Here is a 53,436-nt window from a genome sequence, read left to right as displayed (position 1 = left end):
CGATCCTGAACAGAAGATCGGCCGTCCGCGTCAGCTCTTCGTGGGCGAGACGAACCGCGAAGCCACGCCGCTGGCCAAGCGCTAAAGCGTCGCGGCGGCCACCCGCCTGACGCTCGCGCGGCGCTCCCACGAGGAGCGCCGCGCCATTTCCTCTGCACGTCCTGTGCCACTGAAAAAACTGAAACTCCCATGTGATAAGTTCGTCTGACGCGGACAGACCCTCTACAATCGGAAGCGACCGGGCAGCGCCCGTGGCAACCGAATGTGACACTGAACGCAGAAGCGAACCCATAGGAGTGACACTGATGCAGCAGCCAGAAGCCCTCGGCGGTCTTTCGGGCGGAATCGACCACCGCGAGCCCGAGCCGGACGGCGTATTCATCCCCACGGAAAACCTCAACGTCGCGAGCGCGACCCAGCACGTGCTGAAGTCGGGCGACACCTTCATCGTCAACGATCCGCTCGGCGATATCACCGGCCATGACGACGGCCTGTTCGTCAACGACACCCGTGTTCTCTCGCAACTGCGCCTCACTTTCGGCGGACGCGCGCCGTCGCTGCTATCGGGCAGCGTCAGCAGCGACAACACCTCGTTCACCGCGCATCTGACCAACCGTCCGCTGCCGCCGCTCGGCGGCGACAGCACGCCCGAAGGCGTGATCCACGTCGAGCGCGTGCGCGTGCTGTCGGGCACCGTGCTTAACGAAGCCATCGAACTCACCAACTACGGCACGAGCGACGCCGTGGTGCCGCTCTCGATCTCATTCGCCAGCGACTTCCGCGACATGTTCGAAGTGCGCGGCCTGAAGCGCGACAAGCAGGGCCGTGTCGAACCGGCGCGCGTCGAAAATCGCGAAGTGCTGCTCGGCTACGTGGGCCTCGACGACGTGGCGCGCAACGTGCAGATCGCCTTTTCGCCGGAGCCGGACAAACTTTTCGCCGACCGTGCGGACTACACCGTCAAGCTGCCGGCGCAGGCGTGCGTGTCGATTTATCTGTCGGTGGCGGTGCAGGTGGTCGCGCGCGCGGACAATCCGGGCGCGGGCGTCTCGCAGCCCACCCATGCGTTGAGCGAAGCGCACCTGTCGCAAATCGACGCCGAGCGTCCGCGCGTCGGCCGCGCTGCCGTGCGCGCCGCGCTCGTCGACGCCCACCTCGTCATGCGTGAGCGCCGCCGCGCCACCGCACGCGTGCGTTCGAGCAATCCGCTTTTCAATGCATGGATCGACCGCTCGCTCGCCGATCTCGGCCTGCTGACCACGGACCTCGTGACCGGCCCGTATCCGTACGCGGGCATTCCATGGTTCTCGACGCCGTTCGGCCGCGACGCGGTCATTACGTCGCTGCAGACGCTCTGGTTGCAGCCGCAGTTGGCTGCCGGCGTATTGCGATTTCTCGCCGAACATCAGGCGCGTGAGAACTCGCCGTTTCGCGACGCCGCGCCCGGCAAGATCATGCATGAGATGCGCAAAGGCGAAATGGCCGCCACCGGTGAAGTGCCGTTCGCGCTCTACTACGGGGGCGTCGACACCACGCCGTTGTTCATCGTGCTGGCCGGCGCCTATGCGGCGCGCACCGGCGACGTCGCGTTGATCGACGAATTGTGGCCGGCGCTCGAGCGCGCGGCGCAGTGGGTCGCGGGCGTGTGCGACAAGAACCGTTACGGCCTGCTGGATTATCAGCGCGAGTCGGATGGCGGTCTGGCGAATCAAGGCTGGAAGGACAGCCACGATTCTGTTTTTCACGCCGACGGCCGTTTCCCCGACGGCCCGATCGCGCTCGTCGAGGTGCAGGCGTATGCGAGCGCCGCCTTCGACGTCATGGCGCGCTTCGCGAAGGCGCGCGGACTGCACGATGCGGCGGAGCGTTACGGCGAGCGGGCGAAGAAGATCCGTCAGTGCGTCGAAGAGAAGTACTGGATGGAAGAGGCCGGTTTCTACGGCATTGCGCTCGATGGCCACGGTGAGCTGTGCCGTGTCATGGCCTCGAATGCCGGCCACCTGCTGGCCTTCGGGTTGCCGTCGCGGCAGCGCGGTGAGTCGGTGGTGCGCGCGCTCGACTCCACGTTGTTCCACACCGGCTGGGGCGTGCGCACGCTGGCGGCGAGCCAGGCGCGCTTCAATCCCATGGCGTATCACAACGGCTCGGTCTGGCCGCACGACAACGCGCTGTGCGCGCGCGGCCTGTCGCGCTACGGCGGCAAGGCGGCGGCGGTACGGCTGCTGCAGGCGCTGTTCCAGGCCGCGGTCAACTTCGACATGCGTTTGCCTGAGCTTTTCTGCGGCTTCCCACGGCGGCGCGGCGAGCCGCCCACCGCCTATCCGGTCGCCTGTCTGCCGCAAGCGTGGGCGGCGGGTTCGCCGTTCATGATGCTCGAAGCGTGTCTCGGTATCACCATCGACGCAGAGCGGCGCGAAGTGCTGATCGAACAGCCGATGCTGCCCGAAGGCATCGACTGGCTCGAAGTGAGCGACATGCGGGTAGGCGATGCTTCGGTGTCGATCACGTTCCGCCGGATTGGCGAGAAGGTGGTGGCGTCAGCGGAGCAGGGTGACGTGCGGGTGGTGGCGTTGCTTTGAGTGTGGGTTCGGCGTGGGTTCAGCGTGGGTTGGGCGTGAGTTGAGCGCCATCAACTCTCGTTGACCGCCATGTGCCGGGTGGTAACATTTGTTGTCATCCTCATCGACCGCTCGCCCGGTACATCCGCATGCCAGACAGTTTCGACCAGCTTGCCGCCCTGATCCGGGCGCGCTTCTCCGAACTGAGTCCGCAGTTCCAGATGGGAGCGGGTTTCCTGCTCGACCATCCCGACGAGGTCGCGGTCTCGTCCATGCGCAAAGTGGCCGAAAGGGCGCAGGTGCAACCGGCCTCACTGGTGCGTCTGTCGCAGCAACTCGGTTTCCCCGGCTGGAACGAACTGCGCAACCTGTTCGTCGCACGCGTGCGCACGCGGCCCGAACCGCTCACGAGCCGCGCGCGTTCGCTCGTCAAATCGAAAGACGCGCTGGCGGGCGACCTGCTGGTCGCGCAACAACACAACCTCGAAGTCACCGCCGCGCACAATGGCCGCGTGATCGTGGAAGCGGCGCGCCTGCTGCGGCGCGCGCCGCACGTGCATGTGGCCGGTTTCCGCTCGTGTTATGCGGTAGCGTTCGGTCTCGTCTACGGATACCGGCTGTTCCGTTCCTCGGTGTCCTTGCTCAACGGCGAGGCCGGCACGCTGGAAATGCAGTTGCGCACGGTCGAGCGCGATAGCGCGACCATCGTGATCAGTTTCGCGCCTTATTCGGTGGAAGCCGCGCGCGTCGCCGAAGCCGCGCTGGAAAAGGGCAGCAAGCTGATCGCCATTACCGATAGCGCGGTGTCTCCCATCGCCTTGAACGCCGACAAGGTGCTGATCTTCTCGCACGAAAGTCCTTCGTTTTTTCCTTCGCTGGTGGCAGCGACCGCGATCGCCGAATCGCTGGTCGCGCATCTGCTCGCGCTCGAGGGAGCCGGCGCGGTCGAGCAACTTGCCATCGCCGAGCAGTCGTTGCACGCGAAAGGCGCGTACGTGCCATGACCATTTCCGTCTGAATCGAGTTGAGATTTTGCGCGCAGCAGAATCGCTCCATTCGGATCGGTGCCGATCTGTTTGACAACAATTGTTGTTTAGAAGTATAAATACGTACCGATTGTTGAATGGATGCGAATGGTGGCGTCGACGCGGGGATTGGATCTTTTTCAGGTGAGCGGCGAGCCGTATGACATCGGCTACCGGCTGGGCGAACTCGCGCGGCCGGTGTTCGCCGACTACATGGATCGGAGTGGCGCATGGCAGGCAGTTCGGCGCTGGCGCGGCGCTCCGTTCGTGCAGGCACTGCGCGAAGCGGCGCGCGCCCATTTCCCGGCGTTACTCGCGGAGTTGGAAGGCATGGCGGCCGGGCTGGGTTGGTCGGCGGAAGACGTGTTCCTCTGGAACTGCCGCGGCGAACTGATTCACAACGCGCCAGACGGTTGCACCACGTTGGCGGCGCGCGTTGGCGAGACGCGCTTCATCGCGCACAACGAAGACGGCGATCCGTTTCTGCGCGAGCGTTGCGCGCTGGTCGAGGTTCGTCCAGTCGGCAAGCCGGGCTTCGTGAGTTTCTACTACCCTGGATCGCTGCCGGGACACACCTTCGCCGTGAGCCGTGCCGGTGTCGTGCAGGCGATCAACAATCTTCGCATCCGCGTCCCCGTTGCCGGCGTGCCGCGAATGATTCTTGCGCGAGCGGTGCTCGATTCCACCTCGCTCGACGAAGCGCTCGACCTGCTGCGCGACACGCCGGCCGCGAGCGGCTTTCATCACACGCTCGGCTGCGCGGGAGATGCGCGCCTTGTGAGCGTCGAAGCCAGCGCGCGGCGCTGTTCCGTCCAGATAGTGCCGAGTCTTTATGGCCATGCAAACCACATGATTCATGCGGGTTGCGACGCCGAAGCGCAGATCGTGACGGATTCTTCGCGCGAACGTCAGCTGCGCGTGGATGCGTTGTTGCCTACGATCACACGCCCGTTACAACCGGCCGCATTGCTCGACGTATTGCACGATCGCGCGCCCTCTGGCCTGCCGATCTATCGTGACGGCCCGCACGATCCCGACGGGGAAAACACGCTCGCCACCGCGCTCTTCGAAATCGGCAGTGCGGGTGTGTCGATGAAAGTTTTCCGGCAAGGGCAGTGCGCGTTCGACAGCTTCATCGCCCGCACGACGTGCGGACGGGCCGGCGCTTAACCGGCTGCCGCAACCAACAGGAAACCGAAAACCATGTCCACCGTGTTTCATCGTTCTCCGAAGCAGTCGCTGCCGGTCGCCGTCGCGGGCGAGGGGATCGAGATTATCGATTCCACGGGCAAGCGCTATATCGACGCATCCGGCGGCGCCGCCGTGTCGTGTCTCGGTCACAGCAACCAGCGCGTGATCGATGCGATCAAGCGGCAGTCGCAGCAATTGCCGTATGCGCACACGTCGTTCTTCACCACCGAGCCTGCCGAAGCGCTCGCCGACCGCCTGGTGGCAAGCGCGCCGCAAGGGCTCGAACATGTGTACTTCGTGTCGGGCGGTTCGGAGGCGATCGAGGCGGCGCTGAAACTCGCGCGTCAGTATTTCGTGGAGAGGGGTGAACTGCAGCGGCGCCATTTCATCGCGCGTCGGCAGAGCTATCACGGCAATACGTTGGGCGCGCTGGCGATTGGCGGCAATGCTTGGCGCCGTGAGCCGTTCCTGCCGATTCTGATCGAAGCGCATCACGTGAGTCCGTGTTACGCATATCGCGAGCAACGCGCCGACGAAACCGAAGAGGCCTTCGCGCAACGTCTCGCGGACGAACTCGAGCAGAAGATTCTGGCGTTGGGCGCGGACACGGTCGCCGCCTTCGTCGCGGAAACGGTAGTTGGCGCGACGGCCGGCGCCGTGCCACCGGTGCGCGAATATTTCCGCAAGATTCGCGCGGTGTGCGATCGCTACGGCGTGCTGCTGATTCTCGACGAGATCATGTCCGGCATGGGCCGCACCGGTTATCTGTACGCCTGTGAAGAAGACGGCGTGGCGCCCGACATTCTAACCATCGCCAAAGGGCTCGGCGCGGGCTATCAGCCGATCGGCGCGACGCTCGTGAGCGACCGGATTTACCAGACGATCGTCGGCGGCTCGGGGTTCTTTCAGCATGGCCATACCTACATCGGTCATGCCACCGCTTGCGCCGCGGCGCTCGAAGTGCAACGTGTGATCGAGGAGGACAAGCTGCTGCCCAACGTGCTGGCGCGCGGCGAACAGTTGCGCGGCCGGTTGCGCGAGCAGTACGCGCAGCATCCGCATATCGGCGACGTGCGCGGACGAGGGCTGTTCGTCGGCGTGGAACTGGTCAAGGACCGCGCCAGCAAAACGCCGTTCGACGCCGGCCTGAAGCTGCACGCGGCAATCCGGCGCGAAGCCTTTGCGCGCGGTCTGATGGTGTATCCGATGGGCGGCACGGTCGACGGCAAGATCGGCGATCATGTGCTGCTGGCGCCGCCGTTTATCTGCACCGCGCGCGACATCGACGAAATCGTCGGCCGCCTTACCGATGCCATTAGCGGCGCGCTGGCCGCTGTCTGAGACCTTCGACACCACTACGACTTGCGAGAACGATGATGACCGAGCGTTTGCCTCACTTCGACCCGTCCGATGCCACGCCCGAACAGAAAGCGGTGCTCGACGAAATTCTGTCGGGCCCGCGCGGCAATCTGAACGGACCGTTTCTTGGCTGGATTCATAGCCCGGAGCTGGCCCAGCAGGCTCAGCGTCTGGGCGCGTTCTGCCGCTACCGGACCGGTTTGCCGCTGCGCCTCTCGGAGCTGGCGATTCTGGTGACCGCGGCGCGCTGGCAAGCGCAGGCGGAGTGGTACATCCACTATCCGATCGCGCTGGAGGCGGGCGTGTCCGCAACGGACGCCGAGGCGATTCGCAAGGGCCGGCGCCCGGATTTCGCCCAGCCCGACGACGCGTTGATTCACGACTTCGCGAGCGAACTGTACGACACGAAGCGCGTTTGCGACGCGACCTATGCGAAGGCGGTCGAGCGTTTCGGGCATCAAGTGGTGATCAACCTGGTGGGCCTGCTCGGCTACTACGCATTGGTGGCGATGACGCTGAACGTGTTCGGCATGCGCGCGGTGGGGCAGGAAAGTTTGCCGTTCGCCGAGTAGCCCCGGGAGAGGCTTGCACAAAACAAAGCGCCCCGCCTGCAAACTTTGCAACCGGGGCGCTTCTTGACTGCAACCACGCTTGTCACCTGCCACACGCTGACACCACCGCCAGCGGCTGCACCGCGCGGCTTACCGCTTACTGGCCGCGATACGTCGCGAACAGACCTTGCTGCAAGGAATCACGCGTGCCTGCATCCGACGACACCGCCTTCACGCCGCCGACGTCGTGCGAACCTCTCGCAACCGTAGCCACTGCCGTACCGCTTTGCGGCACGGTCTTCGGATAGTTGACGTCGTTCTGATTCAGGAGGCCCGCTTTTTGCGCCGTCACCAGTTCAGCGCGCACTTGTGCGCGGGTCAGACCATCCGCCTGCTGGGCGAAGGAAACAGCCGGAACAACGAGCGCGGATGCGATGACCACTGCGGAAATAAGCGATTTCATGATGACCTCCAAGATTCGATTGTTGATGAGATCGGTTGAATGCCGTGTGCCGATCCGTTGAAACCAGTCTAATTCTTGCAAGGTCGGTGAAAAAGCGGCCCCCGGAAGAAATATTGTTACAGTTTTTGAAATAGTTGGTGGGCGGCTTCCGTTTTGAGCCATTGCCGGCATCGTCACGACAGTGGCACACGGAAGCGCCTATGATGAGGTTCGGTTCCGTCCGCGCCTGCAGCGCCGCGCGGCACTCGCGACCGATGCCGAAACCGCAGAACATCCGGGCGGGACCCGTGCGGCAGGCATCAGATTCGGTCGTGGAGCGCGCGAAGCAGGGCACAAACAGGAGAGAGCGATGAAGCGCAAGGCATCAGCAGTCTGGCAAGGCGGCCTGCAAGACGGCAAGGGCTCGATTTCCACCGATAGCGGCGTCCTCAAGGAGACCCAATACTCGTTTTCGACCCGTTTCGCGGACGGCATCGGCACGAATCCGGAGGAACTGATTGCGGCTGCGCATGCGGGATGTTTCTCGATGGCGCTGTCCGCTGAACTCGGCAAGGCCGGCATCACGCCTGAGCGCATCGGCACCACGGCAACCGTTACGCTCGACAAGGACGGCGGCGGTTTTGCGATCACCGCGGTTCATCTCGACGTGGCCGTGAAAATCCCGGGCGGCGATAAAGCCGCCTTTGAGAAGGCAACGGCCAACGCCAAAGCCGGTTGTCCGGTGTCCAAAGTCCTGAACGCCACGATCACGATGGACGCGAAACTCGAAACCTGAGATCGCGCCTTTCCCCAACCGTTCAAGCGATGAAGCCGGCGCTCGGGTCAAACCCGGCGCCGGCTTTTTGTTTGAACCGGCGCTGGCTCGTACGCACCTACGGAAACTCGTCTTGCTTTCTTGAACGGTTGGTCATAATATCCGCTGCATGAAGCTAACTGGCGATCCGAAAAAATCCGCAAAGCAGTCCGCGAAAAAAGCGGGCGAGGTCTGTCCTCGGGGCCGGCCGCGCGAGTTCGACACGGACACGGTCCTGGCGAGCGCGAGTCAGGTGTTCTGGAATCACGGCTACCACGCCACCTCGATCGACGATCTGTGCAAGGCCACCGGCCTGTTGCGCGGCAGTCTGTACGGCGTGTTCGGCGACAAGCACGGCATCATGCTGGCCGCGCTGGATCACTACGCGGAAGGTTCGGTCGCGCGGCTCGCCGAGCGGCTCAACGCGCCGGTGCCGCCGGAAGAGGCGCTGCGCAACGCCTTGCTGCACTACGCGCGGGTCGCGAGCGCGCTGACCGGCGAGCGCAGCTGCTTCATCACCAACACCACGCTGGAAATGCAGCCGGGCGACGAGGAGTTGCGCGTGCGCGTCGCCGCGATTCAGCGCCGCATGGCGACGCTGCTGGCGGCGTCGGTGATTCGCGGTCAGGCGAGCGGCGCATTCAACTCCACGCTCGACGAAAAAGCCGTCGGCGATTTCCTGCTCTGCGTGATGCAAGGTCTGCGCGTGCTCGGGCGGGTCGCTCATCAGGAAGACGCGCTGACAGGCATAGTGGACGTCGCCATGCGCGCGCTCGTCTAAATTTTTTTACCTATTTTTTGAACGGTCAGTCATGAATAGCGAAGCCATCAAGTCCGCTCCTGCGGCATTGGCCGGATCCGGCGGTACGGCAGCCGCTGCGGTGACCTGTCCGGGCACCGTGGCCGCGAGCGTGGCGGCATCGGCCGGCAAGGCAGAGCCGCGTTTCGAACGGCAGGGGCTGGCGCTTGCCGTGCTGTTCGTCGGCGCCTTCCTCGCGCCGCTCGATTATTTCATCGTCAATCTCGCGTTGCCCTCGATTCGCACCGGCCTGAACGCCAGCGACGCGCAATTGCAGCTCGTCGTCTCCGCCTACGCGTCGGCGTACGCGGTGCTGTTGATCACGGGCGGGCGGCTCGGCGACCTGTTCGGCCGGCGCCGCATGTTCATGACGGGCATGGCAGCGTTCGTGGTCGCTTCGGCGTTGTGCGGCTTCGCGACCAGCGGGCATATGCTGGTGATTTCGCGGATCGTCCAAGGCGTCGCCGCCGCCGTGATGGCGCCGCAAGTGCTCGCGACCATTCGCGCGGTCGTGCCGCTGCATCAGCAGACCAAGGTGATGAGCCTGTACGGTTTCGTGTTCGGGCTGTCGTCGATCGTCGGCCAGTTGGGTGGCGGCGCGTTGATCACGTATCACCCGTTCGGACTCGACTGGCGCATCATCTTTCTGATCAACATCCCGATCGGCATCGCGGCGTTTATCGGCACCTGGAAGTTCGTGCCGGAGAACCAGCCGGCCACGCGCACCGGCATCGACGTGAAGGGCGTAGCGCTGCTCTCCGCCGTGCTGCTGCTGATCATTTACCCGATGACGCACGGCCGCGAAGCGGGCTGGCCGGCGTGGACCTTCGTGATGTTCGCGCTTGCCGTGCCCGCGTTTGCAGTCTTCGTGCTGACCGAGCGGCGCGTCGAGCGCGGCGGTGGCCATCCGTTGGTGGATCTGCAGTTGTTCCGTAACCGGGCCTTCGCGCTAGGGCTCGTGCTCGCGTTCCTGTTCTACTGCAACAGCGCGTTCTTCCTGACCTACGGGATTTTCCTGCAAACCGGTTTGCACTGGACGCCGCTCGCGTCGGGCATCGCGATCATGCCGTTTGCGATCGGGTTCGTGGTCGGGCCGCTGACTTCGCCGGCCGTGGTCAAACGCATTGGCGGCCATGTGCTGACTCTCGGTTTTTCGATGATGACGCTCGGCTTCACGGTCACGGGATGGTCCGCCACCCAGTCGGCCACGCCGGATTTGCTGTTCTATTGCGGGCTGGTGTGCGCGGGTGTCGGTCATGGCTTGCTGCTGCCGTCGATCATGCGCATCGTGTTGCTGGAAGTCGTGCCGGAGAAAGCCGGACTGGCTTCTGGCGTGGTCTCGTCGACGTTGCAGATCGGCTCGGCGTTCGGGACGGCGGCCATCAGCGGCGCGTTCTTCGGCGCGCTTGGTGGCCGCGCGGCGCCGGGCGCCTATGCGCATGCGTTCCAGATCAGCCTGGCGATCAACGCATCGCTGATGTTCGCGTGCATCGGATTGAGCGTGTTGTTGGTGCGGCATCAGCAGCTCGCGCTGCGGCGCGTGGCGTAGCGGATTTGAAAATCCGGCGGCTGAAACCGTTTTCAACAGAGGCTGCCAGAATTTATTAGGTAATTTTTTAAACAACGACTATTTTAAGCATCCCGCATTTACCGGTAACTGACTCGTTCACAGGTAATTCCGTTTGCGCTGGATCAGAATAAACCCTGAATATTGTTGGCCACTGCATTAGATATGACAAAAGGTCCGGGCATTTTCTGCTGCCCGAGCCGTTACGCCGCAGTAACAGTTGCGATCGTGCAGTGCCGCATGAACGGGCGGCCAGGCGGCGCATTGAAGGGTTTTCCCGGTTTTACGCACGGGCGGGCGATAGTGGAAGCCATTCCACTCCCGATGAAAACGGTATCAATAAAAAGCGCTTGCAGTGATTAATTTCGATTGTTAATCTTGGCAAACTTTTTAGAGTTTTACTTCAGCAGGCCTAATGTCGAGAAATCCGGCGCAACGATTTAATGTCGCTCAACGGTTCCGTAGGGGGTAAATATGCTAACCGCCACCATTGACGCATTCCAGACACCGCCAGCCGCCCAGTTCAATGTCGGCGACGTCGTCACGTTGAAGGAAGGGGGCTCGCGCATGACGGTGACATACGCAGGGCCAGTAGCGCTCAATCCGGGCAACTGGCTGATCTGCGAGTGGTTCGACGAACACGGCGAACTGCGCCGTGAGATGTTTGCACCCGCGAGCGTGCGCGCAGAGCCGCGCTCCATTCCCGCCGGCTCCGTTCTGTGGAGCCGCGTGGGCCGCGCCGCCTGACGCGCTGTCTGATGTTTTACCTGACGTGTTGGCCAATCACGCGGCCGGGTCGGCCGGAGCTTCGGCCGACCTTTTCCACCTTGCCCAGCCTCGCCTGATCTAGTTCTCAGAGCGGTCCCGCATGCTGCGCCGTTGCACGCGCACCAGCAGCGCGGACGAAAAAGCTCGCATCCTCACGAGTTTGCGCGTCTCCACCACCTCGCCTGCGATGTTCTTCGGCGGGTTCGGTTGCAATGACCAATACAGCGCAAGCAGCCAGCCGAACACAGTCCAGCCGAGGCATGCGTTGAAGAGCGCCAGCGTCAGCACGTCGTGGCGCTTGCGCCGGTCCGCCAGCACGGCAGGCAAAAAGTAGAGCGCCAACGCCAGCACCGCGGCGATGGTCTGGACGACGAGATTGCCACTCATGGACAGCCTCCCCACATGCGACGTATGCCCGATTGTCGCGCGATTGCATGGTTCGCGTAAGGCCGCGACAATCGCCTTGCTTCACGCGCGAAAGGGCGAGGGGTTCAGCCGATCCCGCATCAGGACTATCATGATCGTTTCGACTGAACAGACCTGCCACGGACCGCCATCATGATCTCCGACGACACGACCCAACAAACTCAACGCATCAACCCGGACACGCTACGTGAATTCGTGGACCGCAAGTGGAACGACGAGATCGTGCCCGCATTGACGGACTACATCGCGGTGCCGGCCAAGAGTCCGGCGTTCGATCCCGACTGGGTCAAGCACGGCTATCTGGAGCGCGTGATCACCGACGCCGCGCAATGGGCCGAACAGCAGGCCGTGCGCGGCCTGAAGCTCGAAGTGATCCGCTTGGCCGGCCGCACGCCGGTGATCTTCTTCGAAACGCCGGCCACCCGTTCCGGCAGCGAAGAAACCATCGTGCTGTATGGCCACCTCGACAAGCAGCCCGAGTTCGACGGCTGGCGTAACGACCTCGGACCGTGGACACCCAAACTCGAGAACGACAAACTCTACGGCCGCGGCGGCGCCGACGACGGCTATGCGATCTACGCAAGCATCACCGCGCTCGCGGCGCTGGACGCGCAAGGCGTCGAGCGTCCGCGCTGCGTCGGTCTCATTGAAACCTGCGAGGAGTCCGGTAGCTACGATCTGCTGCCGTATGTGGACGCGTTGCGCGAGCGGCTCGGCAAGGTCGGGCTCGTGGTGTGTCTGGATTCGGGCGCGGGTAATTACGATCAGCTGTGGCTCACCACGTCGTTGCGCGGACTGGTTGCCGGCGACCTCGAAGTGCAGGTGCTCGACGAAGGGATTCACTCGGGCGGTTACGGCGGGATCGCGCCATCGAGCTTCCGCATCATGCGGCAACTGTTCGACCGTCTGGAAGACTCCGCTAACGGCACCCTGCTGCCGAAGGGCTTCCATGTCGAGATTCCGGCGGACCGTCTGCGGGAGGCGGAAGTCACCGCGCAGATTCTCGGCGACGACGTCTGGAAGAAGCTGCCGTGGGCGTGCGGTCAGGACGGCCGTCAGGTGCTCCCCACCACAACCAATCCGCAAGAGGCCTTGCTCAATTCGACGTGGCGTCCGTCGCTATCCGTGACCGGCGCGGCGGGCCTGCCTGCGCTTGCCGATGCCGGCAACGTGCTGCGTCCGCGCACGGCGTTCAAGCTGTCGCTGCGCCTGCCGCCGCTGATCGAGGCGGAGAAGGCCGTCGCCGAACTGAAGGCGCTGCTCGAACTCGATCCGCCCTACAACGCCAAGGTGACGTTCAAGCCGGACGCAGGCGCGGCGAGCGGCTGGAGCGCGCCCGATCTCGCCCCGTGGCTTGCCACGGCGCTCAACGACGCGTCGCGCCAGCACTACGGCGCCGATGTCGCCTACATGGGGCAGGGCGGCACCATTCCGCTCATGAACGTGCTGAAGGCGGGATTCCCGAAGTCGCAGTTCATGGTGTGCGGCGTGCTCGGACCGAAGTCGAACGCGCACGGACCGAATGAATTCCTGCACGTGCCTTACGGCAAGAAGCTCACGGCCGCGGTCGCCGAGGTCATTGCAGCCGCGCCTTGAGCATTGCCAGGCATCACGCCTGGTACGACCCGCGCCATCATCAACCGGATGAGAGCGCAAGAAGACAGCCGCCGGTCCGCGCATCCACGATAGATACTTCGTGGATTGCGCGGTGCTCGCGGCCGCATGCGTTTAAATATGCGAAACAGATACTCAGTCTGTTAGCGCACAAACCAAAAAACACGCACTCGCCAGTCATATTTTCGATTGCATTTTCTAATCGAAGACTATTTCTTTATCTTTCCGCTCCGGCAAGAAATTCAATCCCTGACCGTAGGTAAATTGACAGCCGGCGTGCGCCTATTTGTGGGTCATTTTCGCCCATCATCGGTGCGCAAGCGTTTGCGTTCACGGAACCCGCCACCCAACCCTTACCCTCCCGCAGAGCACCGTCTGGCGGGGCTTTGCTCGCGGCTTGCATTCATCTGTTGGTTACCCCGCTCCCATCCGATTCCGGTCTGCTTTAGGCTCGCATTGCAATACCAGTGTTTAACCTTAAAAGGACCGTTCAAAATGAATCTCCATAACCACCACGCCTGCCGTCCGTTCCTCGAGGCCGGCAATCTTTCGCAAATTTCCGCTTACTACGAAGAAGGCCGCAACATCATGTGGATGATGTTGCGGGCGCAGCCGCGTCCCTGTTTCAATCTCGACCTGGTGCATGACATTCTGGAACTCGCGCAGGCGGCACGGGACTCGGGATTGCCGATCGACTTCTGGGTCACCGGCTCGTTGATTCCGACCATGTACAACGTCGGCGGCGATCTGGACTTCTTCGCGGACGCGATCCGCACCGGCAAGCGTCAGGCACTGATGGCGTATGCGCGAGCGTGTGTCGATTGCGTGCATGCGGCGTCGCGGGGGTTCGACACGGGGGCGATTTCGATCGCGATGGTGGAGGGCACGGCACTCGGTGGGGGCTTCGAGGCCGCGCTCGCGCATCATTTCCTGCTCGCGCAGACTGACGCGCGCATGGGCTTCCCGGAGATCGCGTTCAATCTGTTCCCGGGCATGGGCGGCTACTCACTGGTGGCGCGCAAAGTCGGCATGCGGCTCGCGGAGGAACTGATCGGCGTCGGAGAATCGCATACGGCCGAATGGCATTACGGCAAAGGTCTGGTCGATCAACTGTTCGAGCCGGGCGAAGCCTATATGGCGACCCGTACCTTCATCGACACGCTCAAGCCCAAAATGAACGGCATCCGGGCAATGCTGCGGGCTCGCCAGCGCGTGCTGCAACTCTCGCGCGCCGAATTGATGGAAATCACGGAGGATTGGGTGGAAGCGGCCTTCACGATCGAAGAGAAGGATCTGGCCTTCATGGAACGGCTGGTGATGCTGCAGAACCGGCGGACCTCGAACCTGCGCCAGACGGCGGTCAGTACGGCCAATTTCGCCTGAAAGAGCCTGGGGCCAAACACAATAAGCCGCAAGGAGGGCGGCTCCCCCAGGGAAGTTCCCATGGGGCGCACGGAGGCTCAGGCGATCAGTCTGAGCTTCTGTCTATCCTGCAACCAGCGTTCGAATTCAGGCGCCGGCATGGCCTGGCCGTACAGGAAGCCCTGCACGTAGTCGACGCCCAGGCCCTTCATGAACAATTCTTCCGACTCGGTCTCGATCCCTTCGGCGACCACCTTGAAATTCAGCTCCTGCGCGACGACCACCATGGAGCGCACCAGCGCTTGCGCCTTGGTGTCGGCGTTGATCGAACGCACGAAGCTGCGGTCGAGCTTGATGACGTCGAGCGGAATACGGCCGAGCTGCGACAGCGACGAATAGCCCGTGCCGAAATCGTCCAGATGAACCTGCGCGCCGAGTTGGCGGAACTGCTTGATCAGGTCGATCGCAGCCGTTTCGTCTTCGATCAGGCAGCTTTCGGTCAGTTCGAGATCGATCAGGCAGGGGTCGAGATTCGCGTTCTGCAGCGCCTCCGTGAAATGGCGGACCACCGCCGTATCGACGAGTTGCCGCGCCGACACGTTGATCGCGATACGCAGGTTGTAGCCGTCGGCTTTCCATTTGGCGGCCTGTTTTGCGGCCGTTTCCATGACCCAGCGGCCGAGCACGCCGATCAAGCCGGACTCTTCCGCATAACGGATGAACTCGGCCGGCATGATTTGCCCACGCTCCGGCGAATTCCAGCGCACCAGCGCTTCGGCGCCCTGGACCACGCCGGTGGTGAGCGACAGTTTTGGCTGGTAATGCAGAGTCAGTTGGCCCTCTTCGAGACCGCGCCGCAAGTTGGTGTCGAGCCACATATACTCGGCGACCTTGCGGTTCATTTCCGGTGAGAACACGCGGTGCGTGCGTTTGCCTTCGTCTTTGGCGACGTACATGGCGGTGTCGGCGGAACGGATCAGCGATTCGAGGCTGTCGCCGTGTTCCGGATACAACGCGATGCCGATCGAGCAGCCCGTGTAGACCTCCACGAGCCCGAGGCTGAACGGCGTGCGCATGCGTTCGAGCACGCGCTGCGCGGTGGCTTCGAGTTCGCGCGCCTTGCCCTTGGCCGCGAGCACGATGAATTCGTCGCCACCCAGGCGCGCAAGCGTATCGCCTTCGTTCAGGCAGAGGCCGATGGCGGTGGACACGTCGCGAATCAGGCGGTCGCCGAACACGTGGCCGTAGTGATCGTTGACCTTCTTGAAGTTGTCGAGGTCGAGAAACAGCACGCCGACTTCTTCGCCCGGCGCGGCGTCTTCAATGGCGGTGCGGATTTTGTCCTGGATCGCGTTGCGGTTCGCGAGGCCGGTGAGCGAGTCGGTATTCGCCAGTTCGGTGAGGCGTTCCTGCGCGAGCCGTTCCTCGGTGATGTCGGTGCCCGAGCAGATCAGGAATTGTTCTTCGACGCCGCTGCCGCTGTGAACGAACTTGTTGCGGAACAGGAAGAGCCGTTCGCCATGCACCGTTTTGACGCGCCGCTCGACTTCGTACGACACGCCGCGATTGAAGAAGCCCGCAATGTTCTGACTGGAGGCCGCGCCGTCTTCGGTGGACATGAACAGCGCCCACACGTTGCGGCCGATGATGTTTTCCTCCTTGACGCCCGTGAGCTCCTCCGCGAGCCGGTTGAAGCGCTGTATCCGGCCGTGCCGGTCGACGATCACGACGACCGAATTCACTTCGGACACGACCTGCTCGGCGAACGAGAGGCCGTGGACCAGATCGCGCGCGACGGACTCGGTGTCGTCATAAGCGGAGGCGGTGCCGGCCCAGGAGTTACTGGTGAGCTTCTTGCCGACCAGATGCAGGCGCAACGGCTCGCCGAACAGCCGAACGTCGAGGACGAGATGCGAGGTCACGCCGGTCAGGCAACGGATTTGCGAGGCCTGCTGAGGATTCAGAGGAATGGCGACATTGGCAGGCACATCGCCGGTGACGGGCGTGAGTTCGAGCGCGTTGCTGTCGTTCGACAGACGCCAGCATGGGCTGCTTGTGCCGAACTGGGCAAAAAGCACCTGGTCGTGTTGGTCGTCGTTCATGAGATCCCCGGGCGGTGTGTGCCGTTGGCCGTCTTGAAGGCGGAGTCGGCAAACAGTCTTCATCATACTTAAGACTGTCCCCATTGTAGCGAAGCGGCTGGCGTTCGGGCTTAGAAAGATTAACGGTTGGTAAACCTGCTGTCTTTAGGGTTGATTTACGCTGAATTAGTCGTGAAATTGTGACCGCCGATACGCGCGCCCAGCGGTCAAAAACGCCGCGCGAGCCATGCACGAGCCTGTTCCCTCTCGGAGGGAACCGTTTCCAGCAAGGGATCGAACCAGAAAGCCCCTGCCACCAGCGTGGCTACCACGACACCGTCGCGATACAGAATCCGGTTGCCCGCTACCGCGGGGACGCGTTCGCCAACAAGCAAAGTGCCCGCGAGATTCAAGGGGTCCGTGCCTGCTACGCACACAAAAGCACTATCGTTCGCATGCCGTCGCACTTCTCGCAGTACCGGAATCGCTTCAGGCAGGGCAAATTGTTCGCCCGCGAGCCCATTCACAAAACGCCCGCCGCGAATCACACCACGCGCTTCGAGCCGCTGGAACACGCGCAAAAGATCTCGCCATGGCGGCAGCCAATCCGCCTCGCGTTCGAGCAGTCGCCAGAACACCACGCCGTAACGTCGCAATAGCGTCATTGCGACATGCTCCAGGACTTCCGGCGGCAATTGCCGGCGACGCTGCTCCGGCGCGGTCGCGGACGCCACAGCAGCGGTGGGACGGGTAACGAGTGCCCAGCGGCCCGCGTCGTCCATGCCGCCGATCAGCGCGCTCGAGCGCGCGCGCCGGTTGCTGGAAAACGCATTGCGTTTGGCCACCGGCTTGAGCAGCGCACGCAGGCCCGCGAAACTGTCTGAATTCACGAGACCCGCGGCCACCAGTTCGCCCAGTGCGCTCTCCAGTTCCATACGCAATACGCGAACCTCCGCCAGCAGTTCGTCGAAGAACATCGCGCCGTGTTGCACGAGCGCGTCGTACACGCTTTGCGCGCGGGACGACAACTCCGGTTGCTTCGACGGATCGAGCAACGCGCTCCACACGCGCACTTGCACGCGTGGCAGCAGCACGATGGGCGTGCTGCGGACCGGCCCGGCGGCGCCGCGTGCGCGCTCCGTCAGTCGGGTCCAGACTATCTTGCCGGCGCGGCATAGTTCGTCGAGCGAAGTATTCGCATACGCCTTCACGCGTGCGGGCAGAATGTCTTCCTCCCACGCGCCTGCCGCGGCCTGGAAGCCTTCGAGTTGGTCGAGCACCGCAGCGAGGGCGTCGCGTCCTTCGCTGCGCGTGTCCGGCGTCAAGTGTTGCCACTCGAACAGAAAGCGCATGAAGTCGTGCCGTTCCACCGGCTCGATTTCGCGGCGCAGGCGCTTCACCGTGTACCGGTGTATGCGCGCAAGGAGGTGACGTTCGCACCATTCTTCTTCGCCCGCTTGCGGCGTGAAGCGCCCGCGCATCACGTAGCCTTCGGCTTCGAGGCGCATCAGGCTCTGCTCGACCGATGCCGCCGGCAAGTGCAGCGCCCCGGCAATCGCGCTGACCGGCAGCGGCCCGAAGCCCGTCAGACGCGCGCGGAGCACGTCGAGCAGGGCGTCCTCGGCGGTCCAGCTCTCGCTATAGCCTTTCGGCGCGGCGAGCAGGGGCGCAAAGCTGGCGCCCGGATAGAGCGACTCGAAACAGGTGAGGCGCTCGACCGGCAGCCACACGGCGTCGCCGTCGGCTATCCACAGCCGGGTGGCGCGGCCGGATTCGGCCAGCGCCGCGAGCCACGCCGGCCAGCCATCGTGACGACGCGCTTCGGCCTCGGTGATGCAGGCGAGGCCCGTCAACGCCTCATGCATCTCGTCGGCATTGCGCGCCTGCGGCCATGCTTCGTCGCGCACGCTTTCGATAGCGCCGGCATCCAGCGCGCCAAGATCGTCGGCACTCGACGGGTCCGTCCAGCGGCGGCTCAGCACGGCTTGCGTGCGGCGTTCCTCGATGGGCGCGTCGTCGAGGTACGCGTAGGGCTTTGCATTGAGGATTTCGGCCGCGAGCGGCGAGGGCGCCGGCAAGTCGCGCGCAACCAGTTGAATGTCGCCCTGTTCGATACGGCGCAGCAGCGCGAGCCAGCGTTCGCTGTCCATTGCTTCGTGCAGACAGTCGTCGACGGTTTGGTCCACTAACGGATGACTCGGCAGTTCGCGTTCGCCCACTACGTTCTCCAGACACGCCGCCTGCTCGGGGAACACGTTCGCCAGTAAATCTTCGCTGCGCATGCGCTGCAATTGCGGCGCGGTTTTGCGCCCGCCGGTGTAACGCGGCAAGCCGAGCGCGGTGGTCGCGTTCCAGCGCCAGCGCACGCCGAACAGCGGCGCGTCGAGCAGCGCCTGAATCAGCAGATGCTCCGCGCTGTTCGAATGCAGATAGCGCCACACGTCGTCGAGCACGAAGGAATGACTGCCGGTCAGCGAGAGGACGATCGCGTCTTCGGTGGCGGCGGCTTGCAGTTCGAAGTTGAAGGTCCGGCAAAACCGCTTGCGCAGCGCGAGACCCCACGCGCGGTTCACGCGGCTGCCAAACGGTGCGTGGATCACGAGTTGGGTGCCGCCGGATTCGTCGAAGAAACGCTCCATGACCAGCGTGTTCTGCGTGGGCAGCACGCTGAGCGCGGCGCGCGCGCGGGCGAGATAGTCGACGATCTGGCGTGCGGCGGCTTCGTCGAGACCGAGGTTGTGGATGAGCCAGTCGGTCGCGTGGTCGAGGCGGGCGGGTAGCGTTGCGGCTTCGGCTTCGGCTTCGGATACTACCTCAGCTTCGGCTTCAACCTCGGCTCCGCCCTCATTCACAGAAACGGCCGGCATCACCGAATCCGTCCCTTCGAGAAGACGCCCGATCTGCTCGCGCAAACGCGCGACGCCGAACGACAGTTCGTCGCTGCGCCCCGGCGCTTCGCCGAGCCAGAAAGGAATATTCGGCGGCTGTCCCTGCGCGTCCTCGACCCGCACGCGCCCGCTTTCGATCCGCAGAATCCGGTATGACGCGTTGCCGAGCTGAAACACGTCGCCGGCCAGGCTTTCGACGGCGAAATCCTCGTTCACGGTGCCGATATTGATCGCCTGCGGTTCGAGCACCACGGCATAGTCGGCATTCTCGGGAATCGTGCCGCCCGAAGTGACCGCGACGAGCTTGCCGCCGCGCCGGCCGCGCAGCGTGCCGCTCACCACGTCGCGATGGATGTACGCGCCGCGCGGACCATTGCGGCTCGTATAGCCTTCCACGAGCATGCGCAGCACGGCGTCGTACTGTTCACGCGTCAGATCCGCGTACGGTGCGGCGCGCCGCATCATGTCGAACAGCGCGTCTTCGTTCCATTCGGCGCTCGACACTTCCGCGACGATCTGCTGGGCGAGCACGTCGAGCGGCGCGCGCGGAATACGGAGCGCGTCGAGTTCGCCGCGCCGCACGCAATCGAGCAGCGCGGCGCATTCGATCAGATCGTCGCGCGACGCCGGAAAAAGCCGGCCTTTGGGCATCCCGCCGACATGATGACCCGAGCGTCCGACGCGTTGCAGGAACGGTGCGATCGCGCGCGGCGAACCCATCTGGCAGACCAGATCGACATCGCCGATATCGATGCCGAGCTCCAGCGAAGCGGTGGCGATCAGCACGCGCAGTTCGCCGCGTTTCAGGCGCTGTTCGGCGTCGAACCGATGTTCCTTGGCAAGGCTGCCGTGGTGCGCGGCGACCACGTCCTTGCCGAGCCGCTCGGTCAGATGACGCGCGGCGCGCTCGGCCATGCGCCGCGTGTTGACGAAGATCAGCGTGGTGCGGTGCATCGCCACCAGTTCGGCTAGACGGTCGTAGACGCGCTCCCACACTTCGTTGGGCATCACCGCTTCGAGCGGCACCGGCGGGATCTCGAGCGCGAGGTCGCGCGCCCGGACATGACCCACGTCGACGATCGCGCAATCGGCGGGAATGCCGCTGTCGATACTCCCGCCGCCCACCAGAAAGCGCGCGACCGCGCTCACCGGCTTTTGCGTCGCCGACAGCCCGATGCGCGGCAAACGCCGCCCGCACAGCGCGTCCAGACGCTCCAGGCTGAGCGAAAGATGGCTGCCGCGCTTGCCGCCGGCAAGCGCGTGAATTTCATCGACGATCACCGTGCGCACGGTTGCGAGCATGCGGCGTCCCGAATCCGAACCGAGCAGCACGTAAAGCGATTCAGGCGTGGTGACGAGGATATGCGGCGCGCGTTTTTTCAACGCGTTGCGTTCCTGCTGCGTGGTGTCGCCGGTGCGCACGGCGGTACGAATGTCCAGCGCCGGCAAGCCGCGCGCTTCGAGTTCCGCGGCGATGCCTTGCAACGGCAATTGCAGATTGAGACGGATGTCGTTGGATAGCGCCTTGAGCGGCGAAACGTACACCACCAGCGTTTCGTCGGGAAGTACGCCGCCGTTGGCGAGCCCCTGCTGGACAAGATCGTCGAGCGCGGACAGGAAGGCGGTGAAAGTCTTGCCCGAACCCGTCGGCGCGGCCACCAGCGTGGAGCGGCCACGGCGAATCTGCGGCCACGCAGCGGCCTGGGCTTCGGTCGGGGCGGGAAAGCGCTTGAGGAACCAGCTCGCGACCGCGGGATGGAAATCGGCCAGCGCATCGGCCGTCGAACGCTCCACGGCGGGCGTCGCGATGGAACCCGAGGCGGTGCCGGGAGCCGCATCCAGGGCAGCGGCAGAGGTGGTGGTGGCCGAGGTCATGCTGGCATAGATGGGGGCGAGGCGTGCCATATCCAGAGGGCGGCGGGAGCGCGCCGCGTGTGTGGATCAGCAGCCAGTCTGGCAGGTTTGCGCGAGTTTTGCCCAACCCTGTTTGCCGGCCACGCAGGTTGCCGCTAAAGCGCTGGTACGGCGGCAATTTTTGCCGTCCGGGTAAAGCGGCACGCCCGGAGCACAGTCATTCAGATCGTAAGGAGTTTGAAACAAATGCATGCCCGCTTTCGACTGCCTTCGCACGCGTTTTCACGCTCTGCCGGATTTTGCTAATTGCAGTACTCTCTACGCCTCACCGATCCACCAATCCATGATGGAGTCTCAACGATGCGATACAACCAGTTAGGCCGTACCGGTGTGTTTGTTTCAGAGCTATGTCTGGGCACGATGACCTTCGGCGGTGGCGAGGGCATGTGGAAGCAGATCGGCGATCTGCAGCAGGGCGACGCGGAGCGTCTGGTTGGCCGGGCGCTCGATGCGGGCATCAATTTCATCGACACAGCCGACGTCTACGCAGAAGGTCTGTCCGAACAGATCACGGGCCAGGCGCTAAAGAACCTCAAGGTGCCGCGCGACAAAGTGGTGGTGGCCACCAAGGTGTTCGGCCAGACGGGCGAGTTTCCCAACGCGCGCGGCGCTTCGCGCTACCACATCATCGACGGCGTGAAGGCAAGTTTGAAGCGTTTGCAGCTCGATCATGTCGACCTGTATCAGATCCACGGCTTCGACCCGGCCACGCCGATCGAAGAAACCGTGCGCGCGCTCGACACGCTCGTGCAGCACGGCCATGTGCGCTATGTCGGCGTGTCGAACTGGGCCGCGTGGCAGATCGTGAAAGCGCTCGGCATCTCGGAGCGGCTTGGGCTTGCGCGCTTCGAGACGCTGCAGGCGTATTACACGCTCGCGGGCCGCGATCTCGAACGTGAACTCGTGCCGATGTTGCGCAGCGAGGGCCTCGGGCTGATGGTGTGGAGTCCGCTCGCGGGCGGCTTGCTGAGCGGCAAATACGGACGCGAGCAGCAGGGCGAAGCGGGTAGCCGTCGCACGACCTTCGATTTTCCGCCGGTCAACCGCGAGCGCGCCTACGACTGTATCGACGTGATGCGTGAGATCGCCGGGACGAAGCAGGTGTCGGTGGCGCAGATCGCGCTCGCGTGGCTGCTGCATCAGCGCGTGGTGACCTCGGTGATCGTCGGCGCGAAAAAGGTCGGGCAACTCGACGATAACATTGCGGCGACCGGCGTTTCGCTCACGGCGGACGAACTCGCCCGGCTCGATCAGGTTAGCTCGCTGCCCGCAGAATATCCGGGCTGGATGCTGGAACGTCAGGGCGAGCCGCGCCGCAAGCAGTTGGAAGAGGCGCGGCATCCGGAGTAGCAGTGGACCGAAGTGGAGCGGGCCGCGCGTGGACCGTATGTAGCGTGACAGATCAGGTGGCTCCACGCGCCGCCGCTCAGTTCGTGTGGCGGTCCAGGCGGCGGGTACAGCCTGCTCCTTGCATCGTCCAGGCGGCGGGGTACAGCCTGCTCCTCGCATCGGTCCAGGCGGCGGGGTACGGCCTGCTCCTCGCATCAGCCCATGCCCCGAGCGCCGCCTGCTCCTCGCATCGACTCAGGCCGCGTCCGCTGCTTGCGCCGCATAAGCCGCGGCGGCGTCCATCGTGCGAGCCGAATACACCATCGCGGCGCCCGCATTGATGGCGACCGCGACGCCCAGCGCTTCGGCGATTTCGTCGCGCGTCGCGCCAAGCTTGAGCGCTTCGGCAGTGTGCACGGTGATACAACCGTCACAGCGCAGGCTCACCGCCACGGCGAGCGAAATCAGTTCGCGCGTCTTGGCGCCGAGCAGGTCTTTCTTCTGGCCGGCGCTCGACATCGCCTGATACGCCCTGACGGTATCCGGCGACAGTTTGGCGATTTCGCCGATGCGGCCGAACAGTTCTTTGCGGTATTCGATCCAGTTCAACATGGCAATGCTCCTTGTCTGCTGCGCGTCGGCGGGTGCCGGCGTCGTGAGACAAGTATTGCGCTGCACGGCGATATCCTGAATACTCGATTCGCTCAACTTTTAGCGCGATCGTCTCATGGATACGCTTAGCCGACTGATCGACCTGGCGCGGCCCCAAGCCAGTCTCGATCTGCGTTGCCAGCTCTTGGGCGCCTTCGACATTGATCACGATCCGATGGAAGCGGGCATTGCGCCGTTTCACCTCGTGCTGGACGGCGCGTGCATCGTCGAAACCGCCGACGGCGCGCAGCACGCCCTGAGCGCGGGCGACTTCATGCTGTTTCCGCGTGGCGCGGCGCATCGTGTGCGCGACGTGAAGCGGCTGGCGGCCACCGCGCCATTGACGCTCGGCCATGACGGCATGTTGCCCGTGCGGCGCAACGACGGCCGCAACGATGGCAGCAATGACGCGCAGGTGCCTGCCGACATCGATCTTCTGTGTGGCCGCTTCATTTACGCCCCGGGGTCGTCGGCGTTGTTGCTGAACGCATTGCCCGATCCGTTTCACGTCTCGCTAGGCGGCATGCAAACGCTGGGCTCGCTGCAAACGCTGATTGCGCTGATGCGCACCGAGGCCGAACGACGCCAGGCGGGCGCCCTTGCCATCGTTACCGCATTGAGCCAGGCGCTCTTCGCGATGGCGTTGCGCGCGCACGGCGAGCGCAACGCGTCGACTTCAGGCGTGCTCGCGCTGCTCGCCGACGCGCGTCTCGGTGCTTCCGTGCAAGGCATGCTGGGCGCTCCCGAGCGGGCGTGGACCATTGCCGAACTCGGCGAGCTCGCGGCCATGTCGCGCGCGACTTACGCGCGCCATTTCAATGAGCGCGCGGGCATGACCGTGATGGACTTTCTCACGCAGATCCGTATGACGATTGCGTGCGATCTGCTGCGGCGAACGCAGCGTAGCGCGGCCGAGATCGGCGAAGCGGTGGGCTATCAGTCGGAGGCGGCCTTCGGCAAGGCGTTTCAGCAAAGCGTGGGGGTGACGCCCGGACGTTACCGGCGTGCTCCGCACGACAACGATGTGACGCCGGGCTAGCTAGGCCTTGGTCGGTTTGCCGAACCAGCGCTGCTCGATCCACGTCATGAGAAACGCCACCAGCAGTGCGCAGACCGTGCCGAGCGTCACCTCGCCGAGGCGCATCAAGGCTTTGTCCCACGCCGGGCCGATGCCCGGCACCAGCAACATGATCGTGGCGGTAATGCCGCCCAGACGCGCCGCGCTACCCACGTTCAGGATCCAGCACATGATGATCGCCACGCCGACCGTGGCCGCGTAGGCCGCGAAATAACCGGCGCCGAGCGTCGTGCCCACGAGTCCGCACAAGCCGCCGACCATCGCGCCGATGAATTGATCGCGCGACAGGTTGCGGGTGTCGATATAGCTATGCTGGCTGACCGCAATCGCCGTGATGCACGCCCAGAAGGCCTGCTCGGTATGCAGCGCACGGCCGATGGCGAACGCGAGGCTCGCGCCCGCGACGGCCTGCACGGCCATGAAGCTGCCTTCCATTAAACGCTCGCGGGGCGGCAATGCCTTGAGAAATGCAAACAGCGAGTTGGCGGCGCTCGCCCGTGCCGTACGTTCTGAATCGTCGCGTGAGGTCATTGAAGGTAAGAGGCCTTGTTGCGGCATGAAGGTCCCGTATTCTAGCGATTCAATTTAGCTTCGCGTGAAGACAGGCGCGCCCGCGCATGCCAATGGAAAGCATCGGGAATTCACGCCGCTCAATGATCGTGGCTAACCTTCACGACTGCGCAGCCGGTGATACCAGTTCATCAACGGTGTCGCCGAGACGCCATGGACGACGACAGATGCCGCGATCACGGCGAGCGTGAGCGGCACGAGCGGCGCGACGTTGGCCGCGCTGCCGTTTTCAAGCGCGTACGCGAGGTAGTAAAACGAGCCGATGCCACGTATGCCGAACCAGCTCATCAGCCGCCGTTGGGTCGGCGTTGCGCTCGAGCCCACCAGAGACAATTCCACCGACACCGGCCGCACCAGCACGAATAGCGCAACGGTGAGCGAAACGGTTTGCCAGGTGAAGAGCGGTGCGGTCATCGTGGCGAGTACGTTGCCGACCATTGCCATGACGGCGACTTCGGCGATGCGTTCGAGTTCGATCGTGAAACCGAGCACCGACTCCGTCATGAACGCATGCGCTTTGCTTGGATTCGCCGCGGTCGCTTCGACGTCTTCGGAATCGACGGTGCCGATCGCCTTGCGAGCCGACATGCCGCCGCTCGCGCGGTGTTCGACGCGGCGCATCGCGACGCCGGCCGCGAACACGGCCAGAAAACCGTAGGTTTGCGCGAGTTGCGCGACGCCGAAACACAGTTCGATCAGGCCGAGCGCGAAGAAACCTTCGAGCCCGAGCGCCTGCGCGTGGCGCGTGCGCAGCCACGCCACCGCGTGTGTCGTGGCCCAGCCGAGCACGCCGCCAATGGCGAGCGCCCCCGCCACGCCCCACACAACGCTGCCCGCGAGCTTCAGGTTCAGCAGGTCACCCGCTTCAGCGGAGGGCGCGGCGCACAGCGCGAGACCGAGCAGCGCGAAGGGCAGTGCGATGCCGTCGTTCAGACCGCCTTCGCCCGAGAGCGCGAAGCGCAGCAAATCGAGGTCGCCTGGATTGTGCACTTGCACATCGTGGGCGAGCACCGGGTCGGTTGGCGCGAGTATCGCCGCGAGCAGCAAGGCCGGCCCCCAGCCCAGATGCAGCACGTACACGCCGAAGAGCGTCAGCAGCGGAATAGTCGCCAGCATGGCAAGGAAGCCGAGCCGCAGCGGCACGGTCCAGAGCTTTTCCAGCATGCCTAGCCGCAAGCGCAGGCCAATGGCAAACAGGGAGACCAGTAGCGCGACTTCAGTGAAAATGCGCAGCAGATGCGCGTCCGCGATCATGTCCAGACGCAATAGCCCGATACCGGGCGGCCCGAGGACGTAGCCGATCGCGAGGTAAAACATGGCGGCGCTGATGGGCAGCCGCCGGAGTGTCGTTGCCGCGAGACCCATGAAAACGAGCACGCCGCCAACGATCAGAAACCACAAAGTTTCGTGCATGAGCATCCGGTGAGGGCTCGCATGCAGGTGCTGCATGCTTGACCGGTTGATGAAGAAACGCGCGCCGACGCGTCTTTTTCATGGCGCGCGTCCGAATGCTTCGCGCAGCTTGCGCTTGGCCTGTTGCAAGGTATCACGGCGCGCTTTCGGCAGGTTCCTGCCCGCGCGATTGATATAGAAGTTCAGCATCGACATGGCCGACTGGAACGGTGTGCCCTTGCGGCGCCGGCTTCGCGTGGACGACTGCTTGAGCGATTGTGCGATCGACTCCGCGCTGCCGGTTTTGAAAATGTCGTGCTGGATGTCCATTGCGTCACTGGTTTCCATCACATGATGCGACCACTTCTGGGGGCTTTTCGCGCGATGCGCAGCGTGGGCCTGGGCATGCCGCTGGCGTGGTGGCCGTCCTGACTTGCCGCGCGCGACGGGGCGTTTCGATTTGCTCGTGGTTTTTCGGGTGGCCATGGCAGAGGCTCCTTATCGGCATGTGCGCGCGCTTCTGCGCGGCTTTGGTGGCTCGCAACGGCCCGCTCAAAGTGAAATGCGCCGGCTGCCGCAGAGGCGGCATGCCGGCGCATCCGCGCGGGCGCGGCGACCGGATAGCCGCATGCGCCCGCCGTGAGCGTGCTTTACAACTTCAGGCCGCCTGCTTCCGGCGCATCGGACGACGCGGGCGGAATGTCGTCGACACCGTAGTCGTCGCGTCGATCGTAACGGTCGCGGCCCCAGTAGGGTTCACTGCCGTAGTACTGATGCACGGACGTGGCCCATGTCTGATCGGCCATCGCCGGCCAATGGTCCTTGTCGAAGCCCGGTGCGTTTTTTACGCGTTCGGCGGTCATGTTCAGCACGAAGCATTTTTGCTCTGTATCCAGCGTCAATGCATGCCATGGAATGGCGAGCAGCTTGTCGCCAATGCCGAGAAAGCCGCCACTCGAAAGCACCGCATACGCGACGCGCCCCGAATTGACGTCGAGCATGATGTCCTTGATTTTGCCGATATCCTCGCCGTCGCTGCTGAGCACCTTATTGCCATCGAGCGTGGCAGCGGCCATCACGTCCGGCCCGGGACCGTCCGCAGTCGCGCTGCCTTTGCCGACGATTCGGGCGCCTTCGCCCTGACGCAGCCCTGCTTGCGTTTGTGTCTGGTTGATCATGATGTGACTCCTCTACAAGGTGGGTATGTTGAAGCTTGAGCAACGGGCGTTCCTTCGATCTTCGAGAGAGGCACATGCGGCGCAGCAGAGACGTGTTGTGTTCGAGAGCGTGTCTGCATTGCGCAAACCATCTGCGAGCGTTTCGAACACCGCGTAAAGCGTGCTGACTTGTTTGAAATTATTTCGTCCGGATTGGCGAAGCGCGCGCACGGATGTGCATTCGAAGGCGGCGATGCCGCCAGACTTCGTCGCACTTGCTCTTCAGGCCGCTTGCACGCCGGCCTTCGCATCGGTCTTCGCTGCCGCTGCCTTGCGCACCTTTCGCGACTTTTTCAGCAAACTCGTGAGCGACGTGTCGATGCTCTCCGTCACCACCGACTCCCGCGCCCTGCGACCTTTCGCGCCCGCCTGGCGCGCGAGCTTCGCCGCTCGTTTTTCGGCGTGCGCGAGGAGCGCGGCAAACGCCACCTCGTCGACTTTCAGCCCACGCCGCGTTTGACCCGGCGCGAGATTTTGCAATTCGTCTGCTTCGAATGCGCTGATCACCGCGGGGTGGATGTAGCAGCGCTTGCACACGGCCGGCGTATTGCGCAGTAGCGTGGCCACGTCCTTGACGGTCGCCACGACGTGCCGGCGCGCTTCCGCCGCGCTGCTGCAGATGAGCCGCCGCAGCGCGGCCAACGCGTAGACGCTGCCGGCCCACGTGCGGTAGTCCTTGGCGGTGAAGTCCGCGCCGCTCGCACGGCGTAAGTAATCGTTGATGTCGGCGGAGCCGACGGTGCGGCGGGTGCCATCGTCGTCGAGATACTGAAACAGGTCGTGGCCCGGCAATTCAGCGCAACGCCGCACGATGCGCTTGATACGTGGATTGTTGACCGTCACGTCGTGTTCAATGCCGCTCTTGCCCCGGAACTTGAAACGCAACCGGCCGGCCTCGATCTTCACGTGTTTCTTGCGCAGCGTCGTCAATCCGTATGACTGATTGTCCCGCGCATATTCGACACTGCCGATCCGGATCAGCGTCGTGTCGAGCAATTGCACGATCGCGGCGATGACCTTGTCGCGCGGCATGCCCGGCAGATTCAGATCGCGCGCGACTCGCGCGCGAATCTTCGGCAACGCGCGGCCGAACTCGGCCATACGTTCGTATTTGTCGGCGTCGCGCGTTTCACGCCAGCGCGGGTGATAGCGGTACTGCTTGCGGCCGCGCGCATCGGGGCCGGTTGCCTGAATGTGCCCACGCGCGTCCGGGCAGATCCAGACATTTTCATAAGCGGGCGGAATCGCGAGCGCGTTGATGCGTTTGATTTCGTCCTCGTCGTCGATGCGTTTGCCCGCCACGTCGAAGTACGCGAATCCGCCGTTCTCGCGCTTGCGCGTGATGCCGGGTTTCGCGTCGTCGGCATGGCGCAAGCCCGGCGGCATGTCGGCAGCAGCGGGTGGTTTTGCGCGCTCGTCGTCCATGCGGTCTGTACGTTCAGCGCGGCTTTGAATCGGAGTGGTCGTGGCAGCCATCGTCGCAGGTAGAAGTTTCAAGCAGGAGGCGCGTTTCGCGCCCATGACTGCGTCAAGCAAAGGCAGTGCCTAACGCGCGGCGTGGGCTTTTGCGTGCCGGGTCGCGGTTGCTTCGTGAAACAGCGGAACGGTCCTTGCGCCCACTCGATACGGGTACCGATTAACCGAACGAAGGAGAGCGCCATGAGCAGCACACTTAATCCTGATGACGAGCCGCAACAGGTCGTCAAACAAACCTCCGGCACGACAGGTGCGCTCGGTCCGAGTGATTCGTCCGATAGCGGCAGCGATGTCGCCGGCGCAAAGCGTCATGAATTTGACGTGGATTCGGAACTGGACAACCACGCACTCGAAACCGGCGACTCGGAACTCGGCAGCGACACGGATCGCGCCGGCACGGGCGAGCGTGCCGCGGCGGACGGTGATTCGACGCTCGTGCCGGATAGCGATATCGAACCCGACCGGATCATCGATCCGCTCGCCAACGACGATGACGGCCTCGACGACGATCCGCACGGTCTTTGACGGCATCGGCAGGCAAGGTTGGATGACGCAGGGATTGAACAGACAAGGCATTGGAATGAAGGCGCCTGCGGCGGCCCGCCGCACAGGCACGTCTATTGCTGATTGACTACTCATAAACCGGTCAAGCCGCGCGAGACGCGGCCCCGGCACTGAATGAAGGAGAGCACGCATGGCTGGCAAGCTGAATGGCTATAAGGTGGCGGTACTCGCGGTAGATGGTTTCGAACAGGCCGAATTGACCGAGCCGCAACGAGCGCTCGCGGAAGCGGGTGCAACGGTGCACGTCATTTCCGCCAAGCCCGGCAAGATTCAAGGTTTCAAGCACGTGGACAAGGGTGATGCCGTCGAGGTCGATCTGACTTTCGACAAGGCAAGCGCTGACGACTACGACGCCGTGGTGTTACCCGGCGGCGTGGTGAACGGGGATGCAATCCGTGTGCTGCCGCAAGCGCAGGCCTTCGTCAAGGCAGCCGACAGCGCGAAGAAACCGATCGCGGTGATCTGCCATGGCGGGTGGTTGCCGGTGTCGGCGGGAATCATCAAGGGACGTACGCTCACGAGCTGGCCGAGCCTGCAGGACGACATTCGCAACGCGGGCGGTACGTGGGTGGACAAGGAAGTGGTCGAGGACGGCAATCTGATCAGCAGCCGCAAGCCCGATGATCTGCCGGCTTTCAACCGGGCGCTGATTGGGCAGCTGTCCGCGCGCAAGGCGGCATAGGCGGGTGGCGAGCGAGGCGTGCCGATCGAGCGAATGGCGCCGCTTCGTCCAGCCCGGTCCGCTTCGCGGTATCCGTCGAACAGGGAGAAAATGCATGAAATTCCGGTATCCCCTACAAGCGATGACGGTCGCGCTAAGTTTGAGCGCAGCGTCCATTGGCGCGGTCTATGCGCAAGCCAGCGACGCGCCGGCCAGTGATGCGCCCGTCAGCGGCACGAAGCTCTCGCCTGCGGACCAGCAATTCGTTCAGGATGCCTCGAAGTCCGACGCCACCGAAATCGCTGCCAGCAGGATCGCGCTGAAAAACTCCAGCGACCCGCACGTGAAGAAGTTCGCCCAGCAGATGATTGCGGATCACACAAAACTCTCGCATGGCATGGCGGCGCTCGTGTCGAAAAAGGGCTTTACTGCGACGCCTTCAGCGGATTCCGCGCTGGTGGGCAAACTGCAGACGCTCAAGGGCAAGGAGTTCGATCAGGCGTATGTTGAGCAGATTGGCGTGGAAGCGCATCAGCGCGCGGTCGACCTGTTCCAGCAGGAAAGCACGAGCGGCACCGACTCACAGCTCAAGGCAGCGGCAATGCACGCGTTGCCGACCATCCAACATCATCTCGCGATGGCGCAGCAACTCGCCGGCGCAATGAAGGGTTCGTCATGAACGCGATCCTGCCTCGGCCGGCCTATGAGGATTCCCTTATGCAGATCACTTTTTCCGACGACAAGCCGGACTTCGACGGAGCGAATCTGACCGTGCGTTTTCTGGCGCGGGTGGACGGCGAAGCGGTTGTGTGCGCGATTACCGCGGAAGCGCTCGAGGACCATTTCGGCGCCGATTCCGCGCTCGAAGCAACGCTCATGTCGGCCTTCGACAAAGGCCGTCACCGCATCCGTTCGGTCTGCGCGGAAGCGCTCGACCAGAACAACGGAGAAGGCGTAGTGTTGCATAGTGGACTGTTCAGAGTGGAAGGCATGGAACCGGATCGCGGCACCGCGGCATAGTGCCCGCGCATGTCGCCGCTCGAGCGCGCCGAATGGCGCAGCGAGCCGCGGCGGCTGAGTCCGCAATCGCCATTCAACGATGCAAGGAGGCCTCATGTCACTCATCGTCGCAGCACGTTTCACGACTTTTCCCGCCGCTGAAGATGCGGCGCAAAAGCTCTTCAATGCAGGGTTCGTCGAAGAAGACGTCACGCTGTTTTTCGTGAATCCGCGCGGACAGCATGCGCGTTATCCGATTGGCGGCGATACCGGTACGGACGCCGGCGCGAAAGGTGCGCCCAAAGGCGCCGGCCTGGGTGTCACCATCGGCGCGGTAGCCGGCGCCGTGGTGGGGGTGGCGATCTTCGCGGCGTTTTCGGCGCCGGTCATCGTGTCGTTGATCGCGGCGGGTGTCGGCGCTTACGTGGGCTCGCTGGTCGGGGCGATGGCACGCACGCGCGAGGGCGGCCAGGCTGGCCACCGATCGCCATTTCACGAGGAAACGCGTGATTCCGGCGTGCTGGTCGCGGTGCATGTGTCGCCGGACAACCAGTTCGACGCCGCGCGCGTGCTGCGCGAAGCAGGCGGCGTTGCAATCGAGCGGGCGAGCGGCCGCTGGCAGCAAGGGCGTTGGGCGGACTTCGATCCTTTGAAGAAACCTGTGCCGCTCAACGAGTTTCGGGAAAATCACGCGTAGGTAAAGAGGCTTGAGTTCACGCTTCTCTTCGACTGGCTCGCCGACGTGAGGTTTGACGCGGTGCTCAGCCAGGGTGTTTAGCCAAACGGTCCGACTCTCAGGTCGGACCGTTTTCTTGTGGGCGTCGTGTTCACTCCATCAGGGACGTAGACGGCCGGAGCCGTCCTGCAAAGATCCGCTCAGACCCAGATTTGCGGAGCGCTGCGTGGGCGCCGGGTTGTGCGGTCCGTTTGATGGTCATCCCTCGTCGGCTCGCAAGCGGCTGGCACGGGGCCATCGTGCGTCGCCCCGCACGAGGGCGACGCGACTTGCGCGCTCGGGGATGCCGCTTCACGCGGTTGCATATGTTCGCGAATCTGCATCACGGTCGCCGAGGTGATGATCGCGACGGCGACCAGACATTCCGTGCTCCTGATCTTCATGGTGGATGCTCCCTGTCGTTGTTGCCTGCCCATTGTTTTCAATTCATCGGCACGTCTTGCAGTGGGTCATTGCGCTGCACGGCATGCTGCGGGCGAGCTTATTAAGCAACCACCGTGCCATTGGCCGAAAGCACGCCGGGCGCGGCTTTGCGGTGCTCCGTTTAGTAGTGGGGCGGGAATAATCTACGCGGATTGGCAAGATTGGAAGTGTTAGCCGACGTGTCGCCAGGGCCATCCGCTGCGATGTGCGCCGGGCACGCGTCGTGCGGATACATCAACGAACCCCGCAGCTGGATTGCGAGCGCTGGTAATAGCGTGACGTGTCCGGCGGCGGATTCATGACTAACGAAACCCTTGGAGGTATTGAATGGCTACGAACGTTGTTTCCGTGCTGAACGATCTGGTCGAAACGTCGAAGGATGGCGAGAAGGGCTTTCGCAAAGCAGCAGAAGACGCTCACGATGCTCAACTGAAAACGCTGTTTCTTTCGCGCGCCGAGGACTGCACGCGTGGCGCGCGTGAGTTGCAGGATGCGGTTCAGGCGCTCGGCGGCAAACCCGAAACGGGCGGCAGCATGAGCGGCGCGCTGCATCGCGGCTGGGTCGACGTGAAGTCGGCAGTGACCGATCGCAGCGATCACGACATTCTGGCCGAATGTGAGAAGGGCGAGGACGTCGCGAAGAAGCGCTACCACGACGCGCTGGAAAAGGAATTGCCGGCGGATGTGCGTGCGCTGGTCGAGCGGCAGTATCAGGGCGTATTGCAGAACCATGATCGCGTGCGTGATCTGCGCGATCAATACGCGGCTGCACGGCGTTAAATCTGGGTGAACGAACTGGCGCTGGAAACGGCGCTGGTTTTTTGCGGCGGCTCAGTAGCTCAATAGTTCGGTAGGTGAGGTTGAGCCGCCGCCGGTCGCCGTAAAAGTTCGGCTCGCAACAAGAACCGTCTGCCCGCAAAAAAAGCCGTCGCATTATCGGACGGCTTTTGTCTTTCCTTCTGCTTGAGCAACGGGAAGCGCTAACCGAAGCCAGCGCTTCCCGTTCAGATCGTTCGCTCTTACTGAGCGGCGATCTTCAGATGGTTCTTGACGCTCGATACACCCTTCACGGCCTTGACGACTTCCTCGGCTGCCGCCTTGTCGTCAGCCGAAGGCACCGAACCCGTGAGCCACACCACGCCCTTGCGCGTCTTCACGTGAATGTGTGTCGACTTGACGTTCTTCGCGGCCAGCAGGTCAGCCTTGGCCTTGGTGGTGATGGTGCCGTCGTCGACGTGTTCGCCGATGGTTTCGGACGAAGCCGACGGAGCCGACGCGCTGGTCTGCGCCGTAGCGTTCAGTGCGAATGCGATACAAGCAATGCTACCTGCGGTCTTCAGAAATTGGATCGTCTTCATGGTTTCTCCTTCGGGTGTTGATGAAAATTGCGGTCTTGTTGCCTGCGGTCGATCGCGGCCGAAACCGCCGATGACACGCGTGGGGTCGTTGCCGCTACGGTTCCGTCAGGGCCCGTTATCGACACTGGGCGACAGTCTGTGCATGCGAATTCGCTGCTGCGTTCGCGTGCACAGACCGTCGTCCGTCCACATAGTGCTCATTCGCAAGCGTTGTGCCCGGCAGCGTGAGCGAAGGCGGGCAGTGAAGGAAATCCGTTATGGCACGCGGCTTTAGGCTGAAGAATAGGGCGCGATTAAGGGCTGGAGCGGCCTTGAACGCGGTGCGCAAGCGGGAACCGGAATTTGCCGGGGGCTTGTAAAAATGGCGTCCGGCCGCCTGCGCAATTGGCGGGCCTGAAAATGCAAAGCGTTGAAAAAACAGGGTGTTGCGCGAGCTGGTACGACAGTTGCTCTAAGGAGGCTACTGACCATTTTCGGCTATTAACGGGACCTCACTACAATGCCTTCAATTGAACTACGCACAAGGCAGTCTCTCGCACTCACGCCGCGTCTTCAGCAATCGGTGCGTCTGTTGCAGCTGTCGTCTCTGGAATTCCAGCAGGAGTTGCGCACGGCGCTCGACACGAACCCGTTCCTCGAATACGACTCGTCGGATACCGAAGACGTTGCGCTCGCCACGACCGCGTCAGGCGAAGACTCGGGCGCGCTGCCTGCCACGGATACCGTAGCCAGCGCCGAGCCGGATTCTCTGCCGTCCGAGTCAGGTGGCAACGACACGCTGGAAAGCGCGGGCCAGGACGACATGCCTGGCGACTTTTCCGGCGATTACAGCAGCCGCAGTTCGACGCGTCAGAACGGCGATTCAGACAGCAGCGATCCGGCCGAGTGGGCCCGTTCCCAGCCGACCTTGCGCGAACAGTTGCACGACTCGCTGCGCCTCTATCGGCTCGATGACCGTGACCGCGCGGTGGCCCGTTTCATTATCGAGGCGCTCGACGACGACGGCTATTTGCGCCAGGAACTCTCCGATCTCGCCGACAGCGTCGATCTCGAACCTGAATTGACCGAAGACGAGTTGCTGGTAGCGCTGCGTCTCGTGCAATCGCTCGACCGTCCTGGCCTCGGCGCACGCACCCTGTCGGAATGCCTGTCGCTGCAGGTGAATGCGTTGCCGGCCGATACGCCGGGGCGCGAAGTGGCTCGGCAAATCGTCGAGCATCATCTGGAACGGCTCGCTCGCCGCGAACAGGCTGAACTGCAGAAGCAGATCGGCTGCAGCGCGGAAGAACTGCGCATTGCCTGCGCTCTGGTGCGCAAGCTCGATCCGAAGCCGGGCAACTCCTACGGCCGCACCGAAGACAACTACGTGGTGCCGGATGTGATCGTGCGCCAGGTGCGCAACAAATGGGTCGTGGCGATCAATCCGGCCGTGCAGCCGCGCGCGCGGATCCATCGCATGTATGCGGAGTTGTTCGCGCAATCGGCCGGTGCAAGCCGCTCGCCGCTCGCACAGCAACTGCAGGAAGCGCGCTGGCTGATCCGCAACGCGCAACAACGTTTCGATACGATTCAACGCGTGGCGGAATGCATCGTCGCGCATCAGAAGGCCTTCTTCCAGTACGGCGAAATCGCACTCAAGCCCATGGTTTTGCGCGATGTCGCCGATGAACTCGGACTGCACGAATCCACCATCTCGCGGGCCACGGGCAACAAATATATGGCCACGCCGCGCGGCATTTTCGAGTTCAAGCATTTCTTCCCTCGCGAACTCGGCACCGAAAGCGGTGGCACCTGTTCCGCCGCCGCCGTGCGTGCGTTGCTCAAGGAAATGATCGCCGCGGAAAACACCCGTGATCCGCTTTCGGATGTGACGCTCGCCAAGATGCTCGCGGATCAGGGCGTGCTGGTCGCGCGCCGCACAGTGGCCAAATACCGGCATCTGATGAAGGTGCCTCCGGCGGAATTGCGCCGCCAGGTTTGAGCGCCACGCCCCGCCGTAAGGGGTTGGGTTGAAGCGCCACGCGAGGCCAAGGCTTCGCGTGGCGTTTTTTCGTATCTGGACGTTTCATGCGTGCCCCTTTACATTGGCGAGTCCATGGGCAACGGGGCAGGGTAATGAAGTACTCGAATCTGGTCGAGCGTTTGCAGGGCAGGCGCACGTCCGCGTGGGAAATTCACCGGGTCGCACAACAGGCGGCGGCCAATGGTGAGGACGTTATCGTCCTGAGCGTTGGCGACCCGGATTTCGCGACGCCGGCGCCGATCGTCGAGCGCGCGGTCGAGGCCTTGCGCGGCGGCGATACGCACTACAGCGCTGTATCCGGACGTGAACCGGTGCGCGCGGCGATTGCCGAAGAACACGCGCGCATAACCGGCTGCGCCGTGAGCGCCGCCAATGTGATCCTGACCGCGGGTGCGCAGAACGGCGTGTTCGCGGCATCGCTGTGCCTGCTGGAAGCGGGCGACGAGGTGATCGTCCCCGAGCCCATGTATCTGACCTACGAGGCCTGCGTGCGCGCGGCCGGCGCCACGCTCGTCACGGTGCCGGTCGATCGGGCGCGGGCATTTCATGTCGATTGCGACGCGCTCGAGGCGGCCGTCACGTCGCGCACCAAAGCCATCTTCTTCGCCACGCCGTGCAATCCGACCGGCGTGGTGATGCCGCGCGCCGATCTCGAACGGATCGCGCGGCTCGCGTGCCGGCATGATCTGTGGGTGCTGTCCGACGAGGTCTACGCCGAGCTGACTTTCGAGCGGGAACACGTGAGTATTGCGGCGCTGCCCGGCATGGCCGAGCGCACCGTGACGCTCGGCAGTCTGTCGAAATCGCATGCCATGGCCGGCTGGCGCGTAGGCTGGGCGATCGGGCCGGCGGAACTGATCGAGCATATGGGGCGGCTCGCCCTCGCCATGCTGTATGGCTTGCCCGGATTCATCCAGCAGGCGGCGTTGACGGCCTTGCAGAACAAAGCGCGGATCGCCGCCGAGATGCGGGAGATTTATCGCCGCCGGCGCGACGTGGTGTTCGAGCGCTTACAGCGCGTGCCGGGTTTGCGCTGCGTGTTGCCCGAAGCCGGCATGTTCATGATGGTCGACGTGAGCGGCACCGGCCTCGATACGGTCGACTTCACCTGGCAGCTGTTTCACGCGCAAGGCGTGTCGGTGCTCGACGCGAGCGCCTTCGGAGAGACCGCGAATGGTTTCGTGCGGCTGGGCTTCGTTGTCGACGAAGCGCGCCTGATCGATGCCTGCGAGCGGATTGCCGCTTTCGTCCGCACATTGCCGGTCCGTTGAGCCTTTCTACAGCGTTTCGGTTGCTTTTCGAATCACGTAACGAAGCGATGCGTCTTGGGAGGAATGGGTGTCCTCGGCAGTTTTCGATTGACGCCGCCAAAGGCCGCGTCAAAAATCGAGCGCCGACTTCGTCTTAAGCTAGGACATTCCGGACGCCGGCGCATATCGACTCACTGTCGGGAACCCCATGGGCCTTCGCTTCACCCTCTCGTTACGCCGATCCCTCATGGCAGGGTCGATGGCGGCCGCTCTCGTGGCGATGGCGCTCGTGCTCGTCATGCTCGCCGCATTCAGCACGGTGTGTGCGGCGGCTGAACCGGACGCATCACCGGATGCGGCCGCGAGCGCGGAAACCGCGGCGTCCGCGCCAGGCGCACAGGACTCGCCGAACTCGCCGCGCGTTGTGAGCGGCAAGCCGAAACAACGCGGCGAGCCGAACGCCCAACCGGTCGGCGATCCGCATGCGGGCGCGGTGCGCGCCACTCGCCAGCCACGCGCGATTGAAACGACTCAGAGCGACGTGTCGGCCAGTACGGCGCAGCGCAATGCGAAAGCGGAGTCGGCGCCGATTCCCGTGCCGCCGGAAACCGCGTCGGTGACGCAGCATTCCATCCGGCTCGACGGCCGCAAGATCGACTACACGGCCACCGCCGGCAATCTGCTGCTGCGCGACAAGACCGGACAGGCCAACGCGAGCGTGTTCTATGTCGCCTACACCGTCGCCAGCAAAACACCGGCAACGCGGCCGGTCACGTTTCTCTTCAACGGCGGACCGGGCGCCGGCAGCGTATTTCTGATGATCGGCTCGTTCGGGCCGAAGCGCGCGCGTACCGCGAGTCCCGCCATCACGCCGCCCGCGCCGTACACGCTCGCCGACAATCCCGACAGCCTGCTCGACACCACCGACCTGGTATTTATCGATGCGGTCGGCGCCGGTCTGTCGAGGGTGGTCGGCCACGGCACGGGCAAAGACTTCTGGGGCGTGGATAAGGATCTGGACGCGTTTTCGCAATTCATCGACCGATACCTGACGGTAAACCAGCGCTGGAATTCGCCGAAGTATCTGCTCGGCGAATCGTATGGCACCGCGCGCGCCGCGATGCTGGCGTATCAGTTGGGGCAGGACAATATCGCGCTCAATGGCGTGATCCTGATGTCGTCCGTGCTCGATTCCGCCGCATTCTCGGCGGGCGCCGACTTCAGGAGCGAAAGCTATCTGCCGAGCTTCGCGGCCATTGCTTGGTATCACGACAAGATCGTGCCGAAGCCGGCCAGTCTGCCGGCCTTTCTCGACGAAGCCCGCACGTTCGCGCGTGGGCCGTATGCGCAAGCGCTCGCGCAAGGCGACGCGCTGCCCGACGCCGAGCGCGATGCGATCGCCGCGCGCGTCGCGCAGTTCACGGGGCTCGACGCCGCCTATGTGAAGCGTAGTCGCCTGCGTCTTTATCCGTCGCGTTATCGCACTGAACTGCTGCGCGACGAGGCGCGCAGCGTCGGCCGGTACGACGCGCGCTTCGAAGGAATCGACTTCGACAGCGTGTCCGAGCGTCCCGATTACGACGCTTCGGTGAGCAGCGTGTCGAGTGCCTTCGACGCGGCCCTGCACCAGCATTTCGCTCAGGACCTGCACTTTACGCCGGCCGACCGTTACCGCGTCTTCAACGACGAAGCGCTGACGCAGTGGGACTGGAAGCATCGCGAATGGTGGGGTGAACATTTGCCGGTGCCCTATGCGGCGGGCGATCTGGCCGAAGCGATGCGGCAAAATCCCCAGTTGCGCGTGATGTCGCTGAACGGTTATTTCGATCTGGCCACACCGTTTTACGCAACCGAATACGCGCTCGCGCATCTGGGCGTGGACGGGCCGCTGCGCGCCAACGTGCGAATCGCTTACTATCCGACCGGCCACATGATCTACCTCGACGACGCGGCGTTGCGTACGCTCAAACGTGATCTGGCGAGTTTCTATGCGGCGGGAGCGCGCTGAGTTTCCCGGCAACCCTCAGGACGCGGCCGGCGCGTCTTTCGCCCGCAATTGGCCCGCGCCGTTGAACGGTATAATCCGTTCGACGCCGCGCGGTGCTTCCATGCTTGCATCGAGTCGCGCCCAGGTGGTTGTCCACTGCCTGAAAATCCGCCTGATCAACCGGCTTCACTCATCGCTGCCCATGCCATTCCTCCCGATCCAGTCCTTCACGCGCAAACGGCTGTCCGACGTGGTGTCCGACCAGATCAAGCAACTGATTTCGGACGGCACGCTAATGCCCGGCGACCGGCTGCCGGCCGAACGCGACCTCGCCACGCAGCTCGGCGTGTCGCGGCCTTCGTTGCGGGAAGCGCTGATCAGGCTGGAAGCGGACGGCTACATCGAAACCTCGGGGCGGGGCGGTTTTACGGTGGTCGACGTGACGGCGCCGATCATCTCCAAGCCGCTTGCCGAGCTGCTGCTGCAAAATCCGCGCACCAGTGCCGATATTCTGGAGCTGCGCCAGGGGCTCGAATCGATTTCGACGGTCTATGCCGCGCAGCGCGCCACGGCCGCCGACCTGAAAAAGATCAGCGCGGCGTTCGAGGCATTGAAGGCCGGCTCGCTGTCGCAGGACCGTGTGAACCTCGCCGAACTCGACGCCGCGTTTCACCTCGCGATTGCCGACTCCACGCACAACATCGCGCTCGCGCATGTGATGCACGGCATCCACACGCTGATTCGCGAGGGCATGCGCCAATACCATCGGCTGATCGATTACGACGACGCGATGGAAAAACAGTTGATGAGCCAGCACCAGGCTATCTACGACGCCGTCATGTCGCGCGACGCGCAGAAGGCCCGCAAGGCGGCTGAGCGCCATCTGGCCTATGTGCGCGAGATGTACAAGGAAGACGCGGCCAAGCCTTCATCGAGTACGGTTGCGTGATTCCCTGAGTGCCTCGCGCGGCGTGCCCGACAGGGCCGCGGCGCGATCCTCCTCTGTCCTGCGATTGACACCCTCGGTCAACTTCCTTATATTCTTGGTCAGACCAACCATACCAGTCTTACAAAAGCGCCGGAATCTCCGCTGATCGGCCTGCTTGCCGCGCAAACTGTCGCGACGACTTACTCGTGCGCCGCCACGATTCCGCAGTAGAGTAGATAACTCGCCGGCTGCCGCCTTTCTTTTCAATGAGCTTATGAAAGTCGCCCTGTTTATCCCGTGCTTCATCGACGCGTTCTATCCCGAAGTGGGGATCGCCACGCTCGAACTGCTCGAACGTTTCGGTATCGAGGTCGACTATCCGCAGGAGCAGACCTGCTGCGGCCAGCCGATGGCCAATAGCGGCGCGCATGCCGAGGCAGCCGGCGCCGAGCGTGTGTTCGCGCGCAACTTCGCCGGCTACGACTTCATCGTCGGGCCGTCGGCGAGTTGCATCCATCACGTGCGCGAGCATCTCACCGCGCTCGAGCAGACCGACGAAGTGAAAAAGGTCCGCGCGAACGCCTACGAACTCGTCGAGTTTCTGCACGACGTGGTCGGCGCGCGTGAGTTTCCGTGGGCCGAGTTTCCGCATCGCGTGGGTCTGCACAATAGCTGCAGCGCCTTGCGGCATCTGAAGGAAGCATCGATTTCGGAAGTGGCGGGCACGCCGTTTTCGAAGCCGCGCACCCTGCTCGAAGGCGTGAAGGGCATCGAGTTCGTCAAGCCGGCGCGGCCAGACGAATGCTGCGGTTTCGGTGGCACCTTCTCCGTCACGGAAGAGCCGGTGTCGGTACGCATGGGACAGGACAAGGTGCGCGATCATCTGAACGCGGGCGCCGAGTACATCGTCTCGGGCGACATGTCGTGCCTGATGCACCAGCAGGGCTGCGCGGAACGCATGAAAGCCGACGCGCGCTTCATTCATATCGCGCAGGTCCTCAACGGAGCACGCGCATGAGCAACCGGATCGATCACGCGAAAGCGGCAGGCGCTTTCATCAGCAAGACAGAGCACGTTGCGTTTCACGACAAACGCCTGTGGGATTTGCGCGAGAAGCGCGATGCGCAGGCGCACGGCATTGCCGAGTGGGAGACGATGCGCGAACTGGCATCGGGTATCAAGGAACACACGCTCTCCAATCTGTCCACGTATCTCGAACAGTTCGCGGCGGCCGCCGAGGCGAACGGCGTAACGGTGCATTGGGCCGCTACCGCCGAAGAGCACAACGCGCTCGTGCACCGGATCATGTCGGAGCGTGGCATGACCACGCTCGTCAAAAGCAAGTCGATGCTCACCGATGAATGCAAGATGCGCGAGTACCTGGAGCCGCGCGGCATCACGGTGATGGAAACGGATCTGGGCGAACGCATCCAGCAGCTCGATCATCAGGATCCGAGCCATATGGTGGTGCCGGCGGTCCACAAGTTGCGCGCCGACGTGGCCGAGCTGTTCGGCCGCACCATCGGCACCGATCCGAAGAACAGCGATATCCACTATCTCGCCGAAAGCCAGCGGATGAACACGCGGCCGTACTTCGTGCGCGAGAAAACGGCCGGCATGACCGGCTGCAATTTCGCGGTGGCGGAGACCGGCACGGTGGTGGTGTGCACGAACGAAGGCAATGCGGACCTCTCTGCAAACGTGCCGCCGTTGCATATCGCGTCGATCGGTATCGAGAAGCTGATTCCGAAGGTGTCGGACCTCGGCGTGTTTGTCCGCATGCTGTCGCGCAGCGCGCTCGGCTCGCCGATCACGCAGTACACATCGCATTTCCGCGCGCCGCGTCCGGGCACGGAGATGCATTTCATCCTCGTCGATCACGGCCGCTCGGAGCGGCTCGCGATGGAAGACTTCTGGTATTCGCTCAAATGCATTCGCTGCGGCGCCTGCATGAATACGTGTCCGGTTTACCGGCGCAGCGGCGGGCTGTCGTATGGCGGCACGTACTCGGGGCCGATCGGCGCGATCATCAATCCGACTTTCGATCTGAAGCGTTACAGCGCCTTGCCGTTCGCCTCGACGCTCAATGGCAGTTGCACCAACGTGTGCCCGGTGAAGATCAATATTCACGAGCAGATCTACAAATGGCGCACGGTGATCGCCGAGCATCACGAAGTGCCGTTCGTGAAGCAGGAAGTGTTGAAGATGGCAGGGCGGCTGCTCGCGAGTCCGACCTTGTATCGCGCGACGGTGTCGTCGATGAGCAGCGCGCTGCGGCGCTTGCCGAATTTCGTGTTGTACAACCCGCTCAATATCTGGGGCAAGCAACGCGAGTTGCCGGAGGCGCCGAAGCTGACCTTCCACGCCTGGTACAAGAAGAATCGTGGAGCTGACCATGACAACGCGTGACGCTTTTCTGGCAAAGGTGCGGCAGGCGCAGCCGGCGGCGCGGCCGCGGCCCGACGTGCCGCTGTTCAACCCCGTGGGTGGCGATCTGCGCGCGCGCTTTACGGCGGCGCTGCAGGCCATGGGCGGCGTGTGCGTCGACGGCACGACGGCGAGCGACGTGGGCGGCCTGATTCGCGAGCGGTTCGGTGCCGAGGCATCCATCGCCTCGGCAACCCAGGAAGTGCAGGGCACGCGCACGCTCACCGCCGACACGGAACCTGCTTCGCTGCAGGACATCGACGTCGGCGTGGTGCGGGCTCGCTTCGGCGTCGCCGAAACCGGCTCGGTATGGTTTAGCGAACGCGAGTATGTGGTCAACGCGCTCGGCTACATCGTGCAGCATCTGGTCGTGCTGCTCGACCCGGCGCAACTGCTCGACGGCTTGCAGGACGTATACCGGCGCGATGATTTCCGCGCTGCCCGTTATGCGGCGCTCGTCACCGGACCTTCGGCGACGGCGGATATCGAAGGCGTGCTGATTCGCGGCGCGCAAGGCGTGCGTTCGTTGACGGTGGTGTGGCTGGCGGCGGAGTAAAAACGCCAACGCCGCGGCGTGATCGAATGGCACAATGCCGGCATCCCATTCGATAAGCCACCCATTCTGCTGACATGGAACTCCGGCATCTCCGATACTTCGTCGCCGTTGCCGAGCACGCGAGCGTGCGCGGCGCATCCGAGCAGCTCCACGTCACCCAGCCGGCGATTTCCCGGCAAATCCAGGATCTCGAAGAAACGTTGGGTGTCGCGCTGTTCGAGCGCACGCCGCGCGGCCTGAAGCTGACGCTGGCAGGCGAAGCCTATCTGCGTGAAGCGCGCGGCATTCTGCAGCAGGTCGAGTCGGCGGCGCGTGCCGCGCAACGAATCGCGGCGGGCGTGTCCGGACACGTGCGGATCGGCTTCGTAGAAAACGCGGTTTGGGGCGGGCTTGTGCCGAACGCGCTGCAAGCGTTCCAGCAGGCGGCGCCGCAAGTCGGCATCGAACTCACGCCGATGAACACGCCGGAGCAACTGGACGCGATCACTCAGGGCACGCTCGACGGCGGTTTCGTCTATCACTTCGGCGCGTTGCCCGAGCAGATCACCAGTTTGCCGTTGCTCGAAAACGGCGTGGTGCTGGCGGCGCCGGCCGCGTGGTCGTTCGGCCGCCGCAAGTCGGTGCGCGCGGCGCAGCTGGCCGGCAAACCCTTCATCACGTTTCCACGGCATGTTTATCCCGCTTACTACGACCGCTTGATTGGCGCATGCGAGCGCGCCGGTTTGACGCTCGACGTCGTGCAGGAAGTCTCGACGGAAGCCGCGATTCTCTCGTTGGTGTCCGCCGGCGTGGGCGCGGCGATCGTCAACTCGGCCAATCGCGACCGGCCGCCGGCGCTGGTGCAATTCCTCAACCTGGCCGATCTGTCGATCGCGCTGCCGCTGCATTTCGCGTATCACGAGCAGCACCGCAATCCCGCGCTCGCGCAATTCATCGCCTTGCTCAAGGCGCAACGGTAACGTCCGGACTCGCCGTACCCCGATGCCTTTAAAGCATCGGCTTCCCTAAAAATCGGCATTGGCGCTGGTTTTTTGCCTCGACGATATTGATTGCATGGCCTCGCGTCGTCGTCCAACGACGGTATTCCGGCTTACTTTCTTATCGGGAGACAACCATGCCGTCCACACCATCGCTGATTTCCACCGACATCGACTACGAACGCCCCGGCCTGCAGAACGGCACGTTACGCGTGCCGTATTCGCACGACCGCTCCGCATACGGCCACATTCCGGTGCCGATTACCGTGCTCAACGGCGGTGACGGTCCCACGGTGCTGCTGACCGGCGGCAATCACGGCGATGAATACGAAGGTCCCGTCGCACTGATGAAGCTGGTTCAGCGCATGCCGTCGATGACGGTCCAGGGCCGCCTGATCGTCGTGCCGGCGCTGAATTTCCCGGCGTTCATCAACGGCTCGCGCACCTCGCCGATCGATCGCGGCAATCTGAACCGCGTTTTTCCGGGCGCGCGCAACGGCAACCTCACCGAGATGATCGCGCATTATGCGGATACCGAACTATTTCCGCGTGCGGACGTGGTGATCGATCTGCACGCGGGCGGTGCTTCGTTCGATCATCTGCCGGCGTTGCTCGCGGCGCCGCCCGGGGACCCGTCGCGTCGCGCCGAATACCGCCGGCTCGTCCAGGCATTCGCCGCGCCGCACACCATGCTCATGGATCTGCTCGGCGAGGACCGCACGTATGGCGCGGCCGTCGAGCGGCACGGCAAGCTGTTCCTGTGCGGTGAATTCGGTGGCTATGCGGCCTGTAATGCCGATGGCGTAGCGATCGTCGAGGATGGTTTGCGGCGCGTGCTGCACACGCTCGGTGTCACGCCTGACGATAATCCTCCCGCGCCGCGACACGACACGCGCTGGTTGAAAGTGGATGGCGCGCGGCACTATGTGTTCGCCTCGCGGGCGGGCGTGGCCGAACCCGTGTTCGCGCTCGGCGACCGGGTCGAGAAGGACCAGTTGGCCGCGCGGGTATTCGATCCGTATGCGCCGTGGAGCGCACCACAGGAACTCCGCTTTGCCGGCAACGGCGTGGTGGTATGCAAGCGTTCGTTTGCGCGCGTCGAAGCGGGCGACTGTCTCGCCGTGCTGGCTGCGGATGCGCATTGGCAGTGACGCGCTTCGTCGAAGGGAAGCAAGCCATTTCTTCGCAGTGCCCAGCCGGAGATTCGCCATGAATGCAGTCACCACCGTGTCCGATTCGAACGACGCCGACACGCGTCGTGGGCACACTTACGTTGTCGTTCTGTTCTTTGTCTGCTTTGCGTTTTCGTATCTCGACCGCCAGATCGTGAGCATTCTCGTGCAACCGATCAAGGAAACGCTGGCGCTCACCGATACGCAAATCGGCTTGTTGCAAGGGTTTTCGTTCACGCTGTGTTACGCGACGGCGGGCGTGTTCATTGCGCGGCTGATCGACCGTTCCAATCGCGTGCGTCTGATCGCGGTTTGCGTGGCGATCTGGGCCGTCTCCACCGCGTTGTGCGGTTTCGCGCACAACTTTGCCGAACTGCTGGCCGCGCGTGCGGGGACGGCGATTGCGGAAGCGGGCTTGAGTCCGGCGGCGCTGTCGATCTTCAGCGATCTGTATCCGCCGCGCAAAGTCACGCGGGCAAGCAGCGTGTTCATGCTGGGACCGTATATCGGCGGAGGCGTGGCCTTGTTCGGCGGCGGCATGCTGCTCGGTGCGCTCGAACATGGCGCGGGCGCCGCGTGGCTCGCGGGTATCGGTTTGAACGGTTGGCAGGCGGTGTTCGTCGCGGTCGGCTTGCCGGGGCTGGCACTGGCGGCAATCGTCGCGTTATCGGTGCGGGAACCACAACGGCGCGGCTTGTTCTCCACGCTTCGTACAACGGCCGAAGGGTCGGCCACGCACGACGTCGTTTCGACTGCAAAGGCTTCGACGCAAGTCTTCGCGGACAAAGCCGCTCACGACAGTACGCCGCCGCTGAAAGACGTGCTGCGCGAGTTGTTCGTGAAGAACCGCTTCTGCTTGCCGTACTTCGGCGCGTACGTCGCGCTGATCACGCTGTTTTACTCGCATGCGGCATGGTTTCCGACGCTGCTGATCCGTCATTTTCATCTGACGCCGCGTGCCGTCGGACAGATGGCGGCGCCGGCCTACATGTTCGGCGGCATCCTCGGGGTGGTGAGTGCGGGTTTGCTCGCCGGCCGCGTCAGCGATGCCGCGGCGGTGCGCAAAGTGCTGGCGTTGTCCGGGTTGGCGGCTGCGTTGCTGGTGCCGGCCGCTATTGCGATGCCGCTCGTTGGCGACGTGCACGTCGCCGTGGTGCTGTATGGCGCGTGCGCGTTCGCGGCGAGTGTGGCGATGGCGTTGGCGCCTGTGCCGATCCAGATCGCGATTCCGAATCGCATGCGCGGACGCTCGATCGCGTTGCTGGTGTTTCTTACCAATGCGATCAGCGGCGGGCTGGGACCGTTCGCGGTCGGCTTCATCAACGAGCGGCTTGGCGGGCACAGCGCGGGTTTGGGTGTGGCACTGGCTTGCGTGGGCGGCATGGCGGCCGCGTTCAGCGCGCTGCTGTACGGTGTGGCGGCACGCCGCACGCCGGCGAAAACGTTCTCGTGACGTTGTTTTCATGGCGATGCCTGCAAAGCATCGCCATGCGTAGAAAACGGCATTGGCCGGCATGCGCTGGATTTGCGATAGTGAAGCCATTGGCCGCGGCAGCGCCACGTAACCGCTACTTAAGCGCTACTTAAGCGCTACGTAAGCGCTACATAAGCGCTCAGGTTGCTGCCGCCGCACTTTCACGGAGTCACACCATGCCGACTGAGGTTCTTACGCACCGAGTAGGGGACGCACGCATTACCCGCGTCAGCGAAACCTGTTTTCCGTTAGCGCCGGCGGTGCTTTATCCAGACTGGGCATCCTCCGCGGCGGAAGAATTGAGCCGGCGTGTGTCGGCGGAGAGTCTCGACCTCGAACGCAACGAGGTGAAACTGAACGTGCACACCTGGGTCGTGCAGATGGAGGGCCTGACCGTGCTGATCGACACCGGTATCGGCAATTTCAAGGAGCGGCCGTTCAGCAAGCTGTTTCATCGACTGAACAACCCGTATCTGGAGCGCCTCGTCGAGGCGGGCGTCTTGCCGGCGCAGGTGGACGAGGTGCTGCTCACGCATTTGCATGCGGACCACGTGGGCTGGAATACGCAGTGGATCGACGGCCGGTGGCAGCCGACCTTCCCGAATGCGACATACGTGTTCCCGCAAGCGGAGCAGGATTTCTTCGCGACTCCAGCGGGGGATAGCCGCCGCATGGTTTTCGAGGACAGCGTCGTGCCGGTGATCGAATCCGGGCAGGCCGCGACGACTCCCGCCGAGGGCGGCGCGTGGCGCGAGGGCATTGTGTTTCATCCGACGCCCGGGCATAGCGCCGGTCATATGTCGATTTCGATCCGCTCGCGCGGCGAGGAAGCGATCTTCACCGGCGATGTGATGCATAACCCCGTCCAGGTCTACCGTCCCGAATGGAACTCGACCTTCTGCCTCGATGCGGCGTCGGCGCGAAACTCGCGGCACTGGCTGCTCAACTATGCGGCCGATCACGATGCGATGCTTTTCACCGCGCATTTTCCGCAGACATCGGCGGGGCGCGTGAGAAGGGGCAGGGACGGATTCGAATGGCAGTACGTTCACGCCGCATCCTGACGTTGTATTGAGCCAATCTGGACGGCGCCTTCACGGATTTTGCTATCATCACTGTATAAACATACAGGTTTCGTGAAAGTCCCGTGGCAACACCTGCCTCTCCCTACGCTCTCTACTATCTGCTGAACTTCGAGCGCGCCCTCGCGTGGCTCGCGCAGCGCTACGACGACCTGTTCGACGCGCAGGAGCACGCGTTTCTGCGTGAGTTCGCCGCGTTGCCGCAGACTTCGCGCGCGCTGCTGGTTCGCATGCTGATGCGTAAAGGCACGCTGTTCCGCGCGAGCCGCCTGTCTTACGAAGAGATCGGTTGCCCATTGCAGGCAGCGGCGCCCATCGCCGCGCTCGGCTGGGTCGACACCGAGCCGGGCCTGACGCTCGACGATCTGTTCGCGCTCACCACGCGTGCAGGGCTAATGGAAGTTTTCGCGGACACCATCGCGTTAATTCCCGGCGCAAGGGGCTTGCGCAAACCGGAATTGCTGGAAACCCTGCGCCCGTTTTATCGTGGCGAGCGCGACGAGGAAAACGCCGCGGCGCGCCCGCTCTCCGCTTGGCACGCTCAAGCTGCGGATTGCGTGCTTCACGTTGCAATCGCGCCGCTTTGCGAACGTCTGCGTTTGATGTTCTTCGGCAATCTGCAGCAGGAGTGGTCGGAGTTCGTGCTGGCCGACCTCGGTGTGTTCCAGTACGAGAAGGTGGCGTTCGCGCCTTCGTCGCGTGCGTTCCAGCAGCGCGCGGACGTCGACGTCTATCTCGCCTTGCACGCCTGCCGCGAAGCGCTCGAATGCCTGCCGGGCGGCGACGCGGATGCAGCCGTTATCGAAGAACTCGTCGCGGCCGTCGGCGAAATCGAAACCTCGAATCCCTGGCTTGAAACGCGGCGCGCGAAACTGCTGTTCCGCATTGGCCACCTGTGCGAGCGTCGGCAGAACTGGACGGCCGCGCTCGCCGTTTATGAGCGTTGCGGCTGGCCCGGCGCGCGCCATCGGCGCATGCGCGTGCTCGAACGCAGCGAGCGTTTCGACGATGCCTACGCGTTGGTCTCGCAAGCCGCCCAGGCACCCGAGAGCGAAGAGGAAGCACAACGCATCGCGCGCATGCTGCCGCGTTTGCAGCGCAAGCGCGGCGTGCCGGTTGCGCGTACGAGCGCGGCGAGTCCGGTCGAGCGGGGCACGCTGGTGCTGCCGCAGCCCGCGGCGCCAATGGCGGTGGAATATGTCGTCCGCGATCATTTGACGTGCGAGGCCGCGCCGGTCCACTACGTCGAGAACGCCCTGATCAATTCGCTGTTCGGGTTGCTGTGTTGGGAGCCGGTCTTTGCGGCGCTCCCTGGCGCGTTCTTTCATCCGTTCCAGCGCGGTCCGGCCGATCTGCACGCGCCGGATTTCCATGCGCGCCGCGCGGAACAGTTCGCCGCGTGTCTCGCGCAACTCGACAGCGGCGTTTATCGCGAGACGATCTGGCGGCATCTGCACAGCAAGGCGGGGCTGCAATCGCCGTTCGTGTTCTGGGGGCTGCTCTCGCCGGAACTCGTCGCGCTGGCGCTCGATTGTCTGCCCGCCGCGCATCTGAAACTGTGGTTCGAGCGCTTGCTGGGAGATATTCGCGGCAATCGTTCCGGGTTGCCTGATCTGATCCGCTTCTGGCCGGACGAGCGACGCTACGAGTTGATCGAAGTGAAGGGCCCCGGCGACCGCTTGCAGGACAACCAGATCCGCTGGCTCGCGTACTGCGCGCAGCACGGCATGCCGGTGCGCGTGCTCGACGTGCGCTGGGCCGATGAAGTCGTCGCAGTACAGACTGACGCGGCTGCAGGCACTGCGGGGGTGGCCGCAGAGGTCGCGGCCGAGGTCAATCGCGAGGCCGCCACGGAGATCGCCACCGGAGTTTCCACTGCGGTCACCGCCGAGATCACCGCCGCAGTGGCCGCCGCGGTCTGCACCGAGGCCACCGCCGAGATCACCGGCAACGCCAGCACCACCGTCAACGCCGAAGCCATCCGCCACACCAAAACCGAGGCCGCCGCATGACGTACATCGTCGCCGTGCGGGCAATGTGCGAGTTCACCGCGAGGCGCGGCGATCTGGACCTGCGCTTTACACCGGCGCCGACCTCGCTCGAAGGAATGGCGGGCCACGTGACGGTTGCCGGGCGGCGCGCAAGCGGCTACGAAACCGAAATCACGCTGACCGCCACGCATCGCGGCCTGACCGTGCGCGGTCGCGCCGACGGCTACGACCCGGCGGCGAACCGGCTGGAAGAGATCAAGACGCATCGCGGCGACCTCGAACGCATGCCCGCCAATCACCGCACCCTGCATTGGGCGCAGGCGCTCGTCTACGGTCATTTGCTATGCCGCGCGCGCGGGCTCGCCGGGCTGACGGTGGCGCTGGTGTACTTCGACATCGGCACTCAGAAGGAGGTGCTGCTGACGCAAACGCATACCGCGCGCGACCTGGAGATTTTCTTCGTCGAGCAATGCGAGCGTTTTCTCGATTGGGCCGTGCAGGAAGAGGCGCATCGGGCCGCACGCAATGCCGCGCTCAATGCGTTGCAGTTTCCGCACGGTCAGTTTCGCAGCGGCCAGCGCGAGCTGGCGGTGTCGGTCTATCGCTCGGCACGCGACGGCAAGCCTTTGATGGCGCAGGCGCCCACCGGCATCGGCAAGACGCTTGCGACGATATTTCCGCTACTCAAGGCGTGCGCGTCGGACCGGATCGACCGGGTATTTTTTCTGACCGCCAAGACGCCAGGCCGCGCGCTCGCGCTGGACGCGATCGAAACGCTCCATCGCGGCGCCGGGCACTTGCCGTTGAGAACCCTCGAACTCGTCGCGCGCGACAAGGTCTGCGAGCATCCCGACAAAGCCTGCAACGGCGATTCGTGTCCGCTCGCGCGCGGCTTCTACGACCGGCTCGACGCGGCCCGCAGCACGGCGCTGGCAGGCTTGCGCCTCACGCGCGCGGCGGTGCGCGATGCGGCACTCGCGCACGAAATCTGTCCGTACTATCTGGCACAGGAACTCGCGCGCTGGGCCGACGTGGTGGTCGGCGACTACAACTACTACTACGACAGCAGCGCCATGCTGTACGCGTTCACGCAGATCAACCAGTGGCGCGTGGGCGTGCTGGTGGACGAGGCGCACAATCTGCTCGACCGTGCCCGCCGCATGTACACCGCGTCGCTCGATCAGGCGGCATTCCGGCTCGCGCGCAAAACCGCGCCGGCCACATTGCGCAAGCCGCTTGAACGGCTGCAGCGTGAGTGGAGCGCCGTCAAGCGCGCGCAGAGTGCGAGCTATCAGGTCTACACGGAAGTCCCTGGCAAACTGCTCTCCGCCGCGCAAAATCTGATCGGCGCCGTCACGGATCAACTGGCGGAAGCGCCGCTTTCCATCGACGAAGCAGCGCTGCGGTTTTTCTTCGACACCATGCATTTCGTCGCGCTCGCCGAGCAGTTCGGCGAGCATTCGATTTTCGACATCACGCTCGCCACGGATCGTTATGCGCCGCGCGACAAGAGCAGTGCCACGCTTTGCGTGCGCAACGTGATCCCGGCGCCGTTTCTCGCGCCGCGCTACGCGGCCGCGCGCAGTACGGTGATGTTCTCCGGCACGCTCAATCCGCATCATTTCTATCGCGACACGCTGGGGCTGCCCGAAGCGACCCAATGGCTGGATGTCGAAGGGCCGTTTCGCGCCGAGCAGTTGCGGGTGCGCGTGGCCGGCAACGTGTCGACGCGCTGGCGCGACCGCGAGCGCTCACTCATCCCGATCGTCGATCTGATTGCGAAGCAATATGCGGCGCAGCCGGGCAATTATCTGGGCTTTCTGAGCAGCTTCGAGTATTTGCAGCGAGTGGTCGCGTTGATGCGCGAGCGGCATCCCGGCTTGCCGGTGTGGGCGCAGGAACCCGGCATGGACGAAGCGGCGCGCGACGCATTTCTGGCGCGCTTTCGGACCATGAACGAAGGCGTGGGCTTCGCGGTGCTTGGCGGCGCGTTTTCGGAAGGCGTCGATCTGGTCGGGGAGCAGTTGATCGGCGCGTTCATCGCCACCCTCGGTTTGCCGCAGATGAACGAGATCAACGAGCAGATGCGCCGCACGATGGAAGCGAAGTTCGGCAACGGATACGACTACATGTATCTGTACCCCGGGTTGCAGAAGGTGGTGCAGGCGGCCGGGCGCGTGATTCGCACGGAGCAGGACCAGGGCGTGGTGCATCTGATCGACGACCGGTATCGGCGGCCTGAAGTGAAGCGGTTGCTGCCGCGCTGGTGGGACGTGCAATAGCGCCCGAGATGGCAGTTTTTTGGGTGCGCCTTTTTGCCTCCTGGCAATCGGCCTGCGTAGCGCCGCCGGCGCCGTGGCGGCATGGCGTCACGATTCACGCTTGTGGCAGCAACGATGTGGCGTGGGGACTGTGATGCATCGGCGCCGGTCGAACTTAACGGTCGGCTCACCGCAGCGCCCCTCGAACTCAACGGCCGGCTCACCGCACCGCTGATACCCGGCGCTTCGCTACACCGCTGATACCCGGCCCTTCGCTACGTGCCTACGAAGCCGCCGGCCACGGCCTCCACTTCACTCATGCGGAGAGCTTGAACCAGGATTGGCTGGCGTCCCTGGGCCGCCGGCCGGCTTAGGGTCGACGGGCAACTGGTCCTCCACCGGCGCGTCGGCTTGCTGGGCCGCGGCCGAAGACGGCGCGTCGGCGCGCGGTTCGTCCCTGGCGACTTCGCTGCGTGCCGTGTCGAGCGTTTCGTCAGCGTCGATCTTCGCCGGCACGCTTTCCGGATCCCACGTCAACAGATTGCGCTGCGGGTTCGCGATCGCGATGCCGCGTTCGCGGAACTGGTCGAGAATGCGGCGGTTGAATTCGCGCTGCACGCCCCAGCGCGCGCTGTCGCGGCACTGAATCTGGCCGGCTAGCGTAATGGCCGAGCCGTCCAGCGCATCGACGCCCCAGAAGCTGAAGTCCGACAGGATGCCGTCCTTGAAATTGTCGTCCTCGCGCAAGGCGGCGCCGATTTCCTTCAGCGTGCCAATGGCGAGATCCACATCCTGGCCGAACACGATATTGACCTTCACCGCGGCGTTGCCGATACCCCGGTTGGTGTTGTTCACCGTCGACACCGAACTGAACGGCACGGTGTAGAGCGAGCCGTCGCCGCCGCGCAGCCGCACCGTGCGGATCGACAGATATTCGACGGTGCCCGACACGCCCGCGAGCGTGACCCAGTCGCCCACCTGCATCGCGTTTTCCATCAACAGGAAAATGCCCGTGATGAAATCCTGCACCAGCTTCTGCGAGCCGAATCCGAGCGCCACGCCGAAGATGCTGGCGCCCGCCAGCAGCGGCCCGATATTCACGCCGAGTTCGCTCAGGCCGGTGAGCACCACCACCAGCGCGATGGCGCAGAAGAGCGCGCTGCGCAGCATCGGCAGCAGGGTGCGCAAGCGTGCGGCGCGCACGAGATCGCCGCTCGTGGTCCAGCGATCCAGCCGCTGTTCGACCGACACGTTCACGCTTTCCCACACCAACAGCGCGACGACGGCCGCCACGCCGATCGTGATAATCGCCGACGCGAGCCGGTGCCCGATCGTGCCGGCGCGAAACAGCTCGCCCACGTGCACGCCCCATACCTGCAACAACGCAAGCGCGGTCACGATGCCGATGATCCACGCCACCAGGCGGCGCACCAGCGGGTAATAGCGGTACGCATGCTGATGCACGAGCGACCTGGCCGTGTCGTCCTGCACATGG

44 protein-coding genes (1 of these 44 cut by a window edge) are annotated in these 53,436 nt (G+C 63.8%); 32 read left to right on the top strand and 12 right to left on the bottom strand.

Features of this window, described 5'->3' with window-relative positions; all coding sequences use genetic code 11:
- Window positions 1-305 precede the first annotated feature (305 nt).
- From P0D68_RS16535 to P0D68_RS16515, 5 genes are all read left to right on the top strand, one after another.
- Window positions 306-2,579: an amylo-alpha-1,6-glucosidase gene (locus tag P0D68_RS16535; RefSeq protein ID WP_091807977.1), complete on the top strand. Its 2,274-nt coding sequence runs from the start codon at window positions 306-308 to the stop codon at window positions 2,577-2,579.
- A gap of 128 nt (window positions 2,580-2,707) precedes the next feature.
- A complete protein-coding gene (locus P0D68_RS16530) occupies window positions 2,708-3,562 on the top strand; it encodes a MurR/RpiR family transcriptional regulator (protein ID WP_091807979.1) in 855 nt (284 codons plus the stop codon).
- Between the two features lie 129 nt (window positions 3,563-3,691).
- On the top strand, window positions 3,692-4,753 hold the full coding sequence (locus P0D68_RS16525; protein ID WP_408297510.1) for a C45 family autoproteolytic acyltransferase/hydrolase: 1,062 nt from the start codon (window positions 3,692-3,694) through the stop codon (window positions 4,751-4,753).
- 33 nt (window positions 4,754-4,786) lie between these two features.
- A complete protein-coding gene (locus P0D68_RS16520) occupies window positions 4,787-6,115 on the top strand; it encodes an aspartate aminotransferase family protein (RefSeq protein WP_408297512.1) in 1,329 nt (442 codons plus the stop codon).
- A gap of 35 nt (window positions 6,116-6,150) precedes the next feature.
- On the top strand, window positions 6,151-6,705 hold the full coding sequence (locus tag P0D68_RS16515; RefSeq protein WP_408297890.1) for a carboxymuconolactone decarboxylase family protein: 555 nt from the start codon (window positions 6,151-6,153) through the stop codon (window positions 6,703-6,705).
- 136 nt (window positions 6,706-6,841) lie between these two features.
- Here the strand turns inward: P0D68_RS16515 and P0D68_RS16510 are convergent, their stop codons facing one another.
- Window positions 6,842-7,147 carry a DUF4148 domain-containing protein gene (locus tag P0D68_RS16510; protein ID WP_408297514.1) on the bottom strand — a complete coding sequence of 102 codons (306 nt, stop codon included), beginning with the start codon at window positions 7,145-7,147 and terminating at the stop codon, window positions 6,842-6,844.
- Window positions 7,148-7,496: 349 nt separating this feature from the next.
- Between P0D68_RS16510 and P0D68_RS16505 the strand changes: the two genes are divergently transcribed.
- The 4 genes from P0D68_RS16505 to P0D68_RS16490 all read left to right on the top strand — a co-directional run bounded on the left by P0D68_RS16505 (window position 7,497) and on the right by P0D68_RS16490 (window position 11,053).
- Window positions 7,497-7,922 (top strand): OsmC family protein, encoded by a 426-nt coding sequence (locus P0D68_RS16505; RefSeq protein WP_408297516.1) that lies wholly within the window; start codon window positions 7,497-7,499, stop codon window positions 7,920-7,922.
- Between the two features lie 148 nt (window positions 7,923-8,070).
- A complete protein-coding gene (locus P0D68_RS16500) occupies window positions 8,071-8,721 on the top strand; it encodes a TetR/AcrR family transcriptional regulator (protein ID WP_408297518.1) in 651 nt (216 codons plus the stop codon).
- Between the two features lie 31 nt (window positions 8,722-8,752).
- The gene (locus tag P0D68_RS16495) at window positions 8,753-10,288 is read left to right on the top strand and encodes an MFS transporter (protein WP_408297520.1); all 1,536 of its coding nucleotides are present in this window, start codon (window positions 8,753-8,755) and stop codon (window positions 10,286-10,288) included.
- Window positions 10,289-10,780: 492 nt separating this feature from the next.
- Window positions 10,781-11,053, top strand: coding sequence for a YodC family protein (locus tag P0D68_RS16490; protein WP_091807992.1), 273 nt, complete (start codon window positions 10,781-10,783; stop codon window positions 11,051-11,053).
- Window positions 11,054-11,152: 99 nt separating this feature from the next.
- Here the strand turns inward: P0D68_RS16490 and P0D68_RS16485 are convergent, their stop codons facing one another.
- On the bottom strand, window positions 11,153-11,461 hold the full coding sequence (locus P0D68_RS16485; protein ID WP_091807994.1) for a superinfection immunity protein: 309 nt from the start codon (window positions 11,459-11,461) through the stop codon (window positions 11,153-11,155).
- A 171-nt stretch (window positions 11,462-11,632) separates the two neighbouring features.
- Between P0D68_RS16485 and P0D68_RS16480 the strand changes: the two genes are divergently transcribed.
- Both P0D68_RS16480 and P0D68_RS16475 read left to right on the top strand, forming a co-directional pair.
- On the top strand, window positions 11,633-13,096 hold the full coding sequence (locus P0D68_RS16480; protein WP_408297522.1) for a M20 family metallopeptidase: 1,464 nt from the start codon (window positions 11,633-11,635) through the stop codon (window positions 13,094-13,096).
- A gap of 513 nt (window positions 13,097-13,609) precedes the next feature.
- Window positions 13,610-14,497 carry a crotonase/enoyl-CoA hydratase family protein gene (locus P0D68_RS16475; RefSeq protein WP_091807999.1) on the top strand — a complete coding sequence of 296 codons (888 nt, stop codon included), beginning with the start codon at window positions 13,610-13,612 and terminating at the stop codon, window positions 14,495-14,497.
- Between the two features lie 77 nt (window positions 14,498-14,574).
- Here P0D68_RS16475 and pdeR read toward each other — a convergent pair whose 3' ends face one another.
- Window positions 14,575-16,578 (bottom strand): cyclic di-GMP phosphodiesterase, encoded by a 2,004-nt coding sequence (gene pdeR / locus P0D68_RS16470; RefSeq protein WP_091808001.1) that lies wholly within the window; start codon window positions 16,576-16,578, stop codon window positions 14,575-14,577.
- A 206-nt stretch (window positions 16,579-16,784) separates the two neighbouring features.
- Window positions 16,785-21,350, bottom strand: coding sequence for a DEAD/DEAH box helicase (locus P0D68_RS16465; protein WP_408297525.1), 4,566 nt, complete (start codon window positions 21,348-21,350; stop codon window positions 16,785-16,787).
- 309 nt (window positions 21,351-21,659) lie between these two features.
- Here P0D68_RS16465 and P0D68_RS16460 point away from each other — a divergent pair, with 309 nt between their 5' ends.
- Entirely contained in the window at window positions 21,660-22,709 is a 1,050-nt protein-coding gene (locus P0D68_RS16460; RefSeq protein ID WP_408297527.1) for an aldo/keto reductase, read from the top strand.
- A gap of 234 nt (window positions 22,710-22,943) precedes the next feature.
- Here the strand turns inward: P0D68_RS16460 and P0D68_RS16455 are convergent, their stop codons facing one another.
- On the bottom strand, window positions 22,944-23,300 hold the full coding sequence (locus P0D68_RS16455) for a carboxymuconolactone decarboxylase family protein (RefSeq protein WP_091809253.1): 357 nt from the start codon (window positions 23,298-23,300) through the stop codon (window positions 22,944-22,946).
- Between the two features lie 115 nt (window positions 23,301-23,415).
- Here P0D68_RS16455 and P0D68_RS16450 point away from each other — a divergent pair, with 115 nt between their 5' ends.
- A complete protein-coding gene (locus tag P0D68_RS16450; RefSeq protein WP_408297529.1) occupies window positions 23,416-24,378 on the top strand; it encodes a cupin domain-containing protein in 963 nt (320 codons plus the stop codon).
- Here the strand turns inward: P0D68_RS16450 and P0D68_RS16445 are convergent, their stop codons facing one another.
- From P0D68_RS16445 to P0D68_RS16425, 5 genes are all read right to left on the bottom strand, one after another.
- Complete coding sequence (locus P0D68_RS16445) at window positions 24,379-24,948, bottom strand: FUSC family protein (protein WP_408297531.1); 570 nt, start codon at window positions 24,946-24,948, stop codon at window positions 24,379-24,381.
- Between the two features lie 132 nt (window positions 24,949-25,080).
- Window positions 25,081-26,400 (bottom strand): cation:proton antiporter, encoded by a 1,320-nt coding sequence (locus P0D68_RS16440; RefSeq protein ID WP_408186408.1) that lies wholly within the window; start codon window positions 26,398-26,400, stop codon window positions 25,081-25,083.
- Between the two features lie 78 nt (window positions 26,401-26,478).
- The gene (locus tag P0D68_RS16435) at window positions 26,479-26,865 is read right to left on the bottom strand and encodes a DUF3175 domain-containing protein (protein WP_408297533.1); all 387 of its coding nucleotides are present in this window, start codon (window positions 26,863-26,865) and stop codon (window positions 26,479-26,481) included.
- A gap of 164 nt (window positions 26,866-27,029) precedes the next feature.
- Window positions 27,030-27,557, bottom strand: coding sequence for a PRC-barrel domain-containing protein (locus P0D68_RS16430; RefSeq protein WP_091808010.1), 528 nt, complete (start codon window positions 27,555-27,557; stop codon window positions 27,030-27,032).
- 261 nt (window positions 27,558-27,818) lie between these two features.
- Window positions 27,819-29,021: a DNA topoisomerase IB gene (locus P0D68_RS16425; protein WP_408297535.1), complete on the bottom strand. Its 1,203-nt coding sequence runs from the start codon at window positions 29,019-29,021 to the stop codon at window positions 27,819-27,821.
- 234 nt (window positions 29,022-29,255) lie between these two features.
- Here P0D68_RS16425 and P0D68_RS16420 point away from each other — a divergent pair, with 234 nt between their 5' ends.
- The 6 genes from P0D68_RS16420 (at window position 29,256) to P0D68_RS16395 (ending at window position 33,235) form a co-directional block, all read left to right on the top strand.
- Window positions 29,256-29,597, top strand: a complete 342-nt coding sequence (locus tag P0D68_RS16420) for a chemotaxis protein (protein WP_408186405.1) — start codon at window positions 29,256-29,258, stop codon at window positions 29,595-29,597.
- 169 nt (window positions 29,598-29,766) lie between these two features.
- Window positions 29,767-30,318 carry a type 1 glutamine amidotransferase domain-containing protein gene (locus P0D68_RS16415; RefSeq protein ID WP_091808015.1) on the top strand — a complete coding sequence of 184 codons (552 nt, stop codon included), beginning with the start codon at window positions 29,767-29,769 and terminating at the stop codon, window positions 30,316-30,318.
- 94 nt (window positions 30,319-30,412) lie between these two features.
- Complete coding sequence (locus P0D68_RS16410) at window positions 30,413-30,976, top strand: DUF4142 domain-containing protein (protein ID WP_408186404.1); 564 nt, start codon at window positions 30,413-30,415, stop codon at window positions 30,974-30,976.
- A complete protein-coding gene (locus tag P0D68_RS16405; protein WP_091808019.1) occupies window positions 30,973-31,317 on the top strand; it encodes a DUF1488 family protein in 345 nt (114 codons plus the stop codon). The genes P0D68_RS16410 and P0D68_RS16405 overlap by 4 nt, the downstream gene beginning before the upstream one ends.
- 94 nt (window positions 31,318-31,411) lie before the next feature.
- Window positions 31,412-31,993 carry a glycine zipper domain-containing protein gene (locus P0D68_RS16400; RefSeq protein WP_091808021.1) on the top strand — a complete coding sequence of 194 codons (582 nt, stop codon included), beginning with the start codon at window positions 31,412-31,414 and terminating at the stop codon, window positions 31,991-31,993.
- Between the two features lie 789 nt (window positions 31,994-32,782).
- The gene (locus tag P0D68_RS16395) at window positions 32,783-33,235 is read left to right on the top strand and encodes a PA2169 family four-helix-bundle protein (RefSeq protein WP_091808027.1); all 453 of its coding nucleotides are present in this window, start codon (window positions 32,783-32,785) and stop codon (window positions 33,233-33,235) included.
- Window positions 33,236-33,474: 239 nt separating this feature from the next.
- Here the strand turns inward: P0D68_RS16395 and P0D68_RS16390 are convergent, their stop codons facing one another.
- Window positions 33,475-33,813, bottom strand: coding sequence for a BON domain-containing protein (locus tag P0D68_RS16390; RefSeq protein WP_408186403.1), 339 nt, complete (start codon window positions 33,811-33,813; stop codon window positions 33,475-33,477).
- Between the two features lie 499 nt (window positions 33,814-34,312).
- Between P0D68_RS16390 and P0D68_RS16385 the strand changes: the two genes are divergently transcribed.
- From P0D68_RS16385 to P0D68_RS16325, 13 genes are all read left to right on the top strand, one after another.
- Window positions 34,313-35,794, top strand: a complete 1,482-nt coding sequence (locus P0D68_RS16385) for an RNA polymerase factor sigma-54 (protein ID WP_091808031.1) — start codon at window positions 34,313-34,315, stop codon at window positions 35,792-35,794.
- A gap of 134 nt (window positions 35,795-35,928) precedes the next feature.
- A complete protein-coding gene (locus P0D68_RS16380; protein ID WP_408297539.1) occupies window positions 35,929-37,107 on the top strand; it encodes a pyridoxal phosphate-dependent aminotransferase in 1,179 nt (392 codons plus the stop codon).
- 187 nt (window positions 37,108-37,294) lie between these two features.
- Window positions 37,295-39,094: a S10 family peptidase gene (locus tag P0D68_RS16375; RefSeq protein ID WP_408297541.1), complete on the top strand. Its 1,800-nt coding sequence runs from the start codon at window positions 37,295-37,297 to the stop codon at window positions 39,092-39,094.
- Window positions 39,095-39,275: 181 nt separating this feature from the next.
- Window positions 39,276-40,022, top strand: a complete 747-nt coding sequence (locus tag P0D68_RS16370) for a FadR/GntR family transcriptional regulator (RefSeq protein WP_091809257.1) — start codon at window positions 39,276-39,278, stop codon at window positions 40,020-40,022.
- A 253-nt stretch (window positions 40,023-40,275) separates the two neighbouring features.
- Complete coding sequence (locus P0D68_RS16365) at window positions 40,276-41,019, top strand: (Fe-S)-binding protein (protein WP_408297543.1); 744 nt, start codon at window positions 40,276-40,278, stop codon at window positions 41,017-41,019.
- Window positions 41,016-42,410, top strand: coding sequence for a lactate utilization protein B (locus tag P0D68_RS16360; RefSeq protein WP_408186398.1), 1,395 nt, complete (start codon window positions 41,016-41,018; stop codon window positions 42,408-42,410). Before P0D68_RS16365 ends, P0D68_RS16360 begins: the two co-directional genes overlap by 4 nt.
- Window positions 42,397-42,984 (top strand): LutC/YkgG family protein, encoded by a 588-nt coding sequence (locus P0D68_RS16355; protein ID WP_408186397.1) that lies wholly within the window; start codon window positions 42,397-42,399, stop codon window positions 42,982-42,984. Before P0D68_RS16360 ends, P0D68_RS16355 begins: the two co-directional genes overlap by 14 nt.
- A gap of 74 nt (window positions 42,985-43,058) precedes the next feature.
- On the top strand, window positions 43,059-43,943 hold the full coding sequence (locus P0D68_RS16350) for a LysR family transcriptional regulator (RefSeq protein WP_091808042.1): 885 nt from the start codon (window positions 43,059-43,061) through the stop codon (window positions 43,941-43,943).
- Between the two features lie 155 nt (window positions 43,944-44,098).
- Window positions 44,099-45,112, top strand: a complete 1,014-nt coding sequence (locus P0D68_RS16345) for a succinylglutamate desuccinylase/aspartoacylase family protein (RefSeq protein ID WP_408297547.1) — start codon at window positions 44,099-44,101, stop codon at window positions 45,110-45,112.
- 58 nt (window positions 45,113-45,170) lie between these two features.
- The gene (locus P0D68_RS16340; protein ID WP_091808047.1) at window positions 45,171-46,586 is read left to right on the top strand and encodes an MFS transporter; all 1,416 of its coding nucleotides are present in this window, start codon (window positions 45,171-45,173) and stop codon (window positions 46,584-46,586) included.
- Between the two features lie 197 nt (window positions 46,587-46,783).
- Window positions 46,784-47,671, top strand: coding sequence for an MBL fold metallo-hydrolase (locus P0D68_RS16335; protein WP_408297551.1), 888 nt, complete (start codon window positions 46,784-46,786; stop codon window positions 47,669-47,671).
- Between the two features lie 83 nt (window positions 47,672-47,754).
- Window positions 47,755-49,701: a VRR-NUC domain-containing protein gene (locus P0D68_RS16330; protein ID WP_408297553.1), complete on the top strand. Its 1,947-nt coding sequence runs from the start codon at window positions 47,755-47,757 to the stop codon at window positions 49,699-49,701.
- Complete coding sequence (locus tag P0D68_RS16325) at window positions 49,698-51,962, top strand: ATP-dependent DNA helicase (protein ID WP_408297555.1); 2,265 nt, start codon at window positions 49,698-49,700, stop codon at window positions 51,960-51,962. Before P0D68_RS16330 ends, P0D68_RS16325 begins: the two co-directional genes overlap by 4 nt.
- A 291-nt stretch (window positions 51,963-52,253) precedes the next feature.
- Here the strand turns inward: P0D68_RS16325 and P0D68_RS16320 are convergent, their stop codons facing one another.
- Window positions 52,254-53,436, bottom strand: partial view of a mechanosensitive ion channel family protein gene (locus P0D68_RS16320; protein WP_408297557.1) — the final stretch only. The gene runs 1,472 nt beyond the window's last position; only the last 1,183 of its 2,655 coding nucleotides appear in the window; its start codon lies beyond the right edge, outside the window — the gene reads right to left on this strand; the stop codon is at window positions 52,254-52,256.

The organism is Paraburkholderia sp. RL17-380-BIE-A (genome assembly GCF_046028085.1).
Classification (GTDB): Bacteria; Pseudomonadota; Gammaproteobacteria; order Burkholderiales; family Burkholderiaceae; genus Paraburkholderia.
Note: the sequence above shows the minus strand (reverse complement) of the source record. Positions and strands in the feature narration are given on the sequence as shown.

Coding starts and splice junctions, on each gene's coding strand:
- P0D68_RS16345 (WP_408297547.1), top strand. CDS start 44,099: ATGCCGTCCACACCATCGCTGATTTCCACCGACATCGACTACGAACGC.
- P0D68_RS16520 (WP_408297512.1), top strand. CDS start 4,787: ATGTCCACCGTGTTTCATCGTTCTCCGAAGCAGTCGCTGCCGGTCGCC.
- P0D68_RS16510 (WP_408297514.1), bottom strand. CDS start 7,147: ATGAAATCGCTTATTTCCGCAGTGGTCATCGCATCCGCGCTCGTTGTT.
- P0D68_RS16325 (WP_408297555.1), top strand. CDS start 49,698: ATGACGTACATCGTCGCCGTGCGGGCAATGTGCGAGTTCACCGCGAGG.
- P0D68_RS16465 (WP_408297525.1), bottom strand. CDS start 21,350: ATGGCACGCCTCGCCCCCATCTATGCCAGCATGACCTCGGCCACCACC.
- P0D68_RS16415 (WP_091808015.1), top strand. CDS start 29,767: ATGGCTGGCAAGCTGAATGGCTATAAGGTGGCGGTACTCGCGGTAGAT.
- P0D68_RS16485 (WP_091807994.1), bottom strand. CDS start 11,461: ATGAGTGGCAATCTCGTCGTCCAGACCATCGCCGCGGTGCTGGCGTTG.
- P0D68_RS16535 (WP_091807977.1), top strand. CDS start 306: ATGCAGCAGCCAGAAGCCCTCGGCGGTCTTTCGGGCGGAATCGACCAC.
- P0D68_RS16450 (WP_408297529.1), top strand. CDS start 23,416: ATGGATACGCTTAGCCGACTGATCGACCTGGCGCGGCCCCAAGCCAGT.
- P0D68_RS16365 (WP_408297543.1), top strand. CDS start 40,276: ATGAAAGTCGCCCTGTTTATCCCGTGCTTCATCGACGCGTTCTATCCC.
- P0D68_RS16425 (WP_408297535.1), bottom strand. CDS start 29,021: ATGGACGACGAGCGCGCAAAACCACCCGCTGCTGCCGACATGCCGCCG.
- P0D68_RS16405 (WP_091808019.1), top strand. CDS start 30,973: ATGAACGCGATCCTGCCTCGGCCGGCCTATGAGGATTCCCTTATGCAG.
- P0D68_RS16480 (WP_408297522.1), top strand. CDS start 11,633: ATGATCTCCGACGACACGACCCAACAAACTCAACGCATCAACCCGGAC.
- P0D68_RS16395 (WP_091808027.1), top strand. CDS start 32,783: ATGGCTACGAACGTTGTTTCCGTGCTGAACGATCTGGTCGAAACGTCG.
- P0D68_RS16380 (WP_408297539.1), top strand. CDS start 35,929: ATGAAGTACTCGAATCTGGTCGAGCGTTTGCAGGGCAGGCGCACGTCC.
- P0D68_RS16440 (WP_408186408.1), bottom strand. CDS start 26,400: ATGCACGAAACTTTGTGGTTTCTGATCGTTGGCGGCGTGCTCGTTTTC.
- P0D68_RS16505 (WP_408297516.1), top strand. CDS start 7,497: ATGAAGCGCAAGGCATCAGCAGTCTGGCAAGGCGGCCTGCAAGACGGC.
- P0D68_RS16375 (WP_408297541.1), top strand. CDS start 37,295: ATGGGCCTTCGCTTCACCCTCTCGTTACGCCGATCCCTCATGGCAGGG.
- P0D68_RS16335 (WP_408297551.1), top strand. CDS start 46,784: ATGCCGACTGAGGTTCTTACGCACCGAGTAGGGGACGCACGCATTACC.
- P0D68_RS16385 (WP_091808031.1), top strand. CDS start 34,313: ATGCCTTCAATTGAACTACGCACAAGGCAGTCTCTCGCACTCACGCCG.
- P0D68_RS16355 (WP_408186397.1), top strand. CDS start 42,397: ATGACAACGCGTGACGCTTTTCTGGCAAAGGTGCGGCAGGCGCAGCCG.
- P0D68_RS16430 (WP_091808010.1), bottom strand. CDS start 27,557: ATGATCAACCAGACACAAACGCAAGCAGGGCTGCGTCAGGGCGAAGGC.
- P0D68_RS16410 (WP_408186404.1), top strand. CDS start 30,413: ATGAAATTCCGGTATCCCCTACAAGCGATGACGGTCGCGCTAAGTTTG.
- pdeR (WP_091808001.1), bottom strand. CDS start 16,578: ATGAACGACGACCAACACGACCAGGTGCTTTTTGCCCAGTTCGGCACA.
- P0D68_RS16530 (WP_091807979.1), top strand. CDS start 2,708: ATGCCAGACAGTTTCGACCAGCTTGCCGCCCTGATCCGGGCGCGCTTC.
- P0D68_RS16445 (WP_408297531.1), bottom strand. CDS start 24,948: ATGACCTCACGCGACGATTCAGAACGTACGGCACGGGCGAGCGCCGCC.
- P0D68_RS16525 (WP_408297510.1), top strand. CDS start 3,692: ATGGTGGCGTCGACGCGGGGATTGGATCTTTTTCAGGTGAGCGGCGAG.
- P0D68_RS16495 (WP_408297520.1), top strand. CDS start 8,753: ATGAATAGCGAAGCCATCAAGTCCGCTCCTGCGGCATTGGCCGGATCC.
- P0D68_RS16475 (WP_091807999.1), top strand. CDS start 13,610: ATGAATCTCCATAACCACCACGCCTGCCGTCCGTTCCTCGAGGCCGGC.
- P0D68_RS16400 (WP_091808021.1), top strand. CDS start 31,412: ATGTCACTCATCGTCGCAGCACGTTTCACGACTTTTCCCGCCGCTGAA.
- P0D68_RS16340 (WP_091808047.1), top strand. CDS start 45,171: ATGAATGCAGTCACCACCGTGTCCGATTCGAACGACGCCGACACGCGT.
- P0D68_RS16515 (WP_408297890.1), top strand. CDS start 6,151: ATGACCGAGCGTTTGCCTCACTTCGACCCGTCCGATGCCACGCCCGAA.
- P0D68_RS16350 (WP_091808042.1), top strand. CDS start 43,059: ATGGAACTCCGGCATCTCCGATACTTCGTCGCCGTTGCCGAGCACGCG.
- P0D68_RS16455 (WP_091809253.1), bottom strand. CDS start 23,300: ATGTTGAACTGGATCGAATACCGCAAAGAACTGTTCGGCCGCATCGGC.
- P0D68_RS16435 (WP_408297533.1), bottom strand. CDS start 26,865: ATGGCCACCCGAAAAACCACGAGCAAATCGAAACGCCCCGTCGCGCGC.
- P0D68_RS16460 (WP_408297527.1), top strand. CDS start 21,660: ATGCGATACAACCAGTTAGGCCGTACCGGTGTGTTTGTTTCAGAGCTA.
- P0D68_RS16360 (WP_408186398.1), top strand. CDS start 41,016: ATGAGCAACCGGATCGATCACGCGAAAGCGGCAGGCGCTTTCATCAGC.
- P0D68_RS16500 (WP_408297518.1), top strand. CDS start 8,071: ATGAAGCTAACTGGCGATCCGAAAAAATCCGCAAAGCAGTCCGCGAAA.
- P0D68_RS16390 (WP_408186403.1), bottom strand. CDS start 33,813: ATGAAGACGATCCAATTTCTGAAGACCGCAGGTAGCATTGCTTGTATC.
- P0D68_RS16420 (WP_408186405.1), top strand. CDS start 29,256: ATGAGCAGCACACTTAATCCTGATGACGAGCCGCAACAGGTCGTCAAA.
- P0D68_RS16490 (WP_091807992.1), top strand. CDS start 10,781: ATGCTAACCGCCACCATTGACGCATTCCAGACACCGCCAGCCGCCCAG.
- P0D68_RS16370 (WP_091809257.1), top strand. CDS start 39,276: ATGCCATTCCTCCCGATCCAGTCCTTCACGCGCAAACGGCTGTCCGAC.